Origin of the sequence: Paraeggerthella sp. LCP19S3_G8 (genome assembly GCF_052119225.1) — a bacterium.
Lineage (GTDB): Bacteria > Actinomycetota > Coriobacteriia > Coriobacteriales > Eggerthellaceae > Paraeggerthella > Paraeggerthella hominis.
This window is the reverse complement of record NZ_JBQKFQ010000004.1, coordinates 172,242-228,959: the sequence shown is the minus strand read 5'-3', so window position 1 is coordinate 228,959 and position 56,718 is coordinate 172,242. Positions and strand designations below refer to the sequence as shown.

At 62.5% G+C, this 56,718-nt stretch carries 54 protein-coding genes and 3 tRNA genes (2 of these 57 running past the window's edge); 44 read left to right on the top strand and 13 right to left on the bottom strand.

Annotated elements, in window-relative coordinates:
• From ACTQZK_RS06375 to ACTQZK_RS06295, 17 genes are all read left to right on the top strand, one after another.
• Positions 1–185, top strand: the end of a protein-coding gene (locus ACTQZK_RS06375; RefSeq protein ID WP_441898931.1) for a hypothetical protein. It extends 289 nt beyond the left edge of the window; 185 of the gene's 474 nt are visible here — the last part of the coding sequence; its start codon lies beyond the left edge, outside the window; the stop codon is at positions 183–185.
• Positions 157–1,845, top strand: coding sequence for a terminase large subunit domain-containing protein (locus tag ACTQZK_RS06370; RefSeq protein WP_441898929.1), 1,689 nt, complete (start codon positions 157–159; stop codon positions 1,843–1,845). Before ACTQZK_RS06375 ends, ACTQZK_RS06370 begins: the two co-directional genes overlap by 29 nt.
• Before the next feature lie 10 nt (positions 1,846–1,855).
• Positions 1,856–3,046, top strand: a complete 1,191-nt coding sequence (locus tag ACTQZK_RS06365) for a phage portal protein (RefSeq protein WP_441898927.1) — start codon at positions 1,856–1,858, stop codon at positions 3,044–3,046.
• Positions 3,033–3,869: a head maturation protease, ClpP-related gene (locus ACTQZK_RS06360; protein WP_441898925.1), complete on the top strand. Its 837-nt coding sequence runs from the start codon at positions 3,033–3,035 to the stop codon at positions 3,867–3,869. Before ACTQZK_RS06365 ends, ACTQZK_RS06360 begins: the two co-directional genes overlap by 14 nt.
• The gene (locus ACTQZK_RS06355; protein ID WP_441898923.1) at positions 3,853–5,070 is read left to right on the top strand and encodes a phage major capsid protein; all 1,218 of its coding nucleotides are present in this window, start codon (positions 3,853–3,855) and stop codon (positions 5,068–5,070) included. The genes ACTQZK_RS06360 and ACTQZK_RS06355 overlap by 17 nt, the downstream gene beginning before the upstream one ends.
• Positions 5,071–5,083: 13 nt before the next feature.
• Positions 5,084–5,410, top strand: coding sequence for a hypothetical protein (locus tag ACTQZK_RS06350; RefSeq protein ID WP_441898922.1), 327 nt, complete (start codon positions 5,084–5,086; stop codon positions 5,408–5,410).
• Complete coding sequence (locus ACTQZK_RS06345; RefSeq protein WP_441898920.1) at positions 5,373–5,732, top strand: hypothetical protein; 360 nt, start codon at positions 5,373–5,375, stop codon at positions 5,730–5,732. Before ACTQZK_RS06350 ends, ACTQZK_RS06345 begins: the two co-directional genes overlap by 38 nt.
• Complete coding sequence (locus tag ACTQZK_RS06340; protein WP_441898919.1) at positions 5,729–6,091, top strand: hypothetical protein; 363 nt, start codon at positions 5,729–5,731, stop codon at positions 6,089–6,091. Before ACTQZK_RS06345 ends, ACTQZK_RS06340 begins: the two co-directional genes overlap by 4 nt.
• Entirely contained in the window at positions 6,084–6,491 is a 408-nt protein-coding gene (locus tag ACTQZK_RS06335; protein WP_441898917.1) for a hypothetical protein, read from the top strand. The genes ACTQZK_RS06340 and ACTQZK_RS06335 overlap by 8 nt, the downstream gene beginning before the upstream one ends.
• Positions 6,492–6,507: 16 nt before the next feature.
• Positions 6,508–7,086, top strand: a complete 579-nt coding sequence (locus ACTQZK_RS06330) for a hypothetical protein (RefSeq protein ID WP_441898915.1) — start codon at positions 6,508–6,510, stop codon at positions 7,084–7,086.
• Positions 7,087–7,098: 12 nt separating this feature from the next.
• Positions 7,099–7,410, top strand: coding sequence for a hypothetical protein (locus tag ACTQZK_RS06325; RefSeq protein ID WP_441898914.1), 312 nt, complete (start codon positions 7,099–7,101; stop codon positions 7,408–7,410).
• 56 nt (positions 7,411–7,466) lie between these two features.
• Complete coding sequence (locus ACTQZK_RS06320; RefSeq protein ID WP_441898912.1) at positions 7,467–7,901, top strand: hypothetical protein; 435 nt, start codon at positions 7,467–7,469, stop codon at positions 7,899–7,901.
• A 145-nt stretch (positions 7,902–8,046) separates the two neighbouring features.
• Positions 8,047–12,150, top strand: coding sequence for a phage tail tape measure protein (locus ACTQZK_RS06315; protein ID WP_441898911.1), 4,104 nt, complete (start codon positions 8,047–8,049; stop codon positions 12,148–12,150).
• Positions 12,151–12,158: 8 nt separating this feature from the next.
• A complete protein-coding gene (locus ACTQZK_RS06310) occupies positions 12,159–14,345 on the top strand; it encodes a hypothetical protein (protein ID WP_441898909.1) in 2,187 nt (728 codons plus the stop codon).
• The gene (locus ACTQZK_RS06305; protein WP_441898907.1) at positions 14,345–15,484 is read left to right on the top strand and encodes a hypothetical protein; all 1,140 of its coding nucleotides are present in this window, start codon (positions 14,345–14,347) and stop codon (positions 15,482–15,484) included. Before ACTQZK_RS06310 ends, ACTQZK_RS06305 begins: the two co-directional genes overlap by 1 nt.
• Positions 15,484–15,735, top strand: a complete 252-nt coding sequence (locus tag ACTQZK_RS06300; protein ID WP_441898905.1) for a hypothetical protein — start codon at positions 15,484–15,486, stop codon at positions 15,733–15,735. Before ACTQZK_RS06305 ends, ACTQZK_RS06300 begins: the two co-directional genes overlap by 1 nt.
• A 30-nt stretch (positions 15,736–15,765) precedes the next feature.
• The gene (locus ACTQZK_RS06295) at positions 15,766–18,177 is read left to right on the top strand and encodes a BppU family phage baseplate upper protein (RefSeq protein WP_441898904.1); all 2,412 of its coding nucleotides are present in this window, start codon (positions 15,766–15,768) and stop codon (positions 18,175–18,177) included.
• Positions 18,178–18,472: 295 nt separating this feature from the next.
• On the opposite strand, the gene ACTQZK_RS06290 is transcribed toward ACTQZK_RS06295, so the two are convergent.
• Together ACTQZK_RS06290 and ACTQZK_RS06285 are read right to left on the bottom strand one after the other, a co-directional pair.
• Positions 18,473–18,874: a hypothetical protein gene (locus ACTQZK_RS06290; protein ID WP_441898903.1), complete on the bottom strand. Its 402-nt coding sequence runs from the start codon at positions 18,872–18,874 to the stop codon at positions 18,473–18,475.
• Between the two features lie 572 nt (positions 18,875–19,446).
• Entirely contained in the window at positions 19,447–20,346 is a 900-nt protein-coding gene (locus ACTQZK_RS06285) for a tyrosine-type recombinase/integrase (protein ID WP_441898901.1), read from the bottom strand.
• A gap of 110 nt (positions 20,347–20,456) precedes the next feature.
• On the opposite strand from ACTQZK_RS06285, the gene ACTQZK_RS06280 reads away from it, so the two are divergent.
• From ACTQZK_RS06280 to ACTQZK_RS06265, 4 genes are read left to right on the top strand one after another with little or no spacing between them, the layout of a single operon-like run.
• Entirely contained in the window at positions 20,457–20,720 is a 264-nt protein-coding gene (locus ACTQZK_RS06280; protein ID WP_441898899.1) for a hypothetical protein, read from the top strand.
• On the top strand, positions 20,717–21,034 hold the full coding sequence (locus tag ACTQZK_RS06275) for a hypothetical protein (RefSeq protein ID WP_441898897.1): 318 nt from the start codon (positions 20,717–20,719) through the stop codon (positions 21,032–21,034). Before ACTQZK_RS06280 ends, ACTQZK_RS06275 begins: the two co-directional genes overlap by 4 nt.
• On the top strand, positions 21,031–21,351 hold the full coding sequence (locus tag ACTQZK_RS06270) for a hypothetical protein (RefSeq protein ID WP_441898895.1): 321 nt from the start codon (positions 21,031–21,033) through the stop codon (positions 21,349–21,351). Before ACTQZK_RS06275 ends, ACTQZK_RS06270 begins: the two co-directional genes overlap by 4 nt.
• The gene (locus ACTQZK_RS06265) at positions 21,344–22,144 is read left to right on the top strand and encodes an SH3 domain-containing protein (RefSeq protein ID WP_441898893.1); all 801 of its coding nucleotides are present in this window, start codon (positions 21,344–21,346) and stop codon (positions 22,142–22,144) included. Before ACTQZK_RS06270 ends, ACTQZK_RS06265 begins: the two co-directional genes overlap by 8 nt.
• A gap of 57 nt (positions 22,145–22,201) precedes the next feature.
• On the opposite strand, the gene ACTQZK_RS06260 is transcribed toward ACTQZK_RS06265, so the two are convergent.
• Positions 22,202–22,336 (bottom strand): hypothetical protein, encoded by a 135-nt coding sequence (locus ACTQZK_RS06260; protein WP_441898891.1) that lies wholly within the window; start codon positions 22,334–22,336, stop codon positions 22,202–22,204.
• A gap of 1,159 nt (positions 22,337–23,495) precedes the next feature.
• Between ACTQZK_RS06260 and ACTQZK_RS06255 the strand changes: the two genes are divergently transcribed.
• The 10 genes from ACTQZK_RS06255 (at position 23,496) to ACTQZK_RS06210 (ending at position 29,579) form a co-directional block, all read left to right on the top strand.
• A tRNA-Gly gene (locus ACTQZK_RS06255) sits at positions 23,496–23,571 on the top strand.
• A gap of 66 nt (positions 23,572–23,637) precedes the next feature.
• Positions 23,638–23,711: transfer RNA gene (locus ACTQZK_RS06250), tRNA-Cys, on the top strand.
• A 44-nt stretch (positions 23,712–23,755) separates the two neighbouring features.
• Positions 23,756–23,831: transfer RNA gene (locus tag ACTQZK_RS06245), tRNA-Gly, on the top strand.
• Between the two features lie 256 nt (positions 23,832–24,087).
• Positions 24,088–24,285: a sulfur carrier protein ThiS gene (thiS, locus tag ACTQZK_RS06240; protein WP_428421431.1), complete on the top strand. Its 198-nt coding sequence runs from the start codon at positions 24,088–24,090 to the stop codon at positions 24,283–24,285.
• A complete protein-coding gene (gene thiF / locus ACTQZK_RS06235) occupies positions 24,285–24,911 on the top strand; it encodes a sulfur carrier protein ThiS adenylyltransferase ThiF (protein WP_428421433.1) in 627 nt (208 codons plus the stop codon). The genes thiS and thiF overlap by 1 nt, the downstream gene beginning before the upstream one ends.
• 75 nt (positions 24,912–24,986) lie before the next feature.
• A complete protein-coding gene (locus ACTQZK_RS06230; protein ID WP_428421435.1) occupies positions 24,987–25,760 on the top strand; it encodes a thiazole synthase in 774 nt (257 codons plus the stop codon).
• A 9-nt stretch (positions 25,761–25,769) separates the two neighbouring features.
• Positions 25,770–27,041: a 2-iminoacetate synthase ThiH gene (thiH, locus tag ACTQZK_RS06225; RefSeq protein WP_428421437.1), complete on the top strand. Its 1,272-nt coding sequence runs from the start codon at positions 25,770–25,772 to the stop codon at positions 27,039–27,041.
• A 1-nt stretch (position 27,042) separates the two neighbouring features.
• Positions 27,043–27,633 (top strand): thiamine phosphate synthase, encoded by a 591-nt coding sequence (locus ACTQZK_RS06220; protein ID WP_441898889.1) that lies wholly within the window; start codon positions 27,043–27,045, stop codon positions 27,631–27,633.
• Between the two features lie 105 nt (positions 27,634–27,738).
• The gene (locus ACTQZK_RS06215) at positions 27,739–28,938 is read left to right on the top strand and encodes a GAF domain-containing sensor histidine kinase (RefSeq protein ID WP_216529522.1); all 1,200 of its coding nucleotides are present in this window, start codon (positions 27,739–27,741) and stop codon (positions 28,936–28,938) included.
• Positions 28,935–29,579 carry a response regulator transcription factor gene (locus ACTQZK_RS06210; protein WP_123191546.1) on the top strand — a complete coding sequence of 215 codons (645 nt, stop codon included), beginning with the start codon at positions 28,935–28,937 and terminating at the stop codon, positions 29,577–29,579. Before ACTQZK_RS06215 ends, ACTQZK_RS06210 begins: the two co-directional genes overlap by 4 nt.
• 50 nt (positions 29,580–29,629) lie before the next feature.
• Here ACTQZK_RS06210 and ACTQZK_RS06205 read toward each other — a convergent pair whose 3' ends face one another.
• The 6 genes from ACTQZK_RS06205 to ACTQZK_RS06180 form a co-directional block, all read right to left on the bottom strand.
• Positions 29,630–30,526, bottom strand: a complete 897-nt coding sequence (locus tag ACTQZK_RS06205; RefSeq protein ID WP_216529523.1) for a 4Fe-4S binding protein — start codon at positions 30,524–30,526, stop codon at positions 29,630–29,632.
• On the bottom strand, positions 30,523–30,780 hold the full coding sequence (locus ACTQZK_RS06200; RefSeq protein WP_114566899.1) for a chaperone NapD: 258 nt from the start codon (positions 30,778–30,780) through the stop codon (positions 30,523–30,525). The genes ACTQZK_RS06205 and ACTQZK_RS06200 overlap by 4 nt, the downstream gene beginning before the upstream one ends.
• Before the next feature lie 131 nt (positions 30,781–30,911).
• Positions 30,912–31,244 (bottom strand): hypothetical protein, encoded by a 333-nt coding sequence (locus ACTQZK_RS06195; RefSeq protein ID WP_114566898.1) that lies wholly within the window; start codon positions 31,242–31,244, stop codon positions 30,912–30,914.
• 5 nt (positions 31,245–31,249) lie between these two features.
• Complete coding sequence (gene napA / locus ACTQZK_RS06190; RefSeq protein ID WP_441898886.1) at positions 31,250–33,808, bottom strand: nitrate reductase catalytic subunit NapA; 2,559 nt, start codon at positions 33,806–33,808, stop codon at positions 31,250–31,252.
• An 87-nt stretch (positions 33,809–33,895) separates the two neighbouring features.
• Entirely contained in the window at positions 33,896–34,504 is a 609-nt protein-coding gene (locus tag ACTQZK_RS06185; RefSeq protein WP_114566896.1) for a 4Fe-4S dicluster domain-containing protein, read from the bottom strand.
• A 211-nt stretch (positions 34,505–34,715) separates the two neighbouring features.
• On the bottom strand, positions 34,716–35,507 hold the full coding sequence (locus ACTQZK_RS06180) for a teichoic acid transporter (RefSeq protein WP_225749066.1): 792 nt from the start codon (positions 35,505–35,507) through the stop codon (positions 34,716–34,718).
• A 307-nt stretch (positions 35,508–35,814) separates the two neighbouring features.
• On the opposite strand from ACTQZK_RS06180, the gene ACTQZK_RS06175 reads away from it, so the two are divergent.
• Positions 35,815–36,927 carry a TerC family protein gene (locus ACTQZK_RS06175; protein WP_114566894.1) on the top strand — a complete coding sequence of 371 codons (1,113 nt, stop codon included), beginning with the start codon at positions 35,815–35,817 and terminating at the stop codon, positions 36,925–36,927.
• A gap of 513 nt (positions 36,928–37,440) precedes the next feature.
• On the opposite strand, the gene ACTQZK_RS06170 is transcribed toward ACTQZK_RS06175, so the two are convergent.
• Positions 37,441–38,349: a diacylglycerol/lipid kinase family protein gene (locus ACTQZK_RS06170; protein WP_225749067.1), complete on the bottom strand. Its 909-nt coding sequence runs from the start codon at positions 38,347–38,349 to the stop codon at positions 37,441–37,443.
• 70 nt (positions 38,350–38,419) lie between these two features.
• Here ACTQZK_RS06170 and rnd point away from each other — a divergent pair, with 70 nt between their 5' ends.
• The 6 genes from rnd (at position 38,420) to ACTQZK_RS06140 (ending at position 43,994) form a co-directional block, all read left to right on the top strand.
• Positions 38,420–39,565: a ribonuclease D gene (rnd, locus tag ACTQZK_RS06165; RefSeq protein WP_441898883.1), complete on the top strand. Its 1,146-nt coding sequence runs from the start codon at positions 38,420–38,422 to the stop codon at positions 39,563–39,565.
• Between the two features lie 185 nt (positions 39,566–39,750).
• Positions 39,751–40,413, top strand: coding sequence for a zinc metallopeptidase (locus tag ACTQZK_RS06160; RefSeq protein WP_114566891.1), 663 nt, complete (start codon positions 39,751–39,753; stop codon positions 40,411–40,413).
• A 9-nt stretch (positions 40,414–40,422) separates the two neighbouring features.
• Positions 40,423–41,793: an exodeoxyribonuclease VII large subunit gene (gene xseA, locus ACTQZK_RS06155; RefSeq protein WP_114566890.1), complete on the top strand. Its 1,371-nt coding sequence runs from the start codon at positions 40,423–40,425 to the stop codon at positions 41,791–41,793.
• Positions 41,790–42,047, top strand: a complete 258-nt coding sequence (gene xseB, locus ACTQZK_RS06150; protein WP_114566889.1) for an exodeoxyribonuclease VII small subunit — start codon at positions 41,790–41,792, stop codon at positions 42,045–42,047. The genes xseA and xseB overlap by 4 nt, the downstream gene beginning before the upstream one ends.
• 159 nt (positions 42,048–42,206) lie before the next feature.
• On the top strand, positions 42,207–42,560 hold the full coding sequence (locus tag ACTQZK_RS06145) for a histidine triad nucleotide-binding protein (RefSeq protein ID WP_114566888.1): 354 nt from the start codon (positions 42,207–42,209) through the stop codon (positions 42,558–42,560).
• Positions 42,561–42,779: 219 nt separating this feature from the next.
• Positions 42,780–43,994, top strand: a complete 1,215-nt coding sequence (locus ACTQZK_RS06140; protein WP_114566887.1) for an acetate/propionate family kinase — start codon at positions 42,780–42,782, stop codon at positions 43,992–43,994.
• An 83-nt stretch (positions 43,995–44,077) separates the two neighbouring features.
• On the opposite strand, the gene pta is transcribed toward ACTQZK_RS06140, so the two are convergent.
• Positions 44,078–45,079, bottom strand: coding sequence for a phosphate acetyltransferase (gene pta, locus ACTQZK_RS06135; protein WP_114566886.1), 1,002 nt, complete (start codon positions 45,077–45,079; stop codon positions 44,078–44,080).
• Between the two features lie 223 nt (positions 45,080–45,302).
• On the opposite strand from pta, the gene glf reads away from it, so the two are divergent.
• Together glf and ACTQZK_RS06125 are read left to right on the top strand one after the other, a co-directional pair.
• Entirely contained in the window at positions 45,303–46,517 is a 1,215-nt protein-coding gene (glf, locus tag ACTQZK_RS06130; protein ID WP_114566885.1) for a UDP-galactopyranose mutase, read from the top strand.
• 65 nt (positions 46,518–46,582) lie between these two features.
• Positions 46,583–47,605 (top strand): glycosyltransferase family 2 protein, encoded by a 1,023-nt coding sequence (locus ACTQZK_RS06125; RefSeq protein ID WP_114566884.1) that lies wholly within the window; start codon positions 46,583–46,585, stop codon positions 47,603–47,605.
• A gap of 174 nt (positions 47,606–47,779) precedes the next feature.
• Here the strand turns inward: ACTQZK_RS06125 and ACTQZK_RS06120 are convergent, their stop codons facing one another.
• The gene (locus ACTQZK_RS06120; RefSeq protein WP_441898878.1) at positions 47,780–48,847 is read right to left on the bottom strand and encodes a type IV toxin-antitoxin system AbiEi family antitoxin domain-containing protein; all 1,068 of its coding nucleotides are present in this window, start codon (positions 48,845–48,847) and stop codon (positions 47,780–47,782) included.
• A 277-nt stretch (positions 48,848–49,124) separates the two neighbouring features.
• Positions 49,125–50,837, bottom strand: coding sequence for an OPT/YSL family transporter (locus ACTQZK_RS06115; protein WP_441898876.1), 1,713 nt, complete (start codon positions 50,835–50,837; stop codon positions 49,125–49,127).
• A 146-nt stretch (positions 50,838–50,983) separates the two neighbouring features.
• Here ACTQZK_RS06115 and ACTQZK_RS06110 point away from each other — a divergent pair, with 146 nt between their 5' ends.
• The 4 genes from ACTQZK_RS06110 to cydC all read left to right on the top strand — a co-directional run.
• Entirely contained in the window at positions 50,984–51,793 is an 810-nt protein-coding gene (locus tag ACTQZK_RS06110) for a type III pantothenate kinase (RefSeq protein ID WP_441898874.1), read from the top strand.
• Positions 51,794–51,835: 42 nt separating this feature from the next.
• Positions 51,836–53,155: a Na+/H+ antiporter NhaC family protein gene (locus tag ACTQZK_RS06105; RefSeq protein WP_114566880.1), complete on the top strand. Its 1,320-nt coding sequence runs from the start codon at positions 51,836–51,838 to the stop codon at positions 53,153–53,155.
• 330 nt (positions 53,156–53,485) lie between these two features.
• A complete protein-coding gene (locus ACTQZK_RS06100) occupies positions 53,486–53,929 on the top strand; it encodes a YbaN family protein (RefSeq protein WP_441898872.1) in 444 nt (147 codons plus the stop codon).
• 6 nt (positions 53,930–53,935) lie between these two features.
• Positions 53,936–56,718 carry the 5' portion of a thiol reductant ABC exporter subunit CydC gene (gene cydC, locus ACTQZK_RS06095; RefSeq protein WP_441898870.1) on the top strand. 727 nt of this gene lie beyond the right edge of the window, so 2,783 of the gene's 3,510 nt are visible here — the first part of the coding sequence; its start codon is at positions 53,936–53,938; its stop codon lies off the right edge, out of view.

Sequence of the window (56,718 nt, the reverse complement as noted above, 5' to 3'; positions counted from 1 at the left end):
AGCAGGCGGCTAAAACTCTCGATGACAAGAAGGGAGCGGAAGCCGCCCAGAAGAAGCGCCTAGCCGAAGATCGGTCTTACCGCGAGTTTTCGAAGATGCTGAAACTTGACCCAGGGAACCGTGTCGACGTTGGGTCGCACGGGGACGGTGATGGAAATGGCGACGAAACCGCCGCTCTCCTCTAAGCTCAAAGCGCGCAAGCGCAAGCGAATCCAATGCCCGGAGATAACGACCTATCTAAGATTGGTCGAAACGGGCAAGGTCAGATCGTGCGAACGGCAGAGGAAGCTGTGCGTCTATGTTCGTAAGGTGTTCGCAGAAGAAGAGCTGATCATCGACACCGACCGCATCGCAGCCTACTCGAAGCTTCTGCAGTTCTTTCCGTTCAAGGAGCTGTTCCCCTGGGAATGGTTCGTACTCGTACTGTTCCTCTGCGTTTTCAATAAGGACGGCGAGCCGCGATGGGACGAGCTTTACTGCATCGTCGGGCGCGGTGCCGGAAAGAACGGCCTTATTTCCTTTATGGCGTTCTGCCTCATGACGGCCTCGAACGGAATACCGAACTACAATATCAACATCTGCGCCAACTCCGAAGAGCAGGCCAAGACCTCGTTCGAGGACATAAGGACGATCCTCAACGACGACCGCGAGCGGTTCAAGAGCGCGTTCGATTGGAACAAGACGGAGATAACGTCGAAGTCAACCGGCTCCGTGCTGAAGTACCTGACGAGCGGGGCGAGCAGCAAGGACGGCGGACGTCCTGGGCTTGTGGTTTTCGACGAGGTGCACGAGTTCGTCAAGTGGAAGCTTATCGAGGTGCTTACGACCGGCCTTGGAAAAGTCGACCACAGCCGCATGGCCATAATCTCGTCTAACGGAGACATTCGAGAGGGCGTCTTCGACACGGTGCTTGAAACCTGCGACGAGATTCTTAACGGCGAGGAAGAGGACAACGGCATCCTGCCGTTCGTCTGCACCCTCGACAGCGCGGAGGAAGTTCACGACGAGAAGAATTGGGAGAAGGCCAACCCATCGCTGCGCTACCTGCCCGCGCGGTTCATGAACAAGATTCGCAAGGAATACCGCAAGTGGAAGAAGAACCCGGCCGGTGGCAATGCGTCGCTCATGACGCGCCGCATGGGAATTCCCCAGGGCGACATCGAGCATGAGATCACGTCCCGCGAGAATCTTATGAGAGCGAGCAGGGAGCTTCCAGACCTGTCCGGAAAGCCGTGCGTCCTAGGCTTGGACGTCGCCCAGAAAAACGACATGTTCTCTTCCGTCCTGCTGTTCAAGGACGGCGACCGGTACTACGCGATACATCATTCCTGGTTCTGCTTGAACTCTCGCGACAAGGCGCGCATCAAGGCCCCGCTTGAGGAATGGTCCGACCTCGGAATCATGACGCTGGTTGACGATGTTGAGATTCATACGTCTCTCGTTATGGATTGGATATACGAGGCGCAGCGAGCATACGACATCGTATGCGTTGCGATGGACGATTTCCGCTACGACATCGTGCATACCGAATTGCGCGATCTCGGGTACGACGCGAAAGACGGCACCGTGTTCAAGGTTCGCCCATCGGATCATGCGCGCGTTCAGCCGATCATCAATTCCGCGTTCATAACCGGAAACCTCGCCTGGGGCAACGACCCGGCCATGCGATGGTTCACGAACAACACCAAGATCGTTCCGTGGATGAACGGCAACTTCAAGTTCGAGAAGATCGAGCCGAAGGGTCGGAAAACGGACGGCTTCTTCGCGTTGGCGGCTGCCTTCCGCATCGCCGACAAGATACCCGAATGCTCGGACTACGAATTATCTGAACCTATCGTCTTCTAGGAGGTGAAACATGCAGATACTTGAAAACATCCAATCGTTCTTCGGCCGAAGGACGTACGAAGCGACGATGTCGGCATCGGAGGAGGCGGCTGCCGCGAGCCTGGCAGCAAGGAAGATGGCCCTCTATATAGCTTCGTCCTACATCACGAAAGCCCTGTCGAAATGCGAGTTCAAAACGTACGAGAAAGGCATCCCGGTCAAAAAGGAGCTGTACTACGCGCTCAACGTGAGCCCGAACCCTAACCAGTCGGGGTCGCACTTTGTCAACGCCATGGTGGATAGGATGATCTACGACGGGCACTCGATCATGGTGCAGCCGTCGAAGTCGAGGAACAGGTTCTACATCGCCGATTCGTTCAGCCCTGAGCCGAGACCTCTCGAAGAGAACCTTTTCGCCGGAGTGTCGGTGGAAGGCAGGCAGCTGGGCGTAAAGCTCAAGGCGTCCGACGTCTGCTACTTCCGGCTCGAGGACAAGGAGCCTCGCGCCGTCGTCGCTGACATGTACGCGGACATGGGCCAGCTCCTGGGCATGACTATGGCCTCGTGCAAGAACGCGAACGGCGAGCGGTTCACGCTCGAACGGGAAGGAAGGCCTGGGGGGCAGAGAGAAGACGTCAAGCAGGACGCGAATGAAGTGAACGATCTTCTGAGAGGCTTCATCCGAAGCCCTTACGGCGTCATGCCGCTCTCGAAAAACCAGATTCTCAAAAGGGTCGAGCCGAACGGAAGCGGTTCGGTCAAGGACGTCATCGACCTTCGCAGGGATATATTCGAGATCACGGCCAACGCGTTCCAAATCCCGCAATCGATGATGTACGGCAACATGACGAACACGAACGACGTCATGAACCAGTTCATCACCTTCGCGATAGACCCCATCGCCGACATGATAGGCAAGGAGATCACGCGCAAGTTCTACGGCTTCCATTCCTGGGACGGAGGGAGGACGCGCGTGCACGTCGACACCACGAAGATCAACCACGTCGACATCTTCCAGGTTGCCGAAAAGGCTGAAAAGCTCGTTTCGAGCGGCCTGTTCTCGATCGACGACACGCTCGACGCCATGGGGGCCGACAAATTGAACACCGAATTCTCGCAAGCGCACTGGATCACCAAGAACTACTCGCTGATCCAAGACGCGCTCAACCAACTAGCAGCCGCGAACGCCGAAGGAGGTGAAAACGACAATGCCAACGAATAGGTACTACTCCCTCGCGCAGGAAGGAGCGACCGCCAGCATCGACATCTACGGCGACATCACGTCATGGCCGTGGCTCGAATCGGACGTGTCGGCCTATAACCTGTCGCAAAGGCTCGCCGAGCTTGCCGACGTCGAGACCATCAACGTCAACATTAACAGCTACGGCGGCGAGGTGGCCGAGGGCCTGGCGATCTACAACGCCCTCAAACGGCACAGCGCGAAGGTGGTGACGCGTTGCGACGGATTCGCGTGCTCCATCGCCTCCGTGATCTTCTCGGCCGGCGACGAGCGCATCATGCACGACGCGTCGCTTCTGATGATCCACAACGCCTGGGTCCGCGCGGCAGGAAACGCCACCGAGCTTCGCAAGCATGCCGAAGACCTCGACAACATCACGCAGGCTTCGAAGAACGCCTACCTGGCGAACGTGAACATCACGGAGGAAGAGCTGACCGCCCTCATGGACGGCGAATCGTGGATTTCCCCGCAAGACGCGCTCGACATGGGCTTCGCGACGTCGATAGAGACGTTCGACGCCGAGAACCCGAGCCAGAATGCCCGTACCGCGCTGTTCGGCTTGGTAATGGCCGCGAACGGCTCGACCGCCGCAGAACCGGTTGAGCCGCCTCTCCCTTCCGACGATGCGGAAGGACGGCAGGATGACGAGCCTCCCGCAATCGACGTCGAGGACGAGCAAGACCCCAGCCCCGACGGGGAAGGGATCGAATCGGAGGAACCTAAAGAGGAAGCGGCTGGAATGGCCGCTTTTTTGATGCAATTAAACGACTTCCTAGGAGGAAACAACCATGCCAATGACGATTAACACCGAAACCAACCCGGCGCAGATGTTCGCGGACGCGATGCAGTCGGGAGACAACGCGCAGCTCGCAGACGCATGGAACGCTTCCATGAGCGCGATCGCCCAGAGCATCCGCGCAGACTTCGAGATCGCGCAGCGAGGAGCCGACGCGGCAGTGCTCTCGCAGCGCGGCTACCGCCAGCTGACCGCCGCCGAGAACAAGTTCTACGAGAACCTTGAGAACGTGTCCCGCTCCAACAATCCGAAGCAGGCGTTCATCGACCTTCTGGACGGCAAGCACGACGAAGACCTCATGCCCGTCACCATCATCGAGGACGTGTTCCGAGAGCTTGAGGACAACCACCAGCTCCTGCAGGTGATCAACTTCACCTACGTAGGCTACTCGACCAAGTGGCTGCGAAACAAGCACACGGCCGCGAAAGCCGTCTGGGGAAAGATCACCGACGAGATCACGAAAGAGATCACGTCCGACCTCGAAGTGATGAGCATCGACCAGAACCGCCTGACCGCGTTCGCCGTCATCCCGCTCGACATCCTGGACATGGGCCACACGTTTATGGACCGCTATGTGCGCGCATGCCTGTACGAGGCGCTTTCCTGCGGACTCGAAGCGGGCATCCTGCACGGCGTCGGTTCGGCCAAGAACCAGCCTGTCGGCATCGACCGCGACATCCATGCGGGCGTGAGCGTCAGCACCACCGACGGCTATCCGAAGAAGACGGCGATCGCCGTGAAGTCCTTCGAGAAGAAGCCCTACCTCGAGCTTGTCTCCAAGCTTTCCAAGACCGAGAAGGGAAAGAACCGCAACGTGAACGAGGTCGTTCTGGTGGTGAACACCTCCGACTACCTCACGAAGGTCGCCCCGGCGACGATGCTTCTCGGCGCCGCCGGATACGTCAATGACGTGTTCCCCTTCCCGACGAAGTGCGTTCCCTCCGTCGAGATGGCTTCCGGCGAGGCGCTCATGTTCCTGCCGAAGTGCTACACGTTCACGGTCGGCGGCACCCGAAACGGGACGATCGAGTACGACGATTCCTTCCAGTTCCTCAAGGACTGCCGCACCTATAAGATCATGCAGCACGGAGACGGCATCGCCGACGACGACACCGCCGCGATCCTGCTCGACATCAGCGGCCTCGAAGAGCTGATCCCGTCCGTCAAGGTCGCAAACACCGTCACCACGGCCACAGCACCGACCGTCTAAGGAGGCGCGTCCTATGAACGAAGGCCCTCTTTTCGAGCAGGTGAAGGGGAAGCTCTGCGTCACGTGGGACGATGCGAGGACGGACGCGAGGATAAGGAACGTGATCATGCCGAGCGCCGAGCAGGACCTTCGCGACCTGCTCGGCATCGGCGACCGACCGTTCTCGTTCGCCGATGCCGGAACGGAGAACATCCTGTTCCTAGCGCACTGCTACTACGAATGGAGCAACGCTGCGGACGAGTTCGAGGAGCATTACTCGAACATGATCGCGCGATGCCGCAGGAAATGGATGGTGAAGCAGTATGTTGAAGAGCAGAAGGCCGCTCCCGACCTACCCTGACGGCATGGTGGCGATCTACCGGGAGAAGGACAGGAAGACCGACTTCGGAGCGAAGCGCAACCCGCGCTCGCTCGACCACATGGATCACGTCGTCACCCTCGCCTACGCGCTGAAATCGTGCCGCGAGCAGGACTTCACGTTCGCCGAGCAGCAGGGGTTCGCGCTCTCAATGAAGGTGCGAACCCCTGCGTTCGCAGACGTCGACTCTGCGTGCAAGGCGGTTATCGGAAGCAGCCTGTTCGACCTCTCCCACGTCGACAAGGCTAAACGCGAGATGTACCTGTACCTGTCGAGTGCGGGAGAATTGGAGGCGGGAGCATGATCCTTGACGACATACAAGAAAAGCTGCTCGAAATAGACCCGAACGTGTTCTACGGGACGGCTGAAAAACTCGACCGAAAGAAACCGTGGGACTACATCGTGTTCTCGCGGCGCGTCATGCGCCCCAATTCGACCAAGTCCGGCTACACGGACATGTTCGAAGTCGCAATAGTGCGCGAAGAGTACGTTCCGGAGGGCCTTCCAGAAAAGATCATCGAAGCCCTTACGTCGATAAAGGGCGTCAGGATGTCGGAGCGGGACGGCCGCTACGATTACGCGGTCAAGCCGAACACGAGCGACACGGTGGAAATGCTCGTTCTCGAATTCGTCAGGCCGAGAAAGCGGCCCCCGAATGTATGAGGTCGATTATTCGAGCCTGGAAACGCTCGAAGCGCGCATGGCTGAGTTAGGGCATGGCTCCGGCCATGTCATCGACGGCGTCCTCCACGGCGAGGGCGCGAACCTGATAAAACGGGCCATCCCCGGATTGATCAACCCGTCGGGGCGCAGATGGTCGGGCAAGGCCGCGTCGATAGCGGGGAAGCCGAGCGCGGGAGGACGCCTTTCGCAGGACGACGCGAGCTTGCAAGTGACCGTCGCTGCGCGCGGCAGGATCGGATACCTCTACTTCCCCGACGACGGCACGAACACGCGCAACCACGTCGGCGACCAGCAGTTCATGCTGCGCGGCGCCGAGGATAGGCAATCGGACATCATCGACCGCTGCATAACCGGGCTGGTCGACGGATTCAACCAATGAAAGGAGCTGCTTGAACATGGCAGTCATCACGGAGACCGTATTCTCGGAATACGACGTAAAGTACATGAACTTCATCTTCGGAACCGGCGAAGGCAAGGAGGTCTGGCCGGTGAAGCTCATCGGAAAGCTCGAAGAGGAGAGCGAAGTCCGAAAAATGATCAAGAAAGCCCGCGGCGTACCCTTCAAGAACCGCACGTGGGGAACCGGCACGGGAACTCTCAAGCTGACGGCCCACATGCCCCACGCGCTCTACGTCAAGCTGCACGGCATGGACGGGGGCAAGCTCGCCGACGGCGTGAACGCGTACGGTCGCGACTCGCGGCATCCCGAAGCCCTCGTGACGGCGGACGTGCTCGACGAGGACGACGTCGAGAAGTTCAAGGCGTGGCCGCGCTGCGTCGTGTCCACCGGTCCCGCGCGCTCCGTCGAGAACGGCGCGGAGGAGGTCGCGGAAACGGAGCTCGAAATCGCGTTCTCGCCCGATGAAACGGGCGTCGGAATGTACGAGGCGCTGTCCGACGGCCTTGCGAAGACCATCAAGGACGGATGGATGGCTTCCTTCGCGTCCGCGCTCGTCGCGACGCCGAGCGCGTAAGGGGGTGCTGAAATGACGGAAGCGAGAACCACGGTCAAGAAGACGGCCTCGACGAGGAAGCCCGCCGCTCCGAAGAGCGCGGCGAAGAAGCCCGCCGAGGAATCGGCCAAGCCTGAAGCTGCGGAAGCGGTTGAGCCGAAAGCAGAGGAAACGGCCAAGCCTGAAACCGAACCCGGGCAGGACGCCAAGTTCGCGGTCGTTGCGCTGCGCAAGTTCAACGACAAGCGCACGGGCGATCTCCGCAAGCCCGGCGACGTGTTCGAGGTCACGCAGGAACGATTCGACGAGATCCTTGCCGCAGGCGAGTTCGTGGAGAAGCAGTAGCGATCAGAAGCGGGGGAGCGGTTATCCGTCCCCCCGCTTTTTTCGGAGGCAATGACATGGCTAAAGCAGACTACCCCAGCACCACCGTCGTCTACGAGATGATGGACGGAGAAGCGCGCATGACGTTGCAGATGTTCGCCCTCTACCAGCTGTGGACGCGAAACAAGGAAATCTGGGGCGACTACAACGACATCACAACGGGCAAGTCCGACAACGGCGAGCTGGACACGGCGAAGCTGCTCTATGCGGCCTACCTGTGCGCTTGCTGCCAGGACGGCGAAGAAGACCGGTACGGCTCCTTCGAGGAATTCCTCATGAACCTCCCGCCCGACCGCGCCGCGATGCGCACGGCGTACCAGGAGATGTGCGCGCCAAAAAAAGCACGGCCTTCCGCGACGCCTTCGGAAAGCGCGCCCGAAGAACGAAGCAAAAAATCAAGGTTCCGTCGTTTGAGCTTCTTGAGCCGGACGACTACTACACCTACTACGTGATGGTCCTCGGAATCTCCGAGGACCTTTTCTTTCACGCGGACTTCTCGTTCGTTCGGGCCGTCGCGGACGGTAAAGGCGCTTACGACGCATGGCTTGCGGGAGAGCGCGAGCATCTTGCCGAGAAAAACAGGGGGTGAAAAAACCAATGGCGAAGAAGAACGAAGCAAAGGTGATTTTCCGAGCGGTCACCGACCAGTTCGAGCAGGGAATCAAGCAAGCGAAAACATCGATCACCGGGCTTAACGCGCAGCTTCGGCTTAATTCGCAGGAGATGGCGAAGAGCGGAACGTCCACGCAGCTCCTCGCGCAGCGCGTCGATCTCCTGACGAGCAAGCAGCGCGAGCAGCAGGCCGTCGTCAACGGCCTTGAGAACAAGCTCGAAGCTGCGCGCATCCGCTACGGGGAGAACAGCACCGAGGTTCAGAAGCTGAACAACCAGCTGACGAGCGCGAGGGCCACGCTTCAATCGTTCTCGAACCAGACCGACCAGGCGCGCCAGAAGCTGCTCCAGTCGAAGACGGCCTACGGCCAAACGAACCAGGCCATCAAAGAGCAGCAAGCGGAATTGAAGCAGCTCAAGCAGGATTACGCGAACGCCGTAGTCGAGCAGGGCAAAGGCTCCGCTGCTGCAAAAGACCTCGAAGCGAAGATCAGGAAGCTGTCAAACGAGCTAGGCCGGAACGAAGAGAAGCTGCAGCTCGCCGACAAGGCCGCCGACGATCTGGGAAACAGCTACAAGACCGCAGCCGAGAAGTCCGAGGCGCTGAAGAACGCCGCCGAGAAGGTCGCCAGCGGAATGCAGAACGTCGGCATGGCCATGACCGCGACGGCTACCCCGGCCATAGTCGCTGCCGGTGCCGCGTCGTTCAAAATGGCATCCGACTTCGAGAGCAGCATGAGCCGCGTCGAGGGCGCGCTCGACGACCCGTCGGCCGACATGGAGGAGCTTTCCGACCTCGCCCTGCAGATGGGCGCTGACACCATCTTCGGCGCGTCCCAGGCGGGCGATGCGATGGAAGAACTCGCGAAGGGCGGCCTCACGGCTGCCGACATCAAGGGCGGCGCTCTCGCCACGACCATGGACTTAGCGGCAGCCGGCAACCTTCAACTTGCCGACAGCGCGAACACCGTCGTTCAGGCCATGGGCGCGTTCGAGCTTTCCGCCGACCAGACCGGCCAGGCGGCGAACGCTCTCGCCGGTGCCGCCGCCGCGTCTTCGGCAGACGTTTCCGACCTGACGCAGGGCCTTTCGCAAGTTTCCGCGCAGGCGCACTCTGCGGGTTGGAGCATCCAGGACACCACCGCCGTCCTGGGAGCGTTCGCCGACGCCGGCATAGTGGGAAGCGATGCCGGCACGTCGCTCAAGACCATGCTCCAGCGCCTTGCGGCTCCGACCGACAAGGCGGCGGAGACGATCGACGCGCTCGGAATCAACGTTCGCGACAGCAACGGCAGCATGCTCGACGCTGCGGGCGTGGCCCAGGAGCTGACCGACAAGCTCGGCGGGCTTTCGAGCGCCGAGAAGGACGCGGCGATGCAGACGATCTTCGGGTCCGACGCGAGCCGCGCCGCCCTCGTCATGACGAACAAGGGCCGCGAGGGAATCGAGAAGTACACCGCAGCCACGAACGACCAGACGGCTGCGCAACGCCTCGCCGAATCGCAGATGGGCGAGTCGGAGCGCGCTATCGAGGAAATGAACGGCGCGATCGAGACGGCCGGGATACAGATAGGCCAGGCGCTCGCGCCGGTCGTGAGGGACGTTGCAAAGACCGTCGGCGTCGCCGCCGAGGAATTCAGCGAGCTGAGCGACGAAGAGCGGGGCAACGTCATCGCGACCGCCGCCGTGGTCGCCGGAACGGGGCCTGCGCTCCTGGTCCTATCGAAAATGATAACCATTGTGAGCGCGGTTGGCTCTGGAATCAAGACGGCGTCGAAGCACGCGAAAGACTTCGGCGGCGACGTAAGGGCAATGGGCGTGAAAGCCAAGGCCGCATCTATCGGCGTTAAAGCCGCGAAGGCGGCGGTAGGCGGCCTGGCTGCGGTTCTGGCCGGGCTTATCATCGGCGAGATACTGGAAGACCTCGCCGAATGGAAGGAACGCTCCGACGCCGTGAGCGGCGCGACCGACGGCATGCGCGACGCCGTCGCCATGATGAACGCCGACCTGTCCGGGGCCGTTCCGAGCATCGAAGCGGCGTCGGAGAAGACCGCCGACCTCTCGTCCTCCGCGCTCGAAGCGATGCAGAGCCAGGCCGACCTCGCGAAGGGCATGAAGGAATCATGGCAGGACGTCAACACCGACAAGGCGCTCATCGAAGAGTACATGGGCGTTATCGAGCAGCTTACCGGAAAGTACGACGAGAACGGCAACAAGGTCGCCCTCACCAAGGAGGAGCAGGCGAAGCTGCAAACGGCCGTCGCAGGCGTGAACGAGGTGTGCGGAACGTCCTACAGCGTCATCGACGCCCAGAACGGCATCCTGAGCGCATCGACCGGCGAGATCAAGGGCAATACCGAGGCGTGGATCGCGAACGCCAACGCCCAGGCCGCCCAAGAGCAGATGGTCGACATGAAGAAGCAATGGTACGACCTCGACCGCCAGCGCCACGATCTGAACAAGGAGATCGCAGAAGACGAAGCTCGTTTGAACAAGCTCAACGAGCGCAGGACCGACCTCACGCGTGAAGAGGCAAGCGAGCAGCAATCCCTCGTAAACAAGCTAGAGGACAGCAGGGCCGTTCGCGACGGGCTGAACGATTCGCTCAGAGAGAACGAAGAAGCCCAGAAGTACCTCAACGCGAAGCTGGTCGAATCGCAGGACGCGCTCACTCGAACGACAGAAGCCATCAGAAGCGCCATCGCCGGCAACGAGGAATGGAGCGCGGCCCTTGCGGATTCAGGCGTCGATGTCGACGCGTTCTCGCAGAAGCTGTCCGAACTCGGCTACTCTACGTCCGACCTGGCGAGCATGTCGACCGAGCAGCTTATGGCCCTTGCCGGCGCTTACGGTTCCAGCACCGCAGACATCATCGCCATGTGCGACCAGATGGGCATAGCGGTGCCGCAGAAGATGCGGGAAGCCGTAACCGGCGCGACCCAGGCCGTCACCGCCGAAACGCCCAACGCGGCAAGCGCCATGTTGCTTTTCAAGGACGGCATGCTGCAATCCTACGATCCGGTTTCCGGCCAATTCTCTCAGGTGACGAACGACGCGCTGGCGCAGATCACCGGAGGAATCGCGGCAGGTGCTCCGAGCGTCGATATGGCGGTCATGACCATGCGCGACGGCATGTTCTACACCTACGATCCGCTAACCAAGATGTTCGTTCAGGCAACCGACAGCGCGATGATCGGAGCGGCAGCAGCCGTTTCGAACGGAACGCCTCCCGTGCAGAGCGCGACGGCGGGTCTCGTCGAGGGCGTGGACTACGAGACTGGGCAAATGCCAGGGAAGGTCGCGGACAACACAGCCGAGGCAGGGAACGCCCTCGTTGCCGGTATCGACGCGGCGCAGGGACCAGTCGCATCGTCGGCAGATGCCGTAAGCAAGCTCGCGGCAGATCACATGAGCAGCGCGTCAGCCGATGCTTGGTGGGCTGGCCATAACATGGCGGCTGATTCGTTCCGTTCCGGCATCGACGGAGGCAGAGGGTCGGCCGCAGGGGCAGCCGACGTAACGAGCAAGCATGTCGCCGACCATTTCAGCAGTGCGAACGGCGACGCCTGGTGGGCTGGCTACAACATGTCAGCCGGATTGGCCCAGGGCATCTACGGAGGCCGATCGCTCGCGGTCAACGCGGCGGCGAACGTCGCAAGGGATGCCATCAATGCGGCCAAGCGCGAAGCAGACATCAACTCCCCATCGGGGGAAACCGAAGAACTCGGCGAGTTCTTTACCGAAGGATTGGCGGTCGGAACGGCGAGCAAGGCCGGCATGGCCGTCGAAGCGGCCTCCGACATGGTCGGGTCCGCCGTCGATGCAGCCAGATCTGCCGTGATCGCCGGCGTCGGCAAGTCTCCCGCGATCGTCGATCCGATATGGGCGGTGCCGAACGCGATCCCCAGACCGGGTTCCGTTGCCGGAACGGCATCCGGGCATGTCTCCAACATGTCCAACGTGGTCAATTCGAACAGCACGAAAATCGAGATGAACGTGAACATCGAAGCCAAGGGAGCGGATGCCGGAGAGGTCGCAGCGCAAGTGCTCGGCCTCATGGACGAGGCCCAGACGATGTACGGGAGGTGAGCGATTGAATGACGGCTTACGGCAATGTGACGAACAACTGGAGGGCGTATCTTAACGCCTGGGAGGCGTCGAGGACGGAGACGACGCTCACCATCTCGGCAACGGGCGGATTCGCCGCTTACAACTGGGGATTCGACATTTCGAGCGGCGTCTCCACGTCCATCACGTGCAGCCATGCGGGAGGGACCGGGAGCGGCAGCGGCGGAGCGTGGTCAAGCTACGGCGGCTGGGAGGAAACGCAGAGGGCGTCGGGCACCTGGACGGTCCCTCGCGGCTCAACGGGCTACTACGTGACGATCTACTGCACGACGACCAACGCCAGCGGTTACATGAACGGAACTTCCTCATGCAGCGCAACCGTCTGGGTTCCTCCTATCAACTACAACAAGCCGCACAATCCTACGAACGTCGCAGCTTCTCGCGTAAGCGACAACAAGAACACGTTGAGCTGGTCGCAAGACGGAACGGGAATGGACGGCCTCTACCCATGGGGCGGCTTCTGCATCGACCGCAGGGTGGACGGCGGGGAATGGTCGAGGATAGCCAGCATCGACTCGTACAGCACGCACAGCTACGCAGATACGACGACAAGCCCCGATCATTCGTACCAGTACCGCGTATCGACGTACGGCCCCGGCGGCACGTCCGGAAGCGTCAGTACCGGCGTGCTGTACAACACGCCGTCCGCTCCGTCGTTCGGCAGCATTGCGAGAAAGACCGCTACGATCGTGACGGTCAATCTCCACAACGCTTCGAAAACGGCGACGGGGCTTGACGTCCAAGTATCGACCGACGGCGCGGCATGGGGCGAGACGTCGAAGTTCGCCGACAAGGTGACGACGTTCGACATCGAGCTCGGCGGGGGCACGTTCTACCTGCGCGCGAGGAACACGCGAGGCGCGATGGCTTCCGCCTGGTCGAAGAAGTCCGACCAGGTCGTGACGATATGCGCGCCTAAAGCGCCCGCGCTCACGGCTCCGGCATCGTCGGCCGTCGTGTCGAAAGCGACCGAGAACATTTCTTTCACTTGGAAGCACAGCCCCATAGACGGCTCGGCGCAGACGGCGGCGCAGCTTCGGTACTCTACGAACGGTGGAACGACCTGGACAACGGTTGACGTCACCGGAGGCGCGCAGTCGAAGTCCGTTGCCAACGCCTTCGCCGTCAACTCGACCGTTACATGGAGCGTTAGAACGAAGGGCGCGCATGCGGACTACGGCCCATGGGCGGGCAACCGCGTTTTCCACGTCAAGCAGGTCCCGACGGTCTACTTCTCCGCCCCGGCTTCCGGAGCCGTGGTGGGCGAGATGCCGATAGCGGTCGCTCTTTCGTACTCCGACCCGTCCGGGGCGCTCGCGAACGCGAAGCTCGAACTGCAGCACAGCGGCTCTACTGTCTGGTCCAAGGATATGGGAAACGCTACCGCAGCGACGATCGGGGCCGCCGATTTCCTCCCGACGAACGGCGAGTCCTACACATTGAAAGCCACGGTACGATCGTCGTCGCAACTCCAGGCAACGGCCGTTCGCACCATCGAGATAGACTTCATCGAGCCGGAGCGCGCCTACCTGTCGATCGAGCCTGACCCCGATACCGGGCACGTCGATATTACGGCGAAGATAGCGGAAGACGAAAGCCTCGCTACCGCGACGAGAATTCAGCTATTCCGCGTTTACAAGGACAGCCGCATCTGCATAGCGGACGATACGAGCGGCGGCGTCACTATCACGGACAAGTACGCTCCGCTCAACGTCGATTACTCTTACGAGGTCGTGACCTTCGCGGAATCAGGCTCCTTCCACACGTCCTCCTTCGAGGGCCGCATCGACACGCCTTGGTGGTTCGTCTACTTCTCGGACGGTATCGCCCGAGCCATGTGGGAACCGGCGGGCGATATAGACCAAGGCAGACCGAACGACGAGCTGGTGTACTTCGACGGCCGAGAATGGCCGGTGCTTTTCCAGACGCGCAACAAGTCGGACGAGCGCAGTTTCAGCGGGTGGGTCGATACGCAGGAGGAAGCCGACCTGTTCGGTGATATGTCGCTTGCCGCCGGCGACAAGGTTTACAAGTCGCTCAAAGGAGACGTCTTCCACTGCCGCGCGTCGGCAAAGATCACGCCGGATTACGAATACGGGGAAAACGGTGCGGACATCAGCGTGAGCATCACGAGAATAGACGGAGGCGATCTGTAATGGCCGATTGGTACGGTTTGAGATCGGACGTCGAATGGATGATACGCCGCGTCTCTTGGGCAGAGCTAGAAGAGCTTGAAGACTACGAGAGAATGAAAGTCGAAAGCTGCGAGCAATCGATATTCACGACGATCAAAGCCAGGGGGTCAATCTCTTTCAACGGCTGCGATCCCCCTGACGAGATCGACCCGATCAGGCTTTACTACTGCTTCACGGACGCTGATTCGAAACGCGTCAAGGAGCCGGTAGCGACGTTTCTCGCGGAAGCGTCGAACCCTGCGTTCTCGTCGCTCGAAGGTGGTACGACGCGGGAAAGCGGAACGGTCGACTGTTACTCGCTCCTGAAGGTCCTCTCCGACGCGTCGCTCAAAAGGCCCCTCACGGTCCCGGCTGGCACGAACGCCGTCGCTTACGCCGTCGCCGCCGTCGAATCGTTCGGCCTTCGGACGAACAACCCCGACAAGTCTTCCTATTTGCTCTCGTCCGACCATACGTTCGAAGCGACCGACAGCCACCTCGACATGGTCAACTGGCTGCTCGACGCTGCGGGATTCGCTTCGGCCACGACCGATGCGCTTGGCACGGTGCAGATCGTCAAGTACGTCGAGCCTACGGAACGGCCCGTCTCGTGGGTTTTCGACAACGGCGACCGATCGATCATGTATCCGAAAGTATCGACCGAAAGCGATTGGCGTTCGATCCCCAACGTCTACACGGCGATCTACCAGACCGACGAGGAGAGCCTTGCCGTAACCGTCCGCAACGTCGACCAGAACTCCAAGGCGTCGCTGCCGAACAGGGGATGGCGCGAGAACTCGCTCACCGAGGCTGTGTCGGAGCTCGCTGGAGACACCGTGCAGAAACGGCTCGCGAACCTCGAAGCCATGGCAAAGAAGAACCTCGCCGGGAAGTCGGCCGAGGTCGAGTACGTTAAGCTCTCGTGCGCCTACGTCCCCGTGAAGCTCAACGACGCGGTGCGGGTCGAATACTCTGACCGTCGATGGAGCGGATCTGTTACCGGAATCAGAACGTCGGGCGACGCTGCCGGTAAGACCGATCTAGAGGCGAGGCGCTTCGTCCGGCACGATTTGAGGGTCGAGGTCGAAAGCCAGATCGTATACCAGAAAGGGGTCGTCTGATGGCTCAGGCCACGGTGAAGATGGCTGCGCGCGCATTGAGGCTCGACGGTGCGAAAGCCAGGCGCGAGTACCATTCGCTCGGCACCGTCAAATCGGTCAACGCCGACGGATCGTGCAGGGTGCTCCTCGACGGAGCGAACGTATCGACGCGTTGCGCGAAAGGGTGCCCCGCGTCGGTCAGCGACCGCGTCCTCGTACTCGTGATGTCGGACGGGAAGTGCGTCGCCATATGCAAGATCGACGTTAATTAGCGATTATGGACAAATGGAAGGAGGATGCTGATGGAACAGGCGATTACCCTCGACGTGCGAAAGCGCGCAGGCAAGTTCAGCAGACCGGTCGAGCTGGATCTGCTCAGGCGAGGAGAGAAGGGCAACGTCCCGCTCACCGTCTGCATAACCAAGGACGGGGCGCCCTACGACCTCACGGGCAAGGAGGTCTACCTGCGAAGCAAGACGAGCCAGGGCCGCGTTGTCTTCGACGACGTCGAATCCGGCATCGCGATCGTAAACGCGAAGGGCGGCGTCGTGTCGCATACGCTGCCGCCCGGCTTCGCGTCGGAGCCGGGGGCCATGGTCGGCTACTACGAGGTGCGGCAGGGGGACTTCTTCCTCGACACGACCGAATCGTTCACGGCGAGCGTCGTGCACGACATCGACCTGTCGGCAGAAGCCGCCGCCGACTACATCCCGAAGTTCGACCGGATCACCGCCGAGGCGCAGACCGCCACGGCAGCCGCGAACGATGCGGCTAAGAGCGCGTCGGAAACCAACGAATCCGTCAAATCGGCCGAAGCGGAGCGAGCCGAGCAGGAGAGAGCGCGCGTCGGGAGCGAATCGTCTCGCGCCGAAGCGGAGGCCGCCCGCGCCAAGGCCGAAACCTCCAGGGCGTCCGAGGAGGGCAAGCGCGCGACGGCCGAGGCGGGCAGGGCGTCGGGCGAGGCCTCTCGCCAGTCCGCCGAAACCTCCCGGGTGGCGGAGGAGGGCAAGCGCGCATCCGCCGAAGCTGATCGGGCGTCGAAGGAGGCTGCCCGCAGATCAGCCGAAACCTCCCGGGCATCCGAGGAGGGCAAGCGCGCGACGTCCGAGGCGGGACGGGCATCCTCCGAGAACGCTCGCCAGTCCGCCGAGGCGGCTCGCGTCGAGCAGGAGGGCGCGCGGAATGCGGCGGAGTCCGTGCGGGCCGGCAGCGAGGCCGCCCGCGCCAAGGCAGAATCATCACGGGTGGCGGAGGAGGGCAAGCGCGCGACGTCCGAGGCGGGCAGGGCGTCCGCCGAGAACGCTCGCGCGACCAAGGAGACCGCTCGCCAGTCGGCCGAGGCGGCGCGCGCCAAGGCCGAATCCGCGCGAGCGACCGAGCAGGCGAAGAACAACGCCGACCAGGCGCTCAACAACGCCGCCATGGCGAAGGTGGCCCCGTACATATGCGCGCCTGGCGAATACGACGCATCGACGCTCATGCCCACGATATCCGGAGAGCCAAACAGGACGTACTTCGTCCCGGCTGAGCAAGGCCCGGGGAACAAGTACATAGAGTGGATGCTCATAGGCGGATCGTGGGAGATGATGGGTGTCTCGCAGGTCGATGTCACCGCCATCGCAACCGATCAGATCGACCAGGTCGCGGCCGACGGCTCCCCTGTCGGAGAGAGCGTCCTCAACCTGTCCGGCCTGTCGTATCTGTGGGCTAAGGTCAAGGCGGCGTTCGCTGCGAAGGTCCACAGGCACAGCGCGGCCGACGTGACCGGAGGCGTGTTGCCCGTCAAGTTCGGAGGCACGGGGGCCACGACCTCGGCGGGCATCATCCAAGCGGCGGGGGTGACCGCGACCGCTCAGGAGCTCAACTACATGGACGGGGTCACGTCCAACGTTCAGGGCCAGCTCAACGGCAAGGCCGCCGCGTCGCATGCGCACAGCTACGCCGGCAGCTCGACGTCCGGAGGCGCCGCGACGAGCGCGGTGAAGCTCCATACGGCTCGCAGCATCTCGCTTAGTGGCGATGCGACCGGATCGGTCAACTTCGACGGGTCTGCCAACGTGCAGATCGCGCTGGCCATAGCCGCGCTGGCCGTCAAGACCGGCATGATAGCCGACAGCGCGATCACGGCGGCGAAGATACTCGACGGGACCATCACGACGGCAGAATTGGCGAACCTGGCCGTCACGTCGGCTAAGATCGCGGACGGAGCCGTCACGTCGGCTAAGATCGCGGACGGGACCATATCGACGGCCGATCTCGCCAACGCGGCGATCACCAACGCCAAGCTGGGCAACGGAAGCGTCAGCGCCGCCAAGCTCGAAGCTGCTCTGCTCAAGCGGATAACCGATCTGGAGGGCTTCCGGGATTCCGTATCCCAGAAACTCTGGACAGGCTCTCTAGGCAGAGGAGAAGCCGTCACCGTCCCTGGCCTGGCTGGCGCTAAGGTGATCGGATTGAGGTTCGAGTACGGCCCCGACATAGTCCATCCGATCGTGCTTAAATCCGGAGAGACTACGTTCGGCGTGACCGAACAGGACGGATTCGGCTCGTACTGGGACGAAGTGTCGTTCTACGGGAGAATCACCGTAGGCGGCAACAGCGTATCGTGCTCGAAATGCGGCATGTGGATATCGAGAAGCACCGGACTGGGCAATCCGTTCGTCCTGGTCGCCGGCGATAACCACACGATCACGGAGATATGGCGCATCCTGTGACCGGCGACGCTACAACCCTACGAAAATGACGTGGATGTCGAACCTGTACGCACCTGCCGTCCCTGCCTGCACGCTGAGGCCCCCGCTATTGTTTATCCAGGCGAATGCTAAGGAGCTGGTCGCATGGAGGTCTCCGTTCATGGCTGAGACCATGCACGTTTGCTTGTTGATGCGAGAGGCTGGGACTCCTAGCTTGTTGGCAAGCTCGGCATTGCTCCATATATCCTTTCCGTTGTTCGTGCCTTCGGAAACAACGCTTTCATGGTAGTGAGATATGCTCTGGGATACGGAATGCCTAGATAGGGATGCATTTAACAATCATCTGGTAAAGTCCGCTAGTTCCGGAGTTGGCTATCGGAGCGGTGAACGTGTAGCTTCTTCCCGCCTGCGCGCCGGAGAACACGCGCTTCGCATGCATTGTTCGCCCCATGGTGTTGCCTCCGTAGACTTCGCCCTTTACGTTCGCCAGCGTCGTCAGTCCGCTCACTGCATTTATTTCGACCGTGGCAGTGTTGCCGCCGTAGCCCCATTGGGCTTCGTGCCAAGCCTCGACTTCAACGATGCAGTTCTTCGGCGGCGTTACGGTTATCGTGTGGCTTTGAGCGGAAAAATATGCCGGGGATACGGAATGCCTAAATAGATCCGAAAATGACGCACTTGGCGTATTGCGATTTCGTTTTTGCGTATATCCAGCCATTTTCTGTGTATACGTTCACAGCATATATAGTAGGTTCAATTCCGTGGCATAAGTCTATACGCGACGCGTCGCTAACTGCCTTGAGCATCCAATTTCGCGGGATGGTCGATGTGTTCAAGATGCGATTATCGGTCGTTGATAAAGCAATGATATACGAGCCGTATGACCCCATAGCGCAGACATTCGCGTATCCCGTTGATGTAGTGCTACCAAGCTCAACCGGGGATACGGAATGCTATTTGATTCGATACCCGTGAACGACTAGGACAAAAATTGAGCGAGAACTCACTTTTCCAGAGCCGTTTGCTGCCATCTCGCCGAACTTGTTGTAGTCAACGTTCCGCCCGCTGAACAATAGCGAGCCTGTTTTCACGAACATGGCGTCGGGAAGCGCGCTCGCCGTCATGAGGCACAACTGCTTCCCATCCGGATCGTCGATCTCCGCGCTTCCGTAGTTGCCGTCGTTGTCAACGTATCTAACTGCGATCCGTGCGTAGTTGGCGCAAGAGTCGGAAAGTGCGAACGACGTGTTCGTTCTGCCTGACCACAGGACGGTCGGGGATACGGAATGCCTACGCCGCCAGCAGCTCCCTCCTCGGCCTGTTCGCGCTGCAGACGAGCAGCGCCTCGACGGCGGCTTGCGCGTCTTGGCAGATCGTCCTGCGCGGCACGATGTAGTGGTCATATGCTGTCGATATGTCGGTGTGCCCCAGCATCATGGCCACCGTCTCGATGCCCACGCCGGCTTCGATTGCCAGCGTGGCCCAGGTATGGCGCATGTTGGTCATGGACACGTGGGGCAGGCCGCGCCGCTTGCACCACGACTTGATCGAGCGGGCAACCTTGTCCGGCGAAACGTCGCCGGTGATCAGGCCCTTGCCCTTGATCTTGCGCAGGCGGTTGATCGCAAAGCGCGGTAGCCAGCACGATCTCGTCGACTTGTCCGTTTTAGTGCCCTCGGTGACGATCTCGCCGCCCACGCACTGCCTCGACTTGCTCACGCGCACCTCGCCGGTCTTGAGGTTGATGTCGTTCCATGTGAGCGCGCACGCCTCCCCGCGCCTGAGGCCGAGCGTCACCGAGCAGATCGCGACGGCCTCCTGGACGTGGCCCCACATGCCGCGCAGCATCTCGGTCACCTCGCCCGAGTCCAGGGTGTCCGGCCGGTAAGGCTCCATGGACGGCAGTTCGACGTACACGGTGGGGTCGGCGATGCGCAGCCGCTTCGACTTGGCCCACCAGCGGATTATCTGGCGCAGGCACTTGTACGCCTTGATGGCCGCTCCCGGCCGCTCGAAGGAGTCCACCCACTCCTGGACGTCGTCCGGGTCGATCTCCTCGATCTCGCATGCTCCCCAGCGAGGGAGGACGTGCAATCGCATCGACGAGTCGTATCCGGCGACCGTTGAGGCTCGGCGCTTCTTCGTCTTTTCGGGGAGGTAGTGACCTTCGTAAATGTCCGCGATGTTCATAGATTCATACCTTTCTCGACGTCGAAAATCCCAGGCGCTTTTCGGTTGGATCAATCGTAAAGGCTCTTGGGATTTTCGACGTCGGGCGCACCGACGAAAAAAGGGAGGAGGTGATCGAGATAGAGGCGATCATAGCAGCCTGCATCACGGGCGTGGTCACGCTGATCGGCGTCATCGTCGCGAACAACAAGCAATCGGCGGTGATGGCCGAGCGGATCGAGGGCGTGAAGAAGGACGTCGTAGACCTTTCCGCGCACGTCGAGAAGCACAACGGCGTCATCGAGCGCGTTTTCAAGCTCGAACAGCAGCCGAACCAATGCGAGGAGAAGTTCAAGACGCTGTTCAACAGCATAGACCGTCTGGAGGACAAGTGAGAAAGCCCAAGGGGAGCACGGTAATCATCGCGCTCATGTACGTCACATGGACGGCATACGTCCTGCTCCAGGCGTGGTGCAGGCTCGCCATAGGCGCGTTCCTACCGCCGGAAGTGACGTACGGCACCGCTGCGCTGTTCATCGTGGAGACGGTCAGCCTGGCGCGCTTGAAGCTGGCGAAGGAGGGCAACACGCTCCCGCAAAAGAAACCCAACGCCTTCCTGTCGAAGTTGGGAATCTCAGATGTTCCCGATTTCGAGGAAGAAGCGCAAATCGAAAGCGCGAAACACGCGCAGAAGGAGGAAAGGAAATGACGAAAGAAGAAATCTTGCAGAAGCTGACCAGCCGCAAGTTCTGGATCGCGACGGCAGCTGCCCTCGCGTCCGTCGGCGGCAGCGTAGCGGGCTTGGCTACCGACAACACGGCGTTGGCCACCACGGGCATGGTCTGCACCATGTTCAGCGCGGCCATCTACGCGGCAGCCGAAGCGTACGTGGACGGCCAGAGCGCCAAGTCTGCGCAGACCATCAACCAGGTCGTTACAACCAAGCAGGTGACGGCCACGACCAACGACAAGGCCACCGTCGTGGCCGCGCTCGCCCCGGCGGAGAAGGAGGCCCCCAATGCCTGATCGCGCGAACGTCGCGGCGACGTTCCACCGCCGCCAGGTGGACGATTGTCGGTTCGGCTACACCCAGGGCGATGGGCGGTGGGGATCCGGCCCCATCGAGTGGTGGGAGTGCGAGGGCGTCAACGCGCCGTTCTCGGTCGGAGACCGCGACTGCTCCAGCTCCGTCATCGACTGCTGGCGCGAGGCCCTGCGCGGCAGCGCCTACGAGGGCGCGCTCGACACCGCGACTTATACTGTCGACATGCGCGACGTGTTCGTCGGCTCCGGGCTGTTCGACTGGCATCCGATGGGCGACGGCTACGTAGCCAAGCGAGGGGATATCTACCTCAACGAGGCCAACCATACGGCCATGTGCCAGAGCGCCGTGCCGGACATGCTGTCCGAGTACCTGTCCAACGAGTTCGGCGGCATCGTCGGCGGGCAGGTGGGCGACCAGACCGGCGGCGAGAGCCTGATGCGCCCGGACTACGACTTCCCGTGGGACGGCATCCTGGCATACAACGGCAAGGCCGACGGGGGAGGGGCGCAGCCTTCGCAGCCCGCTCCCGCACCGTCGGGCGTCGCCGGCGGCACCTACGAGTGCGTCGCCGACTCGCTCAACGTGCGCGACGCTCCGGGCATGTCGGGCGCCGTGGTCGCGTCGTACGTCGAGGGCGAGACGGTCGTGCTCGACGAGTGGGGCGAGGTAGCAGACGGCTACCTGTGGGGCCGCTACACGTCATACAGCGGTGCCACGCGTTATATCGCGGTCGGTACTTCCGACGGAAGCGAGGTCTACCTGCGGAAGCAATGAAGCGAAGAGGGCGCATCCTTCGTGGCGCGCCCTCTTTTTTTGCGTTTGGGGTTCGATTTACGGGCTTGATAAGCCCTGTGCGGCGGCCACCGGGCACGCCGCGACGCGGTCGCGCGGGTCGTCGGAACATGCAGCCGCCTCCATGTACTCGGCGAGGGCGTAGCAGCGTTTCTTATTCTTCATCTTCTTCATTTCGGTCTCCTTTTCGACGCGTATCCCGGTACAAATCAATGTACAAATAATCCGTTCGTAGAGTTGCGTGGAGTAAAGCCTAATTCCTAAAAATAGCGTTTAACCTGGTAAAACATATTCTAAACTACCGTCCAATATCGTAGATTTTTGTTTTGACACGGTAGGGGTCACAAGTTCAAATCTTGTATCGCCCACCATGAAATGCAGAAAGCACTTGCGCAGGTCGCAGGTGCTTTTTTATTTGCCCTGCCCCTTTGGCGGCGCGTCCGGGAGGTGAACCCCCTTCGCCTCCCGGACGCGGACGATTTGCACGATCTGCATGCGGGGAAAGGCCGTCAAACCGCCAAACTGCGCATTAACCCTGTTAAGGGGGCTGGAATGTGCAATTTGAACGACATGGTCGCCCTGACCCCTACCCTGAGGGGCGAATCCGCTCCTGGTTTTCACGCGACGGCGCATCGATGCAGGTCGAAAGCCGTGAAAACGAGAATCCCTCTCCCGCCGGACGAAAATTCCCCTTACGGTAGGGGTCGATCCCCTGAAAAAAGCGAGGGGAGGTGAGCGCCGTGGCGCACGGAGAGGGAACCGTCAAGCTGATCAGCGATCCCGGGAAGCCCGAAAGGTACGAGGTGAGCGTGTCCCTCGGCTGGGACCCCGAGGCGGGCGGTTCCGAAGCGCGCTGGCGGAAGCTCGACTTCTCTACCGCAGGTCCCGGTTCGCGCCCAGCTGTTGAATTCCCGGCGCCGTCTTCGGTAGTGGTCCGCGACCTTGCCCATCCGGTACGAACCGACCGGTGCCGGCCTTGTGTCAAAAAAGTTGAGTTTTGCGGCGATTTTCCGCCTTGCCGAAGTGATGCAACAAGTGGTGTTTTTCATCATGCCTGGTCAGAGGCTTACTGCCTGTGATTATTCTTGCTTGAGGACCAGCAAAACTCGTCCGTTTTGACAGAAGGTCCGGGCGGGTGCGCGGCTGTCCGCAAGCGTCCTCGGTGGCTTGCGTGGCGGCGGCAGCTTTGATGGGACGGCGACTCGATGGCTTCAGAGCGTAGCGCCTTCGCACGATCGCCTTATGTACCAGCCGTTTTCTAAGAATTTTCAAAAAAGTTGAAATTGGGGCTTGCGCGACTAGGGGAGTTCACGTAATATATTTCCTCGCCGATGCGGACGTGGCTCAGCTGGTAGAGCACGACCTTGCCAAGGTCGGGGTCGCGGGTTCGAACCCCGTCGTCCGCTCCATCGTCAGTGCAAGGCCGGCCAGGCCGAAAAGTTTTGGCCGGCCTTTTAATGACGGAAGGCTAAGATGGCGACGTGGCCAAGTGGTAAGGCAGAGGCCTGCAAAGCCTTCACCCCCGGTTCGAATCCGGGCGTCGCCTCCATCGTTTGAAAGAGCGGTGGAGTTGAAAAAGCAATACGCTAACATGCGGACGTGGCTCAGCTGGTAGAGCACGACCTTGCCAAGGTCGGGGTCGCGGGTTCGAACCCCGTCGTCCGCTCCATTACATGCAAAGCCCGGTGAAGTGATTCGCCGGGCTTTTTTCATGCAGCCCGCACGCTGCCATTTCGCCCTATCTCGATCTACGCGCCGCCGCCGTTTGCCGGCTTGGCATTGCGCGAGCGTCGCTCTTTCGCTATCCTACGTTCTCAGACTACGCAAGCGCGTACGAAGGGGCGCACCACCTCGGGTGCGGTTCTCTTCGTGCGCGCTTTTTTGCGTCTTGGACTGATGACGACCGGAAAAAGAAAGGGGAGCGAATGGCGCAAGTGAACGGTGTGCAGCGACAAGACGTCGACGGCATGTCGCTTGCCGACGTCTTGTTGCTCGACGGGCTCGACGCACGGCGGGTTGCCTGCGAGCTGAACGAGGCCATCGTGTCGCCCGATGCGTACGCGACGGCTATCCTCGGGCCCGATGACGCGCTCGAAGTGGTGCGGTTCGTCGGGGGCGGCTGATGGACGCGCGGCAAACGGGAGAGGACGCGCTGGCGGCGCGCATCGGCTCGGATGGGCGCGAGCGGCTTCGGCAGGCGCGCGTGGGCGTTGCGGGCCTTGGCGGCCTGGGATCGAACATCGCGGTCATGCTGGCGCGATCGGGCGTCGGCGCGCTTCATCTGGTCGATTTCGACGTGGTGGACGAAAGCAACCTGAACAGGCAGCATTACTTTCGCGAGCATCTGGGCCGCCTGAAGACCGAAGCGCTTGCCGAGCAGCTTGCGCGCATCGATCCGCGCATCGAGGTCGATGTCGATTGCGTGCGGGTCGACGCGGCGAACGCTGCGCGGCTGTTCGAGCGCGAACGCATCGTGTGCGAAGCGTTCGACGTTGCGGAGTGCAAGGCGGCCCTGGTGAACGCCCTGCTCGGCGAAACGCCGGACACGATCGTGGTGGCGGGAAGCGGCATGGCGGGCGCGGACCCGGCTGATCGGATGGTCACGCGGCGGGCGGGCAGAAGGCTGTACGTCTGCGGGGACAGCTCGTCCGACGTCGCCGATGCGGCGCTGTACGCGCCGCGCGTGGCCTTGTGCGCCGCACAGCAGGCTTTGGTGGTCGTGCGCTTGGCGTTGGGGCTTGAGGAATAGTCGAAGAAATAAAGAAATAAGAAACGTGCGCTGCGCCAAGCTGCGGGCTTCGGCGCGGTTGGGAAGGAAACATCTATGGGGTACGAACCTGATGCATGGTCGCTTGGAGGGCGCGCGTTCACGTCGCGCTTCATTTTGGGATCGGGGAAGTTCAACCTCGATCTGGTGGAGGCTGCGGTGCGCGACGCCGGCGCCCAGATGGTGACGCTGGCGGTCCGTCGCGCCAACACGGGACAGGAAGACAACATCCTGGACGCCATTCCGGAAGGGGTGACGCTGCTGCCGAACACGTCGGGCGCGCGCACGGCTGAGGAAGCCGTGCGCATCGCTCGCCTGGCGCGCGCCATGGGCTGCGGGGACTTCGTCAAGGTCGAGGTCATCCGCGATGCGGCGTACCTCATGCCCGACAACGCCGAAACGGTGCGCGCTACGGAGCTTTTGGCGAACGAGGGCTTCGTCGTGCTTCCCTACATGTTCCCCGACCTTACCACGGCGCGCGACCTGGTGAGCGCCGGCGCGGCTGCGGTGATGCCGCTGGGCGCTCCCATCGGGTCGAACAAGGGGCTTGCCGCGCGCGACTTCATCAAGATCATCATCGACGAAGTGGACGTGCCCGTTATCGTGGACGCCGGCATCGGCCGTCCTTCGCAGGCGTGCGAGGCCATGGAGCTGGGTGCGGCCGCCGTCATGGCGAACACGGCTGTGGCAACCGCCGGCGACGTCGCGCTCATGGCCGCCGCGTTCAAGCATGCGGTCGAGGCGGGACGCGCGGCGTACCGCGCGGGCTTCGGGCGCGTGCTCGAGCGCGCCGAGGCCTCGTCGCCTTTGACCGGGTTCCTGGCGGATTAGGGGGGCGCCGTGCAAGACGAACAACGCTTGAACGCGCCCGCATGGGGCGAACCTGGCTGGAAGGTCCCCGGCTTTTCGCGCGCGCAGGCGGCCGATCCGTCGGACGTTGCACGCGATTGCGGCATCGACCCGCTTTCGTACCTTCCCGACATGGATGCGCTTGACTCCCCGGTCATCTCAGAAGTGCTCGAGCGGGCGTCCGCCTTCGATTTCGCATCCGTGACCGCCGCCGACGTCCGCCGCGCCTTGGCGGCCGAGCGGCTTTCTCCTGAAGACTTCGGGGCGCTGCTTTCTCCGGCAGCCGAGCCGTTTTTGGAGGAGATGGCCGCCGCCGCCCAACGCGTCCGCCGTCGCTGGTTCGGCAGCACGGCGTACCTGTTCACCCCGCTGTATCTGGCGAACTATTGCGACAACCACTGCGTGTACTGCGGGTTCAATCGCAAGAACGACATCTGCCGCGCCCAGCTCGACCAGCGCGGTATCGTGCGCGAGCTTGACGCTATCGCCGAAACCGGCTTGGAGGACGTCCTGCTGCTCACGGGGGAGGATCGCGAACGCACCGACCCCGCCTACATCGCCGAAGCGTGCCGGCTTGCGTCGGAGCGCTTCCGCACGGTGGGCGTGGAGGTGTATCCGCTGAACGAGGACGAGTACGCGCTGCTGCATCGAAGCGGCGCGGACTACGTGACCGTGTTCCAGGAAACCTACGATCCCGCTCTGTACGGCAAGCTGCACCGAGCCGGACGCAAGCGCGTGTTCCCGTACCGCGCGAACGCCCAGGAGCGCGCGCTGCGCGCGGGCATGCGGGGCGTGGCCTTCGGCGCGCTTCTGGGATTGGGCGATGCGCGGCGCGACGCGTTCGCGTGCGGGATGCACGCATGGCTTCTGCAACGCGCGTACCCGGCGGCGGAGCTCTCGCTTTCCTGTCCGCGTTTGCGGCCTATCGCGGGCAACGAGAGCTTGGGCTCGCGCGGCGTGGGCGAGCGCAGGCTTTTGCAGGTCATGTGCGCGTACCGCCTGTTCCTGCCCCAGGCGGGCATAACCATATCGTCGCGCGAGCGGCAGGGGTTCCGCGATCGGGTCATGGGCATTGCGGCAACGAAGATATCCGCCGGCGTGTCGACGGGCGTCGGCGAGCACGCCGCTGCCGAAGACGAGCGTGCTGCGTCGGCGGGCGACGATCAGTTCGAGATAGCAGACGACCGCGACGTGAAGACCGTTTCGGCGGCTCTGCGCGCGCACGGCTTGGAGCCGGTCGCGAACGATTACGTGCGGGTGTGAGATGCGGCCTTCCATCGAGCTTGCGGACGTTCTTGCCAGCGGGGCTTTCGTGCGGGCGTTCGTCACGGACAGGCGCTCGTGCGCCCGGCCTCTCGCAGATCACGTGGCGTTGCTGAAGGGCTGCGTCGATCTGGTCATCCTGCGCGAGAAAGACCTGGGCGCGAAAGAGTACGAAGCGCTCGCGCAAGACGTGTCCGCGGCATGCGCCCGCGCCGGAATGGCGTTTGCGGCCCATACGCAGGTCGACGTCGCGCGTCGCATGGGCTGTTCGGCCGTCCATCTGCCGCTGCCGCTTCTGCGCGAGCAAGGCCGCCCCGCAGGCTTTTCGTGCGTGGGGACCAACGTGCATGCGGCGGCGGAAGTGAGCGAAGCCGAAGCGCTCGGCGCCGACCTGCTGATAGCAAGTCCCGTGTTCGCTCCTTCGTGCAAGCCGGGCGTGCCGTTCGGCGGCGCTTCGTTTCTGCGGGACGTGGTCGAGCGGGCCCGGATCCCGGTGCTGGCGCTCGGGGGCATAACGGATGAAAACGAGCAGGTCGTACGCGCCTGCGGGGCGGCGGGCGCATGTCGTATGGCCGACTACGCTCGTCGCTGACGAGTCGGGCGCATCCGACGGGAGCGTCCGTGCAATTCCCGGCAAAGTAGGGGATAATGAAACGCTGAATGTAACGTTTGCGTGCAGGGTGGACGGGGGATGCGCGTGGGGGCATCGAATTTCAGCGAATGCGAACTGGCGGGCACGTGCGCGGAGTACGCGCGCCTGGTCGAGGACATCAAGCGTTCGTACGGCTTCGATTTCGTTTCGCTGGGCTTGACGGCGTTCATCGGCGCGCCCCTGAAATGGGTGTACAGCGCCGGTGCGACAGGCGAGCGCCATCGGCGCATCGTGCTGGCGCCCGGCCACGGCATAGGCGGCATCACCATCAAAGCGGGCAAGCCCATGATGTTCACGGACATCGACGAGGAGATCGATCCGCGCGAGTACTCGTCGTACCCGATCGTGTTCGCCGAGGACCTGCGCAGCTTCTGCGCGCTTCCCCTGACCAGAAAGGGGCGCGTGGTCGCCGTGCTGCTGACGGCGTTTCGCTCGGTGAGCGACCATCATCAAGAGGTGTACCGAGACTTGATCCTGAATCTGGACGGCTCCCTTCTTGGGATGGACGTGGTCTCGACCGACTTCATGGACTTCGAGAGCATTGCGGCGGAGAAGCGCGTCGATACGCAGCACAACCCTATTTTCGTGCGCTCGGACCTGTCGCGCGTGATCGCGGCGCAGGAGGACGAGCGAAAGCGCATATCGCGCGAGCTGCACGACGGCATCGCCCAGGAGCTGCTGACCGTCTCGTTCTCGCTCAAGCTGCTGGAAGGGCACGTCGACCAGGCGGGCGCGGAAGTGCTGGCGTCGGCCAACAACAACATCGGGCGCATTTTGGACGAGCTGCACAACATATCGGTCGAGCTGCGCCCTTCAACCCTTGATCATTTGGGGTTCATGGCGGCGCTGCACTCCCAAGCGTCGGTGTACGAGAAAACGTACGGCACCGAGATCGTGTTCGAGGGGTCGTTGTCGCGCAGCCGGTTCGATCAAGCGCTCGAGACGCAGGCGTACCGTATCTGCCAAGAGGCCATACTCAACGCCTGCAAGTATTCCGAGGCCGATAAGATATACGTGACGTTGGAAGATTCCGACGGATGGCTGCATGTGTCCGTCATCGACCACGGCTGCGGTTTCGATACCGAACGGCCCGTGATCAAGGGGAGCGGCTGCGGACTTTCCGGTATGCGGGAGCGTGCGAGCATCATCGGCGCGATGCTGACCATGGAGTCGGGTCCGAACGGCACGAAGGTCACGCTCGTTTCGCCGATGAACATTGTCGAGGGCAAGGAGGTGGACGCATGATACGTGTCATGCTTGCGGACGATCACGAGGTGGTGCGCGCCGGGTTCAAGATGATCCTGGAGCAAGACCCCGACCTCAAGGTAGTGGCGGAAGCGGCGGACGGCGCGCAGGCGTACGCCATCGTCGCGCGCGAAAAGCCCGACATCCTGCTCATGGACATCTCGATGCCTCCGGGGCAAAGCGGGCTGGTTGCGTGCGAGAAGATCACGAAGGATTTTCCGTGCACCAAGGTGATCATCTTGACGATGTTCGCCGAGCCGGAGTACCTGTTCTACACCTTGCGCGGCGGCGCGGCAGGCTACGTGCTGAAGAACTCAAGCTCCGAAGAACTGCTTGCGGCGGTGCATGCCGTGGCTGAAGGGGGCAGCTACATTCATCCGAAGATGACGGCGCTTCTTACGAAACAGCTGGTCAAAGGTGGAGAGGAAGAAGACCGATCCTATCAGCAGCTCTCGAATCGGGAGCTGGAGGTGCTTCAGCTTTTGGCCAAGGGCTTCACGAACAAGGAAATCTCGGAGCAGATATACCTTTCCGTGAAGACCATCGAGGCGCACCGTTCGAAGATTTACCAGAAGCTGGGTTTGAAGACCCGTGCCGACCTGGTGGATTACGCGCTCAGGCACAAGCTGCTCAACGTGTAGCGCGAAAGCGCGGCGGGGCCGTCTGGGCGGTCCCGCATGCGGTGCGCGCCCTATGCTTCGGCGTTCGGGCGCGCGGGCTTTGCGCTGCGGCCCACGCAAAACGAGAGCGCGCGCGTCGGGCAGGCGTCGATGCACGATCCGCAGGCCATGCAGTCGCCCGCGCGCACGATGACGTCGCGCTCGGCCAAGACGGGCTCCAATATGGCGGGGTCGCACAGGCAGGCGTTCTTGCAGGCGTCGCAGTGGATGCAGGCTGCGTGGTCGAGGCGTACGTTCACCTGGCCTGCGCGCCCGACGGCTTGGTAAAAGCCGCCAAGCGGACAGAGCGAGCGACACCATACGCGATGCCCCCAGAACAGCTCCGCCAACACGATGGCGCCCAGCACCCATAGGCCCGTAACGGCACCGAACAGGATGCCCTTGTTGATCGCGCTGATGGGCGAGAACGCTTCGAACACCGGAATGCTCGTGACGGCGGACAGCGCAAGCACGGCCAGGGCTATCCACAGCTTCGCGCGCCGGGGCACGGGCGCCTCGCGCACTTCGATGCCGAGCTTGCGGCGCAGGGCGTCGACCAGCTCGAGCACCAGGTTCACGGGACATATCCATCCGCAGAATGCCCTGCCTCTGATCAGGCCGTACAATACAAGAACGGGCAAGGCGGCCAACAGCCAGTCAAGCGCGAAGGTCTTCGACGCCGCTATGGTTTGGAGCATGGCGAACGGGTCGAGCACTTCGATGCCGAAGATCGAGGACGACGACAGGCTCCCGAAGAACGGCAGCTGCGCGGGCGCGGGGACCGCTTCCTCGCCTCCGGCGAACAGGCCGAAAAGACCCCATCCGGCTGCGATCAGCGGCAACGCGAACAGCACGAGGGCGCCCACCTGCGCGCTGCGGCGCAGCCACGTCCAGCGAAACCCGCGCGATGCGGTCCGTGCGTCGCTCATCGCGATCCGACCTTGGCAAGCGTGGGGTCGTCCTCGAAGTTCGCGTACACCAGGTTGATGCCGGTGACGCCTTCGATGCCGATGAACCCGCTTGCGACGGCATGCGACGCGTCGACCGTTTCGGCCTCGATGGTGACGACGATCTTGTACCCGTTCACTTCGTGAACCTCCACGCCTTCGCGCAGGTCAAGCTCGCGCGCGACGTCTTCGGTCCGCGCGGGCGCCGTTTCGATGACCAGGCTCGAGATGACCATGGTGCTCTCCTTACTCGTTTTGTCCTTCCGGTGCCCGCCTCCCCTCAACAGGGGAGGCGGGCGGGGAGGGAATGCGTCTGCTCATGGCAATGTGCAGACGCGGGGATGGGCAAGCCGTTTCGACGCGCGCGCTACCCCTGCGGATGGCAGGTGATGCACTGCTCGCGCGTGGGTTCGATCTGCTTCGTTTCCACGTTGCCGTCTTTGTAGTGGTCGTCGGGCAGAGCGGTTGCCCCGTTCAGCATGGGGTTCGCCAGATCGTTCGCGCCGTGGCAGCCGTAACAGCCGGCTGCTCCCAGGTTGTCCGCGCGTCCGACGTGCGTGGGCGGCATAAGCGGCGCCGCTCCCGGCGGGATGTCGTCGTTTCCGGTGTAGCCTGCGCGCTCGGTCGCGCACCCGGCAAGCGCGCCTGCGCCAAGGGCCATGGTCAGCACGAGGGCGGTGGCGATAGCTTTCTTCTTCATCGGTTTCACCTCTCTACCTTCGTGATGGACACGCAGGTCTTCTTGTAGTCGGGCTCTTTGGACAGCGGGCAGTACGTATCCTGCACGGCCAGGTTGATCAGCGTTTCCTCCGCGAAGAAGGGCGCGAACACCGTACCGGCGGGAGGCTCGGTGCGTCCAGCCGTCGACACCTTGATCTCGAACTCTCCGAAGCGCGACTTCACCTTGACCATATCGCCGTCCTTGATGTCCATCTTCGCGCAGTCCTCCGGGCTCATGTTGAGCAGCGCCTCGGGAAGCGCGCGATCCAGCTCGGGCACGCGCCGCGTCATCGATCCGGTGTGCCAATGCTCCAGCAGGCGGCCCGTGCAGAACACGAACGGGTACTCCTTGTCCGGCTCTTCCGCGGGCGGCTCGTAGGGGCGAAACACCACGGAGGGCTTCATCTTGGCGGACTTGTAGAAGCTCACGCCGCCGGCTAGGCCTTCCTTGCCGTACTGGGCCACGCCCACCTCGTCGAAGCCGTCCTCCTGCTTGCCGGTGGAGAAGCGCCACTTTGTGGGCAGCCACGTGCCGTTCACCTCGCGCACGGGCCAGGTCAGGCCGTGATGCGTCAGGTATTCGTCGTAGGGTGCAAGCTGCTTGTTCTCCATCTTCAGCTTGGCTTCAAACTTCCCGTCGACGTCGTTGTTGATGGCCTGGGCTTTCTCGTTCAGATCGGGGTTCGAGAACGTGCGGTACTCTTCCCAGATGGCGCGGTTCGTTTCGCGCGAATCGCCCTTGAAATCAGCGGCGCTCTTGTCGTAGATATCGCCGAACAGGCGGTCGAACGCATCCTGCCCGTCGATCTTCTCGCCGTCGAGCACGCGGCGCGCCACCTCCATGATGACCCACAGGTCCCACTTCGCCTCGCCCGGCGGGTCGACGGCCTTCTCGAACACGGCGGTGCGGCGCTCGGCGTTGCCGAACTGGCCTTCGCGCTCCACCCACATAGCCACAGGGAGCACCACGTCGGCGTATTTCGTGGACAGGGTGGGGTAGACCTCGTTCACCACGACGAACGTGTCCATGACGCCCGTCTTGTCGCCCTTGCCCAAGAAGCGGGTGAGGTTCGGCATGGAAACGGCCCAGTTGTTGTGCGCGGACCACAGGAAGTCTATGTTGCCCTTGGACATTTCACGGAAGATCTTGACCGTGTGGAAGCCCGGCTTCTGGATTTCGTCCAGGTAGCCCTCGGGCAGGTTCCAGATGACTTCGGTGTAACGACGATGCTGCGCGTTGGCCACCAGCAGGTCGGCGGGCAGGCGGTGGCTGAAGGTGCCCACTTCGCGCGCGGTGCCGCAGGCGGTGGGCTGACCGGTCAGCGAGAAGGGGCCGTTGCCGGGCTGCGCGATCTTGCCCGACAGCAGGTGGACGTTGTAGATGTTGTGGTTCATCCACGTGCCGCGGTTGTGCTGGTTCACGCCCATGGTCCACAGCGACATGACCTTCTTGTTCGGGTCGGCGAACACCTCGGCCAGCTCTTTGAGGTCCTCGGCGGCTACGCCGGACAGCTGCGCGGTGTACTCGAGGGTATAGGGCTCCAGACGCGCGGCGTACTCCTCGAACGTGATGGGCTCCACCTTGTCTACCGATTTGCCGACGTCGCTGGCATCGTATCCGTCGTCGATGGCGTTTCCGATGTTCTCGGTTCCCTGCTTGAACTGCAAGTGGTCGTTGACGAAGGCTTCGTCGTACTTCTTGTTCTGCACCAGGTAGTTGGCGATGCAGTTGGCAATGGCCAGGTCGGTGTTGGGCTTGAAGACCATGACCTTGTCGGCGCTTGCGCTCGTGCGCGTCTTGAGCGTGGTCAGGTCGTAGTGCTTCACGTTGGTGCCCGAGAGCTTGCGCGCGGTCAGGCGCGAGTACAGCATGGGATGGGCCTCGGCCATGTTGGCGCCCCAGGTGACGAACACGTCGGCTTCGTCCAGGTCGCTGTAGCTGCCGGCCGGCTCGTCGGTCTGGAACACGTTCATGAAGCCGACCACGGCGCTGGCCATGCACAGGCGCGCGTTCGGGTCGATGTTGTTGGACAGCAGGCCGGCCTTCCAGAACTTGGCGGTGGCGTAGCCTTCCGTGATGGGCTGCTGGCCCGATCCCCAGAACGCCAGGCGGCTCTTGTCCTTCTTCCAGGTGTCCTTGAGCTTGCCCGCCACCAGTTCGAGCGCCTCGTCCCAGGTGGCTTCGCGCAGGCCGTCGTCGGTGCCCTTCGTGGACTTGTCGTCGCGGATAAGCGGCACGGTCAGACGGTCGTCCCCGTACAGGATCTTTGCCAGATAGTAGCCCTTGACGCAGTTGAGGCCCTTGTTGGACTGGTTGTCCGGGTCTCCCGTCACCGACACCAGCTTGTTGTCCTTCACTTCGCAGATGACCCCGCAGCCGCAGCCGCAGAAACGGCACACCGACGTGAATTTCTGCCCCTCGCCCGAAGACGCTTCCTGCTGGTTGCTGCCGCATCCAACGAGCGACGACATGGTGCCCGCCGCCGCGGCGCTTGCCAGCGCTACGGCCGTGGCTTTGACGAACCCTCGTCTTGAGATGTCCATGACATCCCTCCTTCTCCCGTTTCTCTCCCGTTGCATTCGTGTCCTCAACCGCCGTCCGGACGGTGTGAAACCTCGTTCGCAGCTTCGTTACTGCGGATTGCCTCGCGCGCGTTCCGCATCGGTCGCGATGCGGATGGGCACGGTCGGCTCGCTGACCACGCAGCGCTCGACGCACAGCCCGCAGCCGACGCACGCGTCCTCGTCGATGACGGGGGCGAACAGCGTGTGGATGGCGTCGCCTTCGCGCATGCGGTAGTCGATGACGATGGCCTGGTCGATAAGGGGGCAGGCGCGGTAGCACACCTCGCAGCGCATGCCTTGAAACGCGATGCAGCCTTCCTCGTCGATGACGGCTACGCCCATGCGCACGTCGGAGCGCGCGGATACGTCGCGCAGCGCGCCGGTGGGGCAGACGTCGACGCAGGGGAAGTCTTCGCAAAGGCGGCACGCCTGGTCGCGCGCGTCGATGCGCGGCGTGCCGACGGCCATGCCGGCTTCGTTGCCTGCGGGCTTGAGCGCTTGGTACGGGCACGCTTCGATGCACTTGCCGCATTTGATGCAGCGCGCCATGAAATCGGATTCGCCCTGCGCTCCCGGAGGGCGCAGCAAGCTGGACTCGCCGCGAGAGGCGTAGGCAACTGCCTGGAAGGCCACGATGGCGGCCGATGCGCCCGCTATGACGCTCGATAGTTTCATGAAATCCCCTCCTCGTACCCTGTATCATGCGCTTGAACGGGCGCGGTGCCTATCGGGGTATGTCCGAGTGCAAGGAGGGGATAAACCCGCCTTGTTGCGAGGGTTTTCTTCTATTCTTTTGCGAGGATATTAGGGAAGGGCGAAACGGGAAAACGAAGCCCGGCATCGAAAAAGACGGGGTCGATGACCCCGTCTTCCTGTGGTTTGCCTGCTACAGCGTGAGGCGTACGCCGACGTACACGGCGGTGTCGGGCAGGCCGGAGATGTCGTAGACGCTGGAAAGCGCGATGGCGGACACCTTCCAGGTGTAGACGGTGCCCCCTACGTCGACGGTGCCGGTTTGGAAGGTGTTGCCCACCTCGTCGACGCCCGCGCCGCCCTCGGGGGTGGTGGCCGGGTCGAATCCTTCGGAGGCGATGGCCGCCTGCACGGCCGCTTCCACGGTTCCCGACGTGAAGTCCGCGTACGTGACGCGCATGGAAACGCCTTCGCTGCGGTCGACCTCGAGGGTCCACGACCCGTTCAGCAGCAGCGCGGCTTCGGCGGCGCTCAGGTTCGCTATGCCCTTGCTGTACAGGACGCCCGCGTCAAGCTCGCTCACGTCGGAGGGCAGCTTGATGATGTCCATGTTGCCGGCGGCGGCTTCCTCTTCGCTCGTGGTGTCGTAGATGGTTGCGCCGGCGTCCACGAATCCCTGCTTGATGCTGGCGTTGTCGCCGTTTTGGATGACGGAGGGCAAAACCGGCAGGTCGTACGTAACTTCGCGAGCCAGGTTCTGTTCGACGCTCGCCTGGGCGCGAGCCGCTTTGCCCTGCACCTCGTCAAGCACGTTGAACAGCATGAATCCGCCGATGACGGCAGCTGCCGCCACGAACAGGCCCATGATGGCCAGTTGGGAGCGCGGCATGTCGAGCGGGCGTTGAAGGCCGCTGGCGTCCAGGTAGCGGACGGGACCGTCGCTTTCGACGTAGTCGTTGCGCTTGTTGAAGAAATTGAACTGCATGGCATCTCCTGCAGGAGGTCTCGGGTTCGTCCGGGATGATTTTGTGCATTGCGTAGTATAGCATTGCCGACGTGGGAACCTCGTGTTAGGATACGATCCGCCCGTGGGGGAGTAGTTGGCATGCGGCTTTAGCGCGCATGCGACACGTTCAACATCATGGCCGAAAGGTCTGGCGTGTCTTAATTAACGAGACTCATGGCGCGGTTCGCATGCATCTGCAGCCGCGCCATGAGTCTTTTTTTGTGAGCTGCGCCTTCCCCGGGAAAAGACGAGCAACCGAAGAAGCAGCAGAAGGAGCAATCAACCCGTGGATCTTTCAATCTTCGCATCACCCGAGGCTTGGATCAGCTTGGTCAGCCTCATTTTCCTGGAGATCGTGCTGGGCGTGGACAACCTGGTGTTCATCTCCATTACGACGAACCGCCTGCCCGAGGACAAGCAGCACATCGGTCGCAAGCTCGGCCTTGCCGGCGCGCTCGTCATGCGCATCGTGTTTCTGTGCTTCGCCTCGTTCCTCGTGCACATGACCGAGCCTTTGTTCACGGTCGACCTGGGCCCCTACACCCACGGATTCTCCGTGCGCGACCTGGTTCTGCTGATCGGCGGCGGGTACTTGATCTACAAGGGCATCGCCGAGCTGCGCGATACGCTCAAGCTCACCGAGGTCAAGGCCGAGCATTGCGAAGAGCACAAGGCGCTGCACCGCATCGCGCTGCCGCAGGCCGTGGGCACCATCATGGTCATGGACTTGGTGTTCTCCATCGACTCGGTCATCACGGCGGTGGGCATGGCCGACCACCTTATCATCATGATCATCGCAGTCATGTCGGCCGTGTTCTTGATGATGATCTTTATCGACCCCATCTCCAACTTCATCAACGGTCATCCCGAGATGAAGATGCTCGCGCTCACGTTCATCGTGGCTATCGGCGGGTTGCTCGTCATCGACAGCGCCGGCTTCCATACGGGCATCGAGCTTCTGCACATGCCGCTTGAGAAGCTGATCGTGTACTTCGCCATGGTGTTCTGCATCGTGCTCGAGCTTATCCAGATGCGCTACAACGCGAACTTCCTTGCGTGGCGCAAGGAGCGCTGGAAGAACGAGACGGCAGCTCAGATCGAAAACGTGCGTACCGAGATGCTTGAAGAGCTCAAGCGCGAGGCGGCTGCCGACGTGGCCTCCGGCAAGCCGGCCGACGCGGCGCGCGACGCCGTTGCCGATCGCGTCCGTCCGGTGATCATCGGCAACAACGTGTACGTGATGATGCCGATGGTGGGCGAGGACGCCGCATCGTTCAAAGAGCTGATGGCCGGTTCTGCCGCGGCCGGGGAATCGTTCAGCGCGCCGCTTGAGATCGGGGCGCACGTGGAGGACGTTTCCGGCGACGATCCCACCTACGAGGTGCCGAAGGACAAGTAGGGCTGCCCCTTCCCGATGGTTCGCTGACGAACGGCCGTGCAGCTGCAACAAGCTGCACGGCCGTTTTGCGCGCGCCGTCGCGCTGGCGTGCGCGATGCCGGGTGGATGTTGCTGTGCTGGCGGGTGTGCCGCCGGGTGGATGTTGCTGCGCTGGAGTGCGCGATGCTGGGTGAACGTTGCCGTGCGTGTCAAAACGGACGAGTTTTGCTGGTCCTCAAACGAGAATAAAAGCAACCGTCGACTCCGTGACCTGGGGCGATAAAAAACCTCGGCGCGCAACCTTGGGGCGAAAGCGCAAAAACCCCCGCAAAACTCGTCCGTTTTGACACGCGGGCGAGGTTTGCGGGGGGGGGCGTAGGGTTCGTGAGGTTCACGGGGGTTGCGGGGTTCGCAACGGGGCGCAAGGGTCGCAAGGTTCGCAAGGGTCGCAAGGTTCGCAAGGTTCGTGGAGGAAACGTCCCCGATGCTGGCGCGGAAGCGCGTCGAAGCCGATAAGCGCACGGCGCGAAGCAGCTATTCCGCGAACTGGTTGTAGCCTTCTTCCGACACGATGAGGCGTGCCGCATGCGGCATCATGCGCGCGCTGAAGGGGGTCGTGAGGCGGGTGGCTTCGCCGTCGTACTGCACTTCCATGGGCGGATCGGCCTCTACGCGCACCGTGCGCGCGCGGTGGATTTCCAGGGCGCCCGTTCGATCGGGAAAATCGCCCCCTCGATCCAGGATTCCCGCCAACAGCGCCGGAATCAGCTCGAAGGCGTTCTGCGCTTTGAGCACCACTACGTCGAACACGCCGTCGCGCGGCTTGTTCTCGTGCGTGACGGCGATGTCGAATTGGATGCGGGAGAAGTTCACCAAAAGGATGCCCACGCCCTCGCTCTGCACGGTTTCGCCGTCCAGCTCGATGGTGAAACGCGACGTTTGCGGCAGCGGGTTCGCGATGGCCGCCGAAAGATAAGCCATAGGTCCGAACAGGCGCTTTGCAGGTTCGGCGCCGTGCATGATGGCGGCGTCGTAGCCTGCTCCGGCCATGATGCCGAAGCCGAACCGCTTGTCGGCCACCTCGATTTCGCCCATGTCGAAGTCGAGGGTGCGCATTTCCCGGATCATCTTCGCCAAGGCGTGCGGCTCAAGAGGCGAGGAGAGGTTCAGCGCAAGCAGGTTCGCGGTTCCCGCGGGAAACGGCAAAACGGGCACGCCCGTGTTCGCCAGCAGATAGTTGACCGTCGCCACCGTGCCGTCGCCGCCGCTTGCAACCACGGCATCGTAGGATGCGGCGTCGTCGAGCAGCGCGCTCACGGGGGTCGTTCCGTCGGTGGAGCGGACGCACACCTCGTCGCCGTCTTGGACGGCGGAGCGGATGAAGTCGTATACGGAGCCGTCTCCGAACCCGGACGAGAGATTGTTGATGACGAGCAGTTTCACAGATTCCCTTTCAGTTGCTATGATGGCATGGTACAACATAGAGCGTGAAACACAAGGTAAGGAACCCCCGGTGTACATAGCAAACCAAGAAAACCTCGTGGCGTTCGTCGAGCGCGCCATGCGTTCGAGCGTCCTGGCGATCGATACGGAGTTTCTTCGTGAGAAAACCTACTACGCCAAGCTGTGCCTTATTCAGCTGGCCACCGACGACGAAGCCGTTATCGTGGATCCGTTCTCCGTCGGCGATCTGGGCGCACTGAAGCCGGTGCTGGAAAACGAAAGCGTCGTAAAGCTGTTCCATGCGGGTTCTCAGGATCTGGAGATTCTTTTGCGCGAAGTGGGCGTGCTGCCGCGGCCGATTTTCGACACGCAGGTGGCGGCGGCCCTTCTGGGCCACACGCAGCAGATCGGCTACGCCGCGCTGGTGGGGACGGAATGCGGCGTCACGCTCAAGAAGATCGACTCGTTCACCGATTGGTCGCGTCGGCCCTTGTCCGAATCCCAGTTGGAATACGCGGCCGACGACGTGCTGTACTTGCCGCGCATGTACGCGCGCATGCGCGCGCAGCTCGAGCGAAAGGGCAGGCTTTCGTGGCTCGATCGCGACTTCAAGGAGATGAGCGACCCGGCCAAGTACGCGACTGACGAGCGCGGCCGCTATCGCCGCCTCAAGCGGGTCTCGCAGCTGTCGCGGCGCCAGCTTTCGGCGGCGCGCGAGGTGGCGGCCTGGCGCGAGCTGGAGGCCCAGCGCCGCGACGTGCCGCGCAAATGGGTGATCACCGACGAGCAGATCGTCGAAGCGTGCAAGCGCGAGGCGCGTTCCATCGACGAATTGTTCATGGTACGCGGCATGTCCGACAAGCTGTCGACGCGCGAGGCGCGCGCGGTGGTTTCGCTCATGGGATCCGCGCTGGACGCACCGCCTGATTCCTGGCCCGACGTCGATCGGTGCAGCAAGAACGAGCCGAACGTCGACGCGCAGGTTGATATGATGACGGCTGTCGTGCGCTTGCGTGCGAAGGAAAGCGGCGTGGCGTTTCCCACCTTGGCGAGCCACGACGACCTTGCGCGGGTCGCGCGCGGCTATCGCGACAACATCGACCTTTTGCGCGGATGGCGTCGCTCGCTCGTGGGCGAGGAGCTTTTGGAGCTTTTGGAGGGCAGGCTGTCGCTCAGGCTCGACGGGGGCGATCTCAAGGTGGACCGCATCGCGTAAGCGCCTGCTTTGCGGGGCCCGGCCCCGCATCTTGCAGTTCACGAAACGGTGACGGACGTTTGGTGATTTCACATAGCTTTTCGGCTTGTTTTCAGCGTGATTTCTGGGTCTTGTATACTGAAAGGGTAAGAGATGCAGCGGCCGGAGCGGCCGCGGAAGCTACCCCTTCGAAGGAGTGTTTCGAGTTGAGCACATCGTATATCCTCTTGATCGTCGTTACGCTTGCCATCGGCGGCTTCGCCACGTGGTACGTCAATTCGCAGCTGAAGAAGTACACGCACGTGCCCATTTCCACGGGCCTGACCGGCGCTGAAACCGCGCGCCGCATGCTGCAGTACTACGGCATCACGGGCGTCGAGGTGCATCGGGGCGGTCCCGGCCAGGACTTCTTCGACCCGCGCACGAACTCGGTGACGCTGGGCCCCGATTCGTACGACGGACGTTCCATCACCGCCACGGCTACCGCTTGCCACGAGGTGGGCCATGCGTACCAGTTCGCGCAGGGCTACGCGCCCATGAAGATCCGCGGCGCTCTGGTGCCCGTGGTGAACTTGGCTTCGAACGCGTGGATCTTCTTGCTGATGCTGGGCATTTTCATGCAGAGCATGGGCATGCAGACGCTCGCCATCGTCATGTACGGTGCTGTGGTGCTGTTCCAGCTGGTCACGCTGCCGGTTGAGTTCGATGCCTCCAAGCGGGCCATGGTGTACATGAACACCGCTGCGCTGCCGCAGTCCGAACAGGCGGGCTCGTTCAGCGTGCTGCGCGCGTGCGCGCTCACCTACGTGGCGGCCGCCCTCACCTCCGTCCTGCAGCTTCTGTGGCTGCTGAACCAGCGCCAGGAATAGCGTCGATCCATGGACGAACAGGAAAAATCGGCGGCGCTTTCCGTTTCCGCCGCGATGTCGCTTGCGAAAAGCGCGCTCGAAGGCGTGACGGTGCGGCTTGTGGGCGAAGTGTCCGAGCTTTCCAACAAGCCGGGCTACAAGGCGGTGTACTTCACCGTCAAGGACAAGAGCGCCGCTCTGCCCTGCATGATGTGGGTCAATCGCTACCAGGCGTCCGGCGTGCAGCTGAGCGTGGGGCAGCTGGTGGAGTTGACCGGTCGCTTCACGCTGTACGCAGCGAAGGGGCGCATGAACTTCGACGTGTTCTCCGTGGCGCTGGCGGGCGAGGGCAACCTGCGCTTGCAGGTGGCGAACTTGGCGCGCAAGCTGGAGGCCGAAGGGCTCATGCGGCCGGAGCGCAAGCAGCCTGTTCCGGCGTTTCCCCTGACGATCGGCCTGGTAACCTCACCGCGCGGCGCGGCCGTCCATGACGTGCTGCGCACGCTGCGGCGCCGCTTTCCCGTAGCGCGCGTCGTTTTGGCGGGTGTTCCGGTGGAGGGTCCGCGTGCGCCGGAGGATATCGTCGAGGGCATGCGCTGCGTGCTGCGCGCGGGCGCCGAGGTGATCCTCGTGGTGCGCGGCGGCGGGTCGTTCGAAGACCTCATGCCGTTCAACGACGAAGGCCTTGCGCGGGCGATCTCGAAATGCCCCGTGCCCGTGGTGACCGGCATCGGGCACGAGCCCGACACGTCCATTGCGGACATGGTCGCCGACGTGCGCGCCTCTACGCCCACGGCTGCCGCGGAAGCGGTAAGCCCGGCGCGCGAAAGCTTGGAACACGTGCTCGAGGCTCGTTCGCGATCGCTTGCCGCGAGCGCCGGGCGCGCCGTGGAGCGAGCGACGGCCGAGGTGCGACGCATTGCGACCCGGCCCGTGCTGCGCGATGCGAACCTGCTGTTCGCGGCCGAGGCGCAAGGGCTTGACATGGCTGCGGAGCGCTTGTTCCGCGCCATCCCCGCGAACCTCGAGCGCGATCAAGAGCGATTGGAGCGTCAGCGCGAACGCCTTGCGCGCGTCCTTCCGCAGAACGTGGCGCGCGATCGCGAACGCCTTGCGCGCGAACGCGATCGACTTGCCCTTGCGGGCAATGCGGTCGTTGCGCGGTTCGAGCAGCAGGCCGGTCTTGCCGCTGCCCGCCTGAACGACCTTTCGCCTCTTGCCGTGCTGGGTCGCGGCTACGCCATCGCGCGCACCGCCGAGGGCGGCGTGGTGAAAAGCGTGGAAGCTGCGCCTGTCGGCTCGCTGGTGGACGTGTCGGTGTCCGACGGCGTGCTTGCTTGCCGCGTGGAGAACACGCATCGAATCGATACCGAAGTCGTAGTTTGGGAGGACGTGTCATGATGGAGAATACCGAACCGAAGCCCATCGAGGAGCTGTCGTTTCGCGAGGCCATGGCAGAGTTGGACGGCATCGTAGGCGTTTTGGAGAGCAATTCGCTCGAGCTGGAGGACAGCCTGCGAAGCTACGAGCGCGGCGTGTCGCTTCTGCGCGCTTTGCAGGGCCGTTTGACCGAGGCGCAGCAAAAGGTGGACGTGCTCATGGGCGAGCTCGTGGCCGACACCGACGACGGCGCGCGCGACACCAGCCTGTCCTGATGCGTTCCTACGCTCGGGGTGGGGTCCGCAAGACCGTCGCTTCGCTTCAAGGATCTTGCGAGGCCCCATCCCGAGCGCTTGGCGAAGCCGATAGGTTTCGGGGCGCGCCGTCGTCGGCGACGTTCCCAAGATACGCTCGAACCGGAAAGAGGGATCAGCATGATCAAAGAGGATTGCCTGTTCTGCAAGATCGTGGCGGGGGAGATCCCGTCGACTAAGGTGTACGAGGACGATCGCGTGCTGGCGTTCGAGGACGTCAATCCGCAGATGCCCGTGCACACGCTCATCGTGCCGAAGAACCACTACGACAACATCGGCGACAACATTCCCGAGGATGAGATGGGGTACCTGTTCAACACGGTCAAGAAAGTAGCCGAGCTCAAGGGCATCGCCGAGAGCGGCTACCGCGTGATTGTGAACACGAACGACGACGCGCAGCAGTCCGTGCACCATGTTCACGTGCACGTTTTGGGCGGCGCGCCCATGAACTCGGGCGATCCTTCGCAAAAGTAGCATCTTCGCTTGCAAGGGCGCAGGGCCGACAAGACGGAGCCGGTAAGGTGGGGGATGTCCTTCTGCCTTGCCGGCTCTTGCTGTATCCGGCATAAAGGCCCGGCTTTGTTTTCGGTGAACGGCGCGCCGCTTGCCGATAGGACGCCTCCTTTGAATACGGCCTTTTGCGCATGCGCCTAAAATATATCCCTTGGGAATAGTAAATAAGGAGGCAGATCGTTGAACGTCCTAGTTATCAATGCGGGATCATCTTCCTTGAAGTACCAGCTGGTCAACGTTGAGCAGCATGAGCTTTTGGCGAAGGGCATCTGCGAGCGCGTGGGTTCCGCCGAGGCTTTTCACAAGCATGGTCTTGACGAGAACGAGCAGGTCATCGATGCGAAAATGGCCGATCATGACGACGCGATGGCGTTGGTGCTCGAATCTTTGACCGAGGGACCTACCAAGGCTATCGATTCCCTTTCGGAAATCGACGCCGTTGGACATCGCATCGTGCAGGGCGGGAAGTACTTCGACCGGTCCGTCCTCATTGACGACGAGGTGATCGCGAAGATCGACGAGTTGGCGGAGCTTGCTCCTTTGCACAACGGCGCCGCGCTCATGGGCATTCATGCGTGCATAAAGCACATGCCGAACGTGCCCATGGTGGCTGTATTCGACACGTCGTTCTTCCAGACGCTGCCGCCGAAGGCGTTCATGTACCCCTTGCCTTACGAGCTGTACGAGAAGTACGCCATCCGCAAGTACGGTGCGCACGGTACTTCCCATCGTTACATCTCCGAGCGCGCGGCAGTGGTGCTCGACGAGCCGATCGAGGACCTCAAGCTGATCACGTGCCACCTGGGCAACGGCTGCTCCATCAGCGCCATCGACCACGGCGTGGCCGTGGACACGTCCATGGGGCTCACGCCGCTCGATGGCCTCATGATGGGCACGCGTTGCGGAGCGATCGACCCTGCCATCGTGCCGTTCGTCATGGAGCATGAGAACCTGACCGGCGCCGAGATGAACGACTTGATGAACAAGAAGTCGGGTCTTCTGGGCATCTCCGGCATCTCGAACGACCTGCGCAGTGTGCGCGACGCCTCCGAGCAGGGCGACGAGCGCGCGCAGTTGGCTTACGACATGTACTCGAACTCGGTGAAAAAGTACATTGGCCAGTACATCGCCGTCATGGGCGGCGTGGATGCCATCGTGTTGACGGCGGGCGTGGGCGAGAACTGCGAGAAGATGCGCCGCATGATCTTCTCGGGCTTGCAGCCCCTTGGCATCGTCCTGGACGAGGAGCGCAACCGCCAGCGCGGCTTCGAGCGCGAGATTTCGACGGACAGCTCGCTGGTGAAGATCATCATCATTCCCACGAACGAGGAGTACATGATCGCTCGCGACACCTTCGACATCGTGCACGAGAAGGCGAACGAGCCGCTGATCTAGCGCGTTCGGTGCAATCGACGGTAAAAAAGGCGACCTACGGGTCGCCTTTTTTGTCGGGTGCTTGCAGGTGCTGCTCCGGTAGGTTATTCGGCGGCTTTCTTCGCCTGGGCCTGCACGCAGGTGATGGCGATGACGCCCACGATGTCGTCGGCGGTGCATCCGCGCGACAGGTCGTTCACCGGGGCTGCGATGCCCTGCGTCACCGGGCCGTACGCCTCGGCGCGCGCCAGGCGCTGCACCAGCTTGTAGCCGATGTTGCCGGCGTCCAGGTCGGGGAAGATCAGCACGTTGGCGCGGCCCGCAACGGGGGAGTCCGGAGCCTTCGATGCGCCCACGGAGGGAACGATGGCAGCATCAAGCTGAAGCTCGCCGTCAAGCGCCAATTCCGGTGCCAGCTCCTTGGCGATGGCCGTAGCTTCGACCACCTTGGCGGCGTCGTCGTTCTTCGCCGAGCCGTACGACGAATGCGAGAGCATCGCCACGGTGGGCTCGGTGCCGATGAGCGTTTTCCACGACTTCGCGGAGTTCACCGCGATATGCGCCAGCTTTTCGGCGTCGGGCTGCACTTCCAGGCCGCAGTCGCTGAACAGGAAGGTTCCTTCCTGGCCCAAATCGCAGTTGGGAACCACCATGATGAAGAACGAGCTGACCAGCTTCACGCCCGGTGCGGTCTTGAGAATCTGCAGGCTGGGGCGCAGCACGTCGCCCGTGGAGTGGCAAGCGCCGGCCACCATGCCGTCGGCAAGGCCGGCCTTCACCATCATGACGCCGAAGTACAGCACGTCGTTCAGCTTCTCGTCGGCGGCTTCGGGGGTCATGCCCTTCGCTTTGCGCAGCTCGTAGAATTGGCTTGCAAGCTCGGCGCGCAGCTCGGACGTGCGCGGGTCCACGATCCGCGCACCGTCGAGTCGGTATGCGGAGGCTTCGATGGCGGCCGCGTCGCCAAGGATGACGAGGTCGGCCACGCCGTCGGCCAGGATGCGCTCCGCAGCCGCCAGCGTACGCTCGTCGTCGCCTTCAGGGAGCACGATGGTTTGCTTGTTCTCCGTGGCTCGGGCGAGCATGGAATCGAGAAATGAACTCATGGCACCGTCCTTACGATCAAGTATCAAATTGCCGCTTCCAGCGCTGCGGCCGCGCTCGCATTCGTTTCCGAATTTATCCACTTTATATGATAATCCACGCAGCCCCGACCCTTCCCGGTAAAATAACGTGCGGCATATTTGGCGCGGCAAAGCGCGCGTCTCAACCATAGGATTCCCTCGCAGGCGCAGATGAGCCGGCGGGAAGGACAAGGAAGGCAGCTTCATGGGTGTGCAGTACCGGAAGTTCACTGATCTGGACAGGTCTGATTTCGACGTCATCGTTGTGGGCAGCGGTTTTGCCGGCAGCGTGGTGGCGCGCGAGCTGGCGGAGCGCGCCGGCAAGCGCGTTCTCATCATCGAGAAGCGCGGCCACATAGGCGGCAATATGTACGACGAGGCGGACGAAGCGGGCATCCTGGTGCACCGTTACGGGCCGCATATCTTCCACACCAACGACAAGCGCGCCTTCGACTACGTGCGCCGCTTCACCGATTGGCGCGATTACCAGCACGAGGTTCTGGCGGACTGGTACGGCACGTACATGCCGGTGCCGTTCAACAAGAACTCGATGGAAATCGCGTTCGGCCAGGAGAAGGCTGCCAAGCTGACCGAAAAGCTGATCGAGACGTTCGGCGACGAGCGCAAGGTCACCATCAACGAGCTGCGCGCGCAGGACGATCCCGAGCTTACCGAGATCGCCGACTTCATCTACAAGAACGTCTTCCTCTACTACACGCAGAAGCAGTGGGGCCTCACGCCCGAAGAGGTCGATCCCAGCGTGACCGCGCGCGTGCCCGTGTTCGTGTCGCGCGACAACCGCTATTTCCAGGATGCGTACCAGGGCATGCCCGCAGACGGCTATACGCCGCTGTTCGAGCGCATGCTCGACCACGAGAACATCGTGGTATGCCTGAACACCGAAGCGGAAAGCGTGTTCGACCTGGAGTTCGAGAGCGGCGACGAGAACGCTCCGCTCACGGCTATTAACGTCAAGGATCAGGCGTTCGAGGGTCCCATCGTCTATACGGGGCCGCTTGACGAGCTGTTCCTCTCGCGCTTCGGGCGCTTGCCGTACCGCAGCTTGGACTTCGTGTACGAAACGCACGACAAAGAGCAGGTCCTTCCGTGCGGAACGGTGAACTTCACCGTGACCGAGGACTACACGCGCATCACCGAGTTCAAGCATCTGACGGGCCAGACGGCTCCCAAGACCACCATCATGAAGGAGTACAGCCACTCCTACGATGATCCGAAGAAGCAGATTCCGTACTACGCCATCATCAACGACCAGAACAACGCTCACTACGAGCGCTATCTTGCGCTGACCAAGCCGCTTGCGAACTTCTACCCGCTGGGTCGTTTGGCCGAGTATCGTTACTACAATATGGACGTCATCATCGGCCGCGCGCTTGCGCTGGCCGATCAGCTGGCGGGGTAACAGGCATCGATTGCGCGGCGGGTACGCTCCCGCCGCGCTCTACCAAGACGACGGGGATAGGAACCATGAAGACCATTTCATTCGCCATTCCGTGCTATAACTCGGCGGCGTATATGGACAAGTGCATAGAATCCATTCTGAAGTGCGGCGACGATATCGAGATCATCATCGTGGACGACGGCTCGACCAAGGACGAGACGCCCGCCAAGGCCGACGCCTGGGCGGCGAAGTATCCGGATATCATCCGTGCCGTGCATCAGGAGAACGGCGGCCATGGCCAGGCGGTGAACACGGGGCTTGCGAACGCGACGGGGCGCTACTTCAAGGTGGTCGATTCCGACGACTGGCTCGACGAGCACGCCATGTCGGAGATCATGGGCTACCTGCGCTTCCAGTGCGAGCTGGAAAACGCCGTTGACCTGGTAATCGGCAACTACGTGTACGAGAAGGTGCACGAGGGGTCGCGCACCGTCATGCACTACCGCAACGTGTTTCCCGAGGGGCGCGTGTTCGGTTGGGCCGACGTGGGTCACTTCCTGCCCAGCCAGTACCTGCTCATGCATTCGGTCATCTACCGCACCCAGCTTTTGAAGGATATCGGGTTGGAGCTGCCGAAGCACACGTTCTACGTGGACAACATCTTCGTGTACGTTCCGCTGCCGCATGTCAAGACCATCTACTATCGCGATCTGGACATGTATCGGTACTTTATCGGTCGCGAAGACCAGAGCGTGAACGAAAGCGTCATGATCGGGCGCATCGATCAGCAGCTGCGCGTGACGCGTACCATGATAGACGCCGTGCGCCTGCCCGACGACGTGCCCGAGAAGCGTCTTGAGCGCTACATGGAGAACTACCTGTCCATGATGATGTGCATCTGCTCCATCTTCTTGCGCATGATCGACACCGATGAGGCGGAGGACAAGCGCGAGGCCATCTGGGATTACCTGAAACGCCAGGATTCGGACGTGTACCGCCGCATCCGCCGCAGTGCGCTCAACATGGGCACGAACCTGCCTACCGGCTTGGGCCGCAAGATCGGCATCACCGGCTATCGCATGGCCCAGAAGATCTTCAAGTTCAACTAACGTGAAAGCGGGCTTCGGCCCGCTTTCTGCTTTCTGGTTCGGTTCTCGTCCCGAGATCGGCGTCTTCCCGTTCCGCGTCCGTCGGTCCCTGCTCCCGATCCTCGTGACCTATTGTCGCCCGAAACGTACGGTTTTCTCGCCGAAACCGTACGTTTCGGGCGACAATTTCCTGAGCTAGGCGCCAAAAGGCTCGAAAGGGCCGTCCTCGAAGCTGCGCACCGTGAAAACCTGCGCCGAATCCGAGCGGGAGCGTTCGAACTTCCGCTCGGCAAGAGCGGTTTCGGTGCTGCGAGGAATCCCGTACCTTTCGAGCAGCTTCACGAAAAGTGCCTGGTCCATCACGTCCTTGCACGAAAATCGGACGATAGGCATGCCGTACAGCGTAATCTGGGCTTCTCTATGACGCTCATCGGCAAGCGCCCGCAACGAAGACCGGCCGCCGAGCAACTCCGCATCCTCGTATTTCTGCATCCCATCGAACTCTCCGAGGACCCTGCCTCCATCCAGGCGAGTCCAAAGGAAATCGACGCGATAGAACCGTCCCGCATGCAAGGGCTGCGGCAGAGCGACCTGAAGCTCGGGAAGCGCGAAGCCCTGCCTGATCATCACGGCGCGCGCAATGGATTCGCCCCCGCTTTCGCTCAAAGGGTCGGCGTGGTACATCGTGCGAACGGCATCGGCAACATGCGCATGGCCGCTTCCCAAGCGCTTGAAGCGGGAAACGAACCAGCTCGATGGTTTTCCGCTCATGCGCAGCGCGCTATCGGCAACGGCAAGCGCTTGCTCGAAGCCGGAAGTGCGCATGCAGTCGAAAACGGTCCGTGAAAGCGACGTTACCCGAAGCCCGCGAACGACCACGGGTTCGTCGCCCGAAATCACATGCCATCGAACGCTCGTCGAGCTGACGTTGCGCCTCGACCGGGACGTTGCAACGTGAACCACGTCCAGGCTGCTGTACGAAACGGACAGGCCGAACGCAACGGCAGCCGATTCGTGGCAAAAAACCCAATCCGGATGCAGCTCCTGCACGGTGCGAAGCACGTAGAGCGCCTGATCGAACCTCGAAAGCCCATTCCAGCACGCCGAGCTTGCATACACGCCTCGCATCGGACGAACGACCGCGCCGCATTCGGCGCGCCTCCGCAAGATCGCCCGAACGCGATCGCAAGAGGGAACCAGGCATTTTCCTGCACGCTCGGCTTGCGAGAGCAGCCCGGCAAGTTCTGCATCATTGGCTTTCATCGCATCTCACCATCATTCGCCCTATGAGACCTTGACCTATCATCTCACAGAATCAGCGCGGGCGGATGGTGGACATTCGGTTCGCAAGACGAACATTGTCGCCCGAAACGTACGGTTTCGGCGAGAAAACCGTACGTTTCGGGCGACAATGCGGGCTGCGACCTGCGAGCGCGACCCGCGACCACCGGCTGCGGTTGCGGGTCGCAGCCGCAGCCGGTGGTTCGCGACCTGCGGCGATGTCGATGCCGCAGGTCGCGTCGTTGCTGTGTGCTCGGCGTTACGCGCCTATTCCGGCGAACACGGCGGCGAATGCCACCAGCACGCCTACGATGGACTCGCCGCCCAGAACGCCGCTCGACACCACAAGACCGGTCTCCTGCTGCTCCTTCTCTTTCGCGGCGCGCTCGTCAGGGGAGAGCTTGGCGCGGCGACGCTTGCAGACGGCGTCGTAGACCACCTTGACCATGGCGCCGATGAACGCCGTAAGCGACATGTAGAAAGGCAGGTAGATGCCCAAGCCCAGCATCATGGCGGGGAAGTTCAGCAGGTAGAGCGCGAATCCCGCCGCAAGTCCAAGGGCGAACGCCGGTACGGACGGGATGCCCGACACCATGGTGGCCACGACCGAAGCCTGCGCCGACACGAACGATCCGGTGGGCCCGAACGACTCCGGCCCGTAGGCGCTCACCAGCACGGCCATGACGGCCACGGCCACGATCGCGCCCAGCACGGCGCCAATCGCCTGGCCGATCCACTGCGCTTTCGGCGAGGTTCCCAGCACGTGGCCGGCATGGAAATCGTTCATCACGTCGCCGGCCAGGCCGCATGCGACGGCTACGATGCCCGCGACGAAGAACAGCTGAACCTGCGGCACGCTCGATACGGCCGCCACGGCCAGAAGCACGATAAGTCCGAAGATCTCCATGGGATCGATGCCCGTTTGGCCGACGCTTTGCGCGCTCATGGCCGTAGCCACCCAGGCAAGCGCCACTACGATGACGGCGGGCACGGGGCCGAGCTGCAGCCCGAAGCAGATGAGCAGCGCCACGGCCGCCACGCCGCATGCGGCAATGCCCGCGCTTAGGCGGATGCGGCGCCGTGCCGCCGGGTCGTCGCTTGAAAGGTTCGAGGGCGCGGGGCTGGCGGCCACGGTGAGCGAGCCTTTCGTGTTCTTGATCATCTGCCATGCCTTAGGCAGGATGTTCTTGAAGATGACGCCCAGGCCGGCGCCCATCATCACGCCCATGCCCAAGCTGGACACGATGCCCTGCCCGGACGCGACGTCCCACAGTCCGGCTGCCGATCCGCCTACGATGATGCCGAAGTTCGCGAACAGCGCGCCGGCGAACCATACGATCACCGCGCCCGTGCCCACCAAAAAGCCTACGGCCAAGAGCATGGGCGAGTTGTAGATGCCGAACGCAACGCCGGGAACGGCTACGTTGCCGAACAGCATGGCCGGAATCACGCCGAAGAAATCGCGCAGCGCGGTGTAGACGCCGGCAAGGCCCATGGAGCCGAACAGCTTGAGGCCCACCTTGCCTCCCGCGTTGCCGGCGATGAGCGTTTGCGCAGCCGCTTCTCCGATGGGGTATTCCAGATCGGCGTCTTCGATGAAGTGCCGCCGCAGCATAACGGTGCAGATAAGGCCCAGGATCACGCCGGACAGCGCAACCAGGAGCATTTCGAACCATCCCACTTCGTCGGCATAGCCCAGCATCCAGATGCCGGGGATGGTGAACGCGAGGCCGCCCGCTACCATGGCGCCGGCCGACATAACCGTATGCGTGACGTTCGCTTCGTTGAGACTGGCTTTTCCGCGGCCGAGGCCTTTCAGGAAAAACAGCGAGATGATGGCCGCGAACACGATGGGCCAGGGGAGCGCCCCCATTTTGAGGGCCGTGTACACCGATGCCGCGGTGATGATGGCGCAGCCTACGCAGCCTATGAGAACGCCGCGCAGCGTCAGCTGCCCTTTGACAGAGTCCATATCCTTCTCCTTTTCGTATATCCGCTTCCCCTTGCGTTTTAGGAAGTCGGGTTACTGATCGGACGCGTACAGTATAATCGGTGCGGCGCGCGACGAGTATCGTTAAATTCGCGTGATTGTGTAATTCATGAAGGAAGGCGGCTTCTATGGGCGAGGGTCGAGCCGGGCAGCGTACGCGCGCGCCTCAGTCGGTGTTGGCTGTTGACGTGGGGAATTCGGTGACCAATCTGGGCTTGTTCGAATCGGGCGAGCTGACGGCTACCTGGACGGCTACAACGTACGAGCGCATGACGGCCGACGAGGTTCGCGTTCGCATTTCCTCGTTTCTGGCGACGCTCGACAATCCCATTTCCGTTGACGACGGCATCGTGGCGTCGGTGGTTCCCGGTTTGACGGACGCGTGGACTGCCGCCGTGAAGAGCCTGACGGGAAGACGGCCGGTTGTGGTGGGCCCCGGTTTGAAGACGGGGGTCAAGATGCGCTACAACGATCCGGGCGAGCTGGGGGCCGACCGCGTAGCCGACCTTGCCGCCGCGAAGGCTGCGTACGAGCCGCCGTTTCTGGTGGTCGATTTGGGCACGACGACCAACTTCGAGGTGGTCGACGCCGAGGGCGTGTTCGTGGGCGGCATCATCGCTCCGGGTCTGAAGCTTTCTGCACGGGCGGTATCGGATGCGGCTGCTCAGCTGGCGGTCGTGGATCTTCGCACGCCGGCGTCGGTGATCGGGAAGAACACGCGCGAAGCCATGCAGTCGGGCGTCGTGATAGGAGAGGTGGCTCGCATCGACGGATTGGTGGACGCCGTGTGGCGCGAGCTGGGGTACCAGACGACCGTTGTTGCCACGGGCGAGGACGCGCAGACGATGGCGGCGCTTTCGCAGCGCGTGACCTGCGCCGACGAGCACTTGACCTTGCGCGGTTTGGGGATATTGCACGGCCTGAATCGGCGTTGCTAGGGTACAATAAGCGGATTGTTCCAATTGGAAAGGGGTTCGTGCATGGAAAAGGGGAACGTGAAGGCGCTTCTGCCCATCGGGGTGTTCCTCGTGCTGTATCTGGGCCTAGGCGTGCTGTTCGAGTACGTTTTGGGCATATCCATGGGGTTCTACAACATTCCCATCGTGGTGATCTTCCTGATCGCGCTGATGGTGGCTTGCTTCCAAAACCGCAAGCTTCCCTTCGACGACAAGCTTGTCATCATGGGCCGCGGCATCGGGGACAAGACGATCGTCACCATGATCCTCATCTTCATGGCTGCCGGCATATTCGTGGGCACCGTTGGACGCGATAGCGCGGAAAGCGTCGCCTACCTGCTGCTTTCCGTTATTCCCGCTGAGTATTCGGTGGTTGTTCTGTTCGTGGTCAGCTGCTTCGTGTCGCTGTCCATGGGAACGTCGGTGGGTACCATCACGCTTATCACGCCCATCGCCGTGGCCGTGTCCGCTGCCTCGGGGTTCGACATGCCGCTGTGCGTGGCCAGCGTCATGGGCGGCGCGATGTTCGGCGACAACCTCTCGTTCATTTCCGATACTACCATCGCGGCGTGCCAGGGCCAGGGCTGCCAGATGAAGGACAAGTTTCGCGAGAACTTCAAGATCGCCCTGCCGGCTGCCATTGCAACGCTGGTCATCATCTTGGTGCTGTCGCTGGGCGCCGACATCAGCGGGACCGTGCATCATGAGTACGATCTGATCCAGCTTGTCCCGTACCTGATCGTGCTGATCGGCGGCATCGTGGGCATCAACGTGTTCATCGTGCTGCTGCTGGGCATTGTGTCCGGCTCCCTCATCATGATGGCAACCGGGGCGACCGCTCCCACCGACCTGCTGGCCAACATGGGCTCGGGCGCCGCCGGCATGTTCGAGACCACCATGGTGGCCGTGCTGGTAAGCGCGATTTGCGCCCTCATTCGCGAGTACGGCGGCTTCACCGCTTTGCTGAACGGCATCAAGAGCCTGTTCAAGAGCAAGAAGGGCGGTCAGCTGGGCATGGGCTTGCTGGTAGGCGCTATGGACATCGCCACGGCGAACAACACGGTCGCCATCGTTATGGCGAACCCCATCGCGGCCGACATGGCGAAGACGTACGACATCACGCCGCGCAAGACCGCGTCCATTTTGGACACGTTCTCCTGCGTGTTCCAGGGGGTCATCCCGTACGGCGCGCAGATGCTCGTGGCCGTTTCGGCTACGGCTGAGCTGGGATATGCGCTGTCGGCGTTCCAGATCATTCCGTTTCTGTTCTACCCGTTCCTGCTGTTGATCAGCTCGCTTGTGTTCATCTTTTTCGTGCCTGAGAAAAAGGTCGACAACGCGTAAAGATTCACCTTCGTGAAACGTGCCTGACGCCGCGCCCTCTTCGGAGGGCGCGGCTTTTTTGCGTTTCAGACTCGTGGCCGCGCGCCCTGCCGGGCTGGTTCTGACGAGCTTGGCGGCTGCGCAATGACGTGCGCAGCCGCCGCTTTCCCTCGCTCCGCCTTCTCCGGTCGGCTGGCAACGTCGCCCGGTGCACGGTCCTTCGCGTTGAGGAAATTAGCCAAGGTTTACAATATGGCGGTTGTCTCGTATCCTATCTATGTTAGTTTTGGATAACAAAGGGTCGTCTGGTTTCGGGCGACGTGGTCGGTGCGACGCGAAGGATGCTCGTCTATGAAGAAACGCAGGATCGGACAACGGTTATGGGCTTTCGGGGGGCTTGCAAGCTTTGGCTTGGGCGCGCTTGGAGCCGTGGTCCCGATTCTGCCGACGACGCCGTTTTTGCTTCTGGCGGCGTTTTGCTTCGCTCGCAGCTCCGAGCGGGTGAATGCGTGGTTCCGCTCGACCAGGCTTTACCGCTCGGTTGTCGAAGGGTACGCCACCAAGCGCACGATGACCGTCAAGGCGAAGCTCCTGCTGCTCGGCCCGCTTACCGTCGTGCTGGGGGTTTCGTTCGCGCTCATGGCCAACGTGCCGGTCGGCCGCATCGTGGTGGCTGCGGTGTGGATCGCGCATATCGTGTATTTCGGGTTTGTGGTCAAGACCGACCGGTCGTCCCCTGCGGCGCCGTCGAACGTCGATGCGCCGTCGCGACCCATCGAGTCGACTGAAAGGTAGATGTTCGTGTTCAGCATGCGTCTTTTGCGTATGGTGCCCGCCGCGCGCGGGCCCATTGTTGTCAACGTCGCGCTGCAGTGGGCGGCTCTCGCCGCGAACGTGGCGCTTATGGTGTTTATCGGCTTGTTCGTGCAAGCGTGGTTCGAGGGTGTGAAGGATCTGGGCTCTTGGCTGATCGGCCTGGGATGCGCGGGAGCCGCCGCCATCGCGGTGCGGATGGCGTGTTTGGCCGGCGCGCAGCGTTGCGGGCTTGCCGCTGCGCAGGCCGCCAAGCGCGAGGTGCGCCAGCAGGTGTACGAGAAGTTGGTGCGCATGGGGCCTGCGTACTCCGAGCGCGTGTCCACTGCCGAAGCGGTCCAGGTGAGCGTGGAGGGCTGCGAGCAGCTTGAAAGCTACTTCGGACAGTACGTTCCCCAGCTGGTCTATGCTGTTCTGGCGCCGCTCACGCTGTTCGCCTGTTTGGCGCCGTTGAGCCTTCCTGCCGCAGCGGCCTTGCTTGCGTGCGTGCCGCTGATCCCGCTTTCCATCGTCGCGGTGCAGAGGATCGCCAAGCGCGCTATGCGCCAGTACTGGGGCGCGTACACCGATTTGGGCGAATCGTTCTTGGAGAACTTGCAGGGGCTGACCACGCTCAAGATATACCGGGCCGATGAGGAGCGTCATCGCTTGATGAACGACGAAGCCGAGACGTTCCGCCGCGCTACCATGCGCCTTCTGCGCATGCAGCTCAATTCGGTTACGGTGATGGACGTGTTCGCGTACGGCGGCGCGGCGGTGGGTATCGTGGTTGCGCTCGTGCAGTTCGCGAACGGGGAGATTCCCCTGTTCGCGGCGTTTGCGGTGATCTTCCTGTCGGCCGAGTTCTTCATTCCGCTGCGCACCTTGGGGTCGTTCTTCCATACGGCGATGAACGGCATGGCCGCCGCTGACAAGATGTTCTCGATTCTGGACGCGCCGGAGACGGCGCGAGGGTCGCGGGTCGTCGAATCGGAACAGGCGGGCGTGACGTGCCGTGGCGTGGGGTATTCGTACGACGGCGAGCGAACGGTTCTCTCGGACGTGGATTTCGACGCTCCGGCGGGGTCGTTCACGGGCATCGTGGGCGAAAGCGGGTCGGGCAAGTCGACGCTCGCGGGCGTTCTGTGCGGACGCAACGCGGGATTCACCGGGGAGGTCGAGCTGGCCGGGGTGCCGCTTGGCTGCGTATCGCAAGCATCGGCCGCGCGCACCGTGACCGTGGTTTCGTATGCAAGCTACCTGTTCAAAGGATCCGTGCGATCGAACCTGCTCATGGCCGACCCGCAGGCAAGCGATGCCGAAATGTGGGCGGTGCTCGAGCGCTGTCGAGCGGACGGGTTCGTGCGCGCGGCGGGCGGGCTCGATGCTCCTGTAACCGAGCAGGGATCGAACCTCTCCGGCGGACAGCGGCAGCGCTTGGCTTTGGCGCGCGCCCTTCTGCACGATACGCCCGTGTACGTGTTCGACGAGGCGACGTCGAACGTCGATGCCGAAAGCGAGCGCGCCATCGTGCGCGTGGTGCATGCCCTTGCGCGCGAAAAAACCGTCATCATGATCACGCACCGGCTGTCCGCCGTGGCGTCGGCCGACCGCATCTACGTCCTCGACGATGGCCGCGTGGCCGAATCGGGCGCATGCGACGAACTGTTGGCGCGTGACGGTGCGTTCGCACGTTTGTGGCGCCAGCAGGTTTCATTGGAGCGGTTCGCCAGCGCGAGCGAAGGCGAAGCTTCGGGTGCGAACGGGGATGACGGTGCGGGCGATGCCGAAGGCGGGGAAGCGACGCCCTCGAGTGCGGAAGATGCGCCGTCATTGGCCGCTTCTTCGTTCGCAACTGCGCCGCGCCGCTCTCACCTGGCCGTGATGATGCGGCTTGTGGGCCTGGTGAAACCGCTGCTTTCGTGGATGGTGCTGGCGGCGGTGCTGGGCGTGCTGGGCTTCGGCGCTGCCATTTTCCTTACGGTTCTGGCTGCGTTCGCGCTGGCCGATGCGGCGGGGCTGCCGCAGGGCGTGGGGCTTGGGACGGCGTTGGTCCTGGTGGCGGTGTGCGGCGTTGCGCGCGGCCCTTTGCGCTACGGCGAGCAGTTGTGCAACCATTATCTTGCTTTCAAGCTGCTTGCGCTCGTGCGTGACAAGGTGTTCGCTGCGCTGCGGCGTCTGGCGCCGGCGAAGCTCGAGGGCCGCGACAAAGGCGATCTTGTGTCGCTTGTCACGTCGGACATCGAGCTCCTGGAGGTTTTCTACGCGCATACGCTGTCGCCTGCGCTGATCGCGCTGCTGGTGTCCTTGGGCATGGCGGCGTTCATCGGCTGGTTCTCGCCGTTGCTGGGCGTTTTGGCTTTGGCTTCGTATGCGCTGGTGGGCGTCGTGGCTCCGTTCGTGTCGTCGCTGGCTGCCGGAGAAAGCGGTCAGGCGGTGCGCGAGGGGCTGGGGTCGATGAACGCGTTCGTGTTGGACAGCCTGCGCGGACTGCGCGAAACGCTCCAGTTCGGGCGGGCGGGCGATCGCGTGCGCGAGTTGGCTGAGCGCACGAAGCTGTTGGAGTGCGACGAGGTTCGCCTCAAGGGGCGCGCTTCGGTCGCTTTGGCGGGCGTGAACGCGCTTGTGCTGGCGCTCGACGTTGTCATGGTGCTGGCTGCGGGTACGCTGGTGGCGAAGGGCCAGCTCTCTCCGGGTGCCGCCATCGTCGCCTCGTCGGCGCTCATGTCGTCGTTCGGGCCGGTGATCGCGGTGGCGAACCTGGGCTCGACGCTGCAGCAGACGCTGGCCAG

Bases quoted from the DNA above. Each gene is read 5' to 3' on its own strand.
- ACTQZK_RS06340 (WP_441898919.1), top strand. From the start codon at position 5,729: ATGATCCTTGACGACATACAAGAAAAGCTGCTCGAAATAGACCCGAAC.
- ACTQZK_RS06325 (WP_441898914.1), top strand. From the start codon at position 7,099: ATGACGGAAGCGAGAACCACGGTCAAGAAGACGGCCTCGACGAGGAAG.
- xseB (WP_114566889.1), top strand. From the start codon at position 41,790: ATGATGGAGAATACCGAACCGAAGCCCATCGAGGAGCTGTCGTTTCGC.
- ACTQZK_RS06220 (WP_441898889.1), top strand. From the start codon at position 27,043: ATGCGGCCTTCCATCGAGCTTGCGGACGTTCTTGCCAGCGGGGCTTTC.
- ACTQZK_RS06100 (WP_441898872.1), top strand. From the start codon at position 53,486: ATGAAGAAACGCAGGATCGGACAACGGTTATGGGCTTTCGGGGGGCTT.
- ACTQZK_RS06265 (WP_441898893.1), top strand. From the start codon at position 21,344: ATGCCTGATCGCGCGAACGTCGCGGCGACGTTCCACCGCCGCCAGGTG.
- ACTQZK_RS06330 (WP_441898915.1), top strand. From the start codon at position 6,508: ATGGCAGTCATCACGGAGACCGTATTCTCGGAATACGACGTAAAGTAC.
- ACTQZK_RS06365 (WP_441898927.1), top strand. From the start codon at position 1,856: ATGCAGATACTTGAAAACATCCAATCGTTCTTCGGCCGAAGGACGTAC.
- ACTQZK_RS06350 (WP_441898922.1), top strand. From the start codon at position 5,084: ATGAACGAAGGCCCTCTTTTCGAGCAGGTGAAGGGGAAGCTCTGCGTC.
- ACTQZK_RS06120 (WP_441898878.1), bottom strand. From the start codon at position 48,847: ATGAAAGCCAATGATGCAGAACTTGCCGGGCTGCTCTCGCAAGCCGAG.
- ACTQZK_RS06285 (WP_441898901.1), bottom strand. From the start codon at position 20,346: ATGAACATCGCGGACATTTACGAAGGTCACTACCTCCCCGAAAAGACG.
- glf (WP_114566885.1), top strand. From the start codon at position 45,303: ATGGGTGTGCAGTACCGGAAGTTCACTGATCTGGACAGGTCTGATTTC.
- napA (WP_441898886.1), bottom strand. From the start codon at position 33,808: ATGGACATCTCAAGACGAGGGTTCGTCAAAGCCACGGCCGTAGCGCTG.
- ACTQZK_RS06205 (WP_216529523.1), bottom strand. From the start codon at position 30,526: ATGAGCGACGCACGGACCGCATCGCGCGGGTTTCGCTGGACGTGGCTG.
- ACTQZK_RS06270 (WP_441898895.1), top strand. From the start codon at position 21,031: ATGACGAAAGAAGAAATCTTGCAGAAGCTGACCAGCCGCAAGTTCTGG.
- thiF (WP_428421433.1), top strand. From the start codon at position 24,285: ATGGACGCGCGGCAAACGGGAGAGGACGCGCTGGCGGCGCGCATCGGC.
- ACTQZK_RS06310 (WP_441898909.1), top strand. From the start codon at position 12,159: ATGACGGCTTACGGCAATGTGACGAACAACTGGAGGGCGTATCTTAAC.
- ACTQZK_RS06315 (WP_441898911.1), top strand. From the start codon at position 8,047: ATGGCGAAGAAGAACGAAGCAAAGGTGATTTTCCGAGCGGTCACCGAC.
- ACTQZK_RS06335 (WP_441898917.1), top strand. From the start codon at position 6,084: ATGTATGAGGTCGATTATTCGAGCCTGGAAACGCTCGAAGCGCGCATG.
- ACTQZK_RS06290 (WP_441898903.1), bottom strand. From the start codon at position 18,874: ATGGCTGGATATACGCAAAAACGAAATCGCAATACGCCAAGTGCGTCA.
- ACTQZK_RS06180 (WP_225749066.1), bottom strand. From the start codon at position 35,507: ATGCAGTTCAATTTCTTCAACAAGCGCAACGACTACGTCGAAAGCGAC.
- pta (WP_114566886.1), bottom strand. From the start codon at position 45,079: ATGAGTTCATTTCTCGATTCCATGCTCGCCCGAGCCACGGAGAACAAG.
- ACTQZK_RS06145 (WP_114566888.1), top strand. From the start codon at position 42,207: ATGATCAAAGAGGATTGCCTGTTCTGCAAGATCGTGGCGGGGGAGATC.
- ACTQZK_RS06210 (WP_123191546.1), top strand. From the start codon at position 28,935: ATGATACGTGTCATGCTTGCGGACGATCACGAGGTGGTGCGCGCCGGG.
- ACTQZK_RS06200 (WP_114566899.1), bottom strand. From the start codon at position 30,780: ATGGTCATCTCGAGCCTGGTCATCGAAACGGCGCCCGCGCGGACCGAA.
- ACTQZK_RS06105 (WP_114566880.1), top strand. From the start codon at position 51,836: ATGGAAAAGGGGAACGTGAAGGCGCTTCTGCCCATCGGGGTGTTCCTC.
- thiS (WP_428421431.1), top strand. From the start codon at position 24,088: ATGGCGCAAGTGAACGGTGTGCAGCGACAAGACGTCGACGGCATGTCG.
- ACTQZK_RS06110 (WP_441898874.1), top strand. From the start codon at position 50,984: ATGGGCGAGGGTCGAGCCGGGCAGCGTACGCGCGCGCCTCAGTCGGTG.
- ACTQZK_RS06295 (WP_441898904.1), top strand. From the start codon at position 15,766: ATGGAACAGGCGATTACCCTCGACGTGCGAAAGCGCGCAGGCAAGTTC.
- ACTQZK_RS06115 (WP_441898876.1), bottom strand. From the start codon at position 50,837: ATGGACTCTGTCAAAGGGCAGCTGACGCTGCGCGGCGTTCTCATAGGC.
- ACTQZK_RS06305 (WP_441898907.1), top strand. From the start codon at position 14,345: ATGGCCGATTGGTACGGTTTGAGATCGGACGTCGAATGGATGATACGC.
- ACTQZK_RS06230 (WP_428421435.1), top strand. From the start codon at position 24,987: ATGGGGTACGAACCTGATGCATGGTCGCTTGGAGGGCGCGCGTTCACG.
- ACTQZK_RS06320 (WP_441898912.1), top strand. From the start codon at position 7,467: ATGGCTAAAGCAGACTACCCCAGCACCACCGTCGTCTACGAGATGATG.
- ACTQZK_RS06355 (WP_441898923.1), top strand. From the start codon at position 3,853: ATGCCAATGACGATTAACACCGAAACCAACCCGGCGCAGATGTTCGCG.
- ACTQZK_RS06360 (WP_441898925.1), top strand. From the start codon at position 3,033: ATGCCAACGAATAGGTACTACTCCCTCGCGCAGGAAGGAGCGACCGCC.
- xseA (WP_114566890.1), top strand. From the start codon at position 40,423: ATGGACGAACAGGAAAAATCGGCGGCGCTTTCCGTTTCCGCCGCGATG.
- ACTQZK_RS06125 (WP_114566884.1), top strand. From the start codon at position 46,583: ATGAAGACCATTTCATTCGCCATTCCGTGCTATAACTCGGCGGCGTAT.
- ACTQZK_RS06345 (WP_441898920.1), top strand. From the start codon at position 5,373: ATGTTGAAGAGCAGAAGGCCGCTCCCGACCTACCCTGACGGCATGGTG.
- ACTQZK_RS06370 (WP_441898929.1), top strand. From the start codon at position 157: ATGGCGACGAAACCGCCGCTCTCCTCTAAGCTCAAAGCGCGCAAGCGC.
- ACTQZK_RS06300 (WP_441898905.1), top strand. From the start codon at position 15,484: ATGGCTCAGGCCACGGTGAAGATGGCTGCGCGCGCATTGAGGCTCGAC.
- ACTQZK_RS06260 (WP_441898891.1), bottom strand. From the start codon at position 22,336: ATGAAGAAGATGAAGAATAAGAAACGCTGCTACGCCCTCGCCGAGTAC.
- ACTQZK_RS06195 (WP_114566898.1), bottom strand. From the start codon at position 31,244: ATGAAGAAGAAAGCTATCGCCACCGCCCTCGTGCTGACCATGGCCCTT.
- ACTQZK_RS06185 (WP_114566896.1), bottom strand. From the start codon at position 34,504: ATGAAACTATCGAGCGTCATAGCGGGCGCATCGGCCGCCATCGTGGCC.